General features: G+C 62.3%; 51 protein-coding genes. 28 read left to right on the top strand and 23 right to left on the bottom strand.

Annotated features, from left to right (window positions below):
* Positions 1-750 precede the first annotated feature (750 nt).
* The 6 genes from AAFX91_RS04880 to AAFX91_RS04855 form a co-directional block, all read right to left on the bottom strand.
* Positions 751-2,157 (bottom strand): amidase, encoded by a 1,407-nt coding sequence (locus tag AAFX91_RS04880; RefSeq protein WP_394565721.1) that lies wholly within the window; start codon positions 2,155-2,157, stop codon positions 751-753.
* An 86-nt stretch (positions 2,158-2,243) separates the two neighbouring features.
* Positions 2,244-2,942, bottom strand: coding sequence for a cyclase family protein (locus AAFX91_RS04875; protein WP_394565720.1), 699 nt, complete (start codon positions 2,940-2,942; stop codon positions 2,244-2,246).
* Positions 2,943-2,964: 22 nt separating this feature from the next.
* Positions 2,965-3,699, bottom strand: a complete 735-nt coding sequence (locus AAFX91_RS04870; protein ID WP_394565719.1) for an ABC transporter ATP-binding protein — start codon at positions 3,697-3,699, stop codon at positions 2,965-2,967.
* Entirely contained in the window at positions 3,696-5,492 is a 1,797-nt protein-coding gene (locus AAFX91_RS04865; RefSeq protein WP_394565718.1) for an ATP-binding cassette domain-containing protein, read from the bottom strand. Before AAFX91_RS04865 ends, AAFX91_RS04870 begins: the two co-directional genes overlap by 4 nt.
* Entirely contained in the window at positions 5,489-6,364 is an 876-nt protein-coding gene (locus AAFX91_RS04860; RefSeq protein ID WP_394565717.1) for a branched-chain amino acid ABC transporter permease, read from the bottom strand. Before AAFX91_RS04860 ends, AAFX91_RS04865 begins: the two co-directional genes overlap by 4 nt.
* Before the next feature lie 194 nt (positions 6,365-6,558).
* Positions 6,559-7,704 (bottom strand): ABC transporter substrate-binding protein, encoded by a 1,146-nt coding sequence (locus tag AAFX91_RS04855; RefSeq protein WP_394565726.1) that lies wholly within the window; start codon positions 7,702-7,704, stop codon positions 6,559-6,561.
* Positions 7,705-8,017: 313 nt separating this feature from the next.
* Here AAFX91_RS04855 and AAFX91_RS04850 point away from each other — a divergent pair, with 313 nt between their 5' ends.
* A complete protein-coding gene (locus AAFX91_RS04850; protein ID WP_394565716.1) occupies positions 8,018-8,965 on the top strand; it encodes a LysR substrate-binding domain-containing protein in 948 nt (315 codons plus the stop codon).
* A 298-nt stretch (positions 8,966-9,263) separates the two neighbouring features.
* Here AAFX91_RS04850 and AAFX91_RS04845 read toward each other — a convergent pair whose 3' ends face one another.
* Positions 9,264-9,632, bottom strand: a complete 369-nt coding sequence (locus tag AAFX91_RS04845; RefSeq protein WP_394565715.1) for a transposase — start codon at positions 9,630-9,632, stop codon at positions 9,264-9,266.
* 310 nt (positions 9,633-9,942) lie between these two features.
* Here AAFX91_RS04845 and AAFX91_RS04840 point away from each other — a divergent pair, with 310 nt between their 5' ends.
* The 6 genes from AAFX91_RS04840 to AAFX91_RS04815 are packed head-to-tail and all read left to right on the top strand — an operon-like array spanning position 9,943 to position 16,329.
* Positions 9,943-11,199 (top strand): transporter substrate-binding protein, encoded by a 1,257-nt coding sequence (locus AAFX91_RS04840; RefSeq protein ID WP_394565714.1) that lies wholly within the window; start codon positions 9,943-9,945, stop codon positions 11,197-11,199.
* 51 nt (positions 11,200-11,250) lie between these two features.
* Positions 11,251-12,858, top strand: coding sequence for an urea ABC transporter permease subunit UrtB (urtB, locus tag AAFX91_RS04835; protein ID WP_394565713.1), 1,608 nt, complete (start codon positions 11,251-11,253; stop codon positions 12,856-12,858).
* The gene (urtC, locus tag AAFX91_RS04830) at positions 12,855-13,949 is read left to right on the top strand and encodes an urea ABC transporter permease subunit UrtC (protein WP_394565712.1); all 1,095 of its coding nucleotides are present in this window, start codon (positions 12,855-12,857) and stop codon (positions 13,947-13,949) included. The genes urtB and urtC overlap by 4 nt, the downstream gene beginning before the upstream one ends.
* Positions 13,946-14,674, top strand: coding sequence for an ABC transporter ATP-binding protein (locus AAFX91_RS04825; RefSeq protein ID WP_028163170.1), 729 nt, complete (start codon positions 13,946-13,948; stop codon positions 14,672-14,674). Before urtC ends, AAFX91_RS04825 begins: the two co-directional genes overlap by 4 nt.
* A 2-nt stretch (positions 14,675-14,676) precedes the next feature.
* Positions 14,677-15,369 carry an ATP-binding cassette domain-containing protein gene (locus AAFX91_RS04820; protein WP_394565711.1) on the top strand — a complete coding sequence of 231 codons (693 nt, stop codon included), beginning with the start codon at positions 14,677-14,679 and terminating at the stop codon, positions 15,367-15,369.
* A gap of 21 nt (positions 15,370-15,390) precedes the next feature.
* Complete coding sequence (locus tag AAFX91_RS04815; RefSeq protein ID WP_130222481.1) at positions 15,391-16,329, top strand: acetamidase/formamidase family protein; 939 nt, start codon at positions 15,391-15,393, stop codon at positions 16,327-16,329.
* 473 nt (positions 16,330-16,802) lie between these two features.
* On the opposite strand, the gene AAFX91_RS04810 is transcribed toward AAFX91_RS04815, so the two are convergent.
* The 7 genes from AAFX91_RS04810 to AAFX91_RS04780 all read right to left on the bottom strand — a co-directional run bounded on the left by AAFX91_RS04810 (position 16,803) and on the right by AAFX91_RS04780 (position 25,870).
* Positions 16,803-17,954: a 2Fe-2S iron-sulfur cluster-binding protein gene (locus tag AAFX91_RS04810; RefSeq protein WP_394565710.1), complete on the bottom strand. Its 1,152-nt coding sequence runs from the start codon at positions 17,952-17,954 to the stop codon at positions 16,803-16,805.
* 1 nt (position 17,955) lies between these two features.
* Positions 17,956-18,795: an FAD binding domain-containing protein gene (locus tag AAFX91_RS04805; protein ID WP_394565709.1), complete on the bottom strand. Its 840-nt coding sequence runs from the start codon at positions 18,793-18,795 to the stop codon at positions 17,956-17,958.
* A complete protein-coding gene (locus AAFX91_RS04800) occupies positions 18,792-21,152 on the bottom strand; it encodes a xanthine dehydrogenase family protein molybdopterin-binding subunit (RefSeq protein ID WP_394565708.1) in 2,361 nt (786 codons plus the stop codon). The genes AAFX91_RS04805 and AAFX91_RS04800 overlap by 4 nt, the downstream gene beginning before the upstream one ends.
* A gap of 38 nt (positions 21,153-21,190) precedes the next feature.
* The gene (locus tag AAFX91_RS04795; RefSeq protein WP_394565707.1) at positions 21,191-22,573 is read right to left on the bottom strand and encodes an amidase; all 1,383 of its coding nucleotides are present in this window, start codon (positions 22,571-22,573) and stop codon (positions 21,191-21,193) included.
* Positions 22,574-22,669: 96 nt separating this feature from the next.
* The gene (locus tag AAFX91_RS04790) at positions 22,670-24,085 is read right to left on the bottom strand and encodes a TRAP transporter large permease subunit (RefSeq protein WP_394565706.1); all 1,416 of its coding nucleotides are present in this window, start codon (positions 24,083-24,085) and stop codon (positions 22,670-22,672) included.
* Positions 24,086-24,128: 43 nt separating this feature from the next.
* Entirely contained in the window at positions 24,129-24,677 is a 549-nt protein-coding gene (locus AAFX91_RS04785) for a TRAP transporter small permease subunit (RefSeq protein ID WP_394565705.1), read from the bottom strand.
* Positions 24,678-24,772: 95 nt separating this feature from the next.
* On the bottom strand, positions 24,773-25,870 hold the full coding sequence (locus AAFX91_RS04780; RefSeq protein ID WP_394565704.1) for a TRAP transporter substrate-binding protein: 1,098 nt from the start codon (positions 25,868-25,870) through the stop codon (positions 24,773-24,775).
* Between the two features lie 520 nt (positions 25,871-26,390).
* On the opposite strand from AAFX91_RS04780, the gene AAFX91_RS04775 reads away from it, so the two are divergent.
* On the top strand, positions 26,391-26,939 hold the full coding sequence (locus AAFX91_RS04775; protein WP_394565703.1) for a MarR family winged helix-turn-helix transcriptional regulator: 549 nt from the start codon (positions 26,391-26,393) through the stop codon (positions 26,937-26,939).
* A 57-nt stretch (positions 26,940-26,996) separates the two neighbouring features.
* Here AAFX91_RS04775 and AAFX91_RS04770 read toward each other — a convergent pair whose 3' ends face one another.
* Both AAFX91_RS04770 and AAFX91_RS04765 read right to left on the bottom strand, forming a co-directional pair.
* Positions 26,997-27,530: an aromatic-ring-hydroxylating dioxygenase subunit beta gene (locus AAFX91_RS04770; RefSeq protein WP_394565702.1), complete on the bottom strand. Its 534-nt coding sequence runs from the start codon at positions 27,528-27,530 to the stop codon at positions 26,997-26,999.
* A 3-nt stretch (positions 27,531-27,533) separates the two neighbouring features.
* Positions 27,534-30,401 carry an FAD-dependent oxidoreductase gene (locus AAFX91_RS04765; RefSeq protein WP_394565701.1) on the bottom strand — a complete coding sequence of 956 codons (2,868 nt, stop codon included), beginning with the start codon at positions 30,399-30,401 and terminating at the stop codon, positions 27,534-27,536.
* Between the two features lie 167 nt (positions 30,402-30,568).
* On the opposite strand from AAFX91_RS04765, the gene AAFX91_RS04760 reads away from it, so the two are divergent.
* The 6 genes from AAFX91_RS04760 to AAFX91_RS04735 all read left to right on the top strand — a co-directional run bounded on the left by AAFX91_RS04760 (position 30,569) and on the right by AAFX91_RS04735 (position 37,553).
* Entirely contained in the window at positions 30,569-30,940 is a 372-nt protein-coding gene (locus AAFX91_RS04760; RefSeq protein WP_394565700.1) for a hypothetical protein, read from the top strand.
* A gap of 6 nt (positions 30,941-30,946) precedes the next feature.
* Entirely contained in the window at positions 30,947-31,591 is a 645-nt protein-coding gene (maiA, locus tag AAFX91_RS04755) for a maleylacetoacetate isomerase (RefSeq protein ID WP_394565699.1), read from the top strand.
* Between the two features lie 379 nt (positions 31,592-31,970).
* Positions 31,971-32,765, top strand: a complete 795-nt coding sequence (locus AAFX91_RS04750; protein WP_394565698.1) for an ABC transporter substrate-binding protein — start codon at positions 31,971-31,973, stop codon at positions 32,763-32,765.
* Between the two features lie 22 nt (positions 32,766-32,787).
* Positions 32,788-33,549: an ABC transporter ATP-binding protein gene (locus tag AAFX91_RS04745; protein WP_028163186.1), complete on the top strand. Its 762-nt coding sequence runs from the start codon at positions 32,788-32,790 to the stop codon at positions 33,547-33,549.
* A gap of 7 nt (positions 33,550-33,556) precedes the next feature.
* Positions 33,557-34,324: an ABC transporter permease gene (locus AAFX91_RS04740; protein WP_394565697.1), complete on the top strand. Its 768-nt coding sequence runs from the start codon at positions 33,557-33,559 to the stop codon at positions 34,322-34,324.
* Positions 34,325-34,595: 271 nt separating this feature from the next.
* A complete protein-coding gene (locus tag AAFX91_RS04735; protein ID WP_394565696.1) occupies positions 34,596-37,553 on the top strand; it encodes an IPT/TIG domain-containing protein in 2,958 nt (985 codons plus the stop codon).
* A 30-nt stretch (positions 37,554-37,583) separates the two neighbouring features.
* Here AAFX91_RS04735 and AAFX91_RS04730 read toward each other — a convergent pair whose 3' ends face one another.
* On the bottom strand, positions 37,584-37,790 hold the full coding sequence (locus AAFX91_RS04730) for an FCD domain-containing protein (RefSeq protein ID WP_394565725.1): 207 nt from the start codon (positions 37,788-37,790) through the stop codon (positions 37,584-37,586).
* Between the two features lie 434 nt (positions 37,791-38,224).
* Between AAFX91_RS04730 and AAFX91_RS04725 the strand changes: the two genes are divergently transcribed.
* From AAFX91_RS04725 to AAFX91_RS04690, 8 genes are all read left to right on the top strand, one after another.
* Positions 38,225-39,022: an enoyl-CoA hydratase/isomerase family protein gene (locus AAFX91_RS04725; RefSeq protein WP_394565695.1), complete on the top strand. Its 798-nt coding sequence runs from the start codon at positions 38,225-38,227 to the stop codon at positions 39,020-39,022.
* A gap of 4 nt (positions 39,023-39,026) precedes the next feature.
* Positions 39,027-39,815 (top strand): enoyl-CoA hydratase/isomerase family protein, encoded by a 789-nt coding sequence (locus AAFX91_RS04720; RefSeq protein ID WP_394565694.1) that lies wholly within the window; start codon positions 39,027-39,029, stop codon positions 39,813-39,815.
* A gap of 40 nt (positions 39,816-39,855) precedes the next feature.
* Positions 39,856-41,061, top strand: coding sequence for an ABC transporter substrate-binding protein (locus AAFX91_RS04715; protein WP_394565693.1), 1,206 nt, complete (start codon positions 39,856-39,858; stop codon positions 41,059-41,061).
* 28 nt (positions 41,062-41,089) lie between these two features.
* Complete coding sequence (locus tag AAFX91_RS04710) at positions 41,090-41,962, top strand: branched-chain amino acid ABC transporter permease (RefSeq protein ID WP_394565692.1); 873 nt, start codon at positions 41,090-41,092, stop codon at positions 41,960-41,962.
* A gap of 18 nt (positions 41,963-41,980) precedes the next feature.
* Complete coding sequence (locus AAFX91_RS04705) at positions 41,981-43,735, top strand: ATP-binding cassette domain-containing protein (RefSeq protein WP_394565691.1); 1,755 nt, start codon at positions 41,981-41,983, stop codon at positions 43,733-43,735.
* Positions 43,728-44,420, top strand: coding sequence for an ABC transporter ATP-binding protein (locus tag AAFX91_RS04700; protein WP_394565690.1), 693 nt, complete (start codon positions 43,728-43,730; stop codon positions 44,418-44,420). Before AAFX91_RS04705 ends, AAFX91_RS04700 begins: the two co-directional genes overlap by 8 nt.
* An 83-nt stretch (positions 44,421-44,503) precedes the next feature.
* Positions 44,504-45,709, top strand: coding sequence for a CaiB/BaiF CoA transferase family protein (locus AAFX91_RS04695; RefSeq protein ID WP_394565689.1), 1,206 nt, complete (start codon positions 44,504-44,506; stop codon positions 45,707-45,709).
* A gap of 68 nt (positions 45,710-45,777) precedes the next feature.
* Positions 45,778-46,524: an IclR family transcriptional regulator gene (locus AAFX91_RS04690; protein ID WP_394565688.1), complete on the top strand. Its 747-nt coding sequence runs from the start codon at positions 45,778-45,780 to the stop codon at positions 46,522-46,524.
* A gap of 123 nt (positions 46,525-46,647) precedes the next feature.
* On the opposite strand, the gene AAFX91_RS04685 is transcribed toward AAFX91_RS04690, so the two are convergent.
* Complete coding sequence (locus AAFX91_RS04685) at positions 46,648-47,001, bottom strand: hypothetical protein (protein WP_394565687.1); 354 nt, start codon at positions 46,999-47,001, stop codon at positions 46,648-46,650.
* A gap of 159 nt (positions 47,002-47,160) precedes the next feature.
* Here AAFX91_RS04685 and dusA point away from each other — a divergent pair, with 159 nt between their 5' ends.
* On the top strand, positions 47,161-48,120 hold the full coding sequence (gene dusA / locus AAFX91_RS04680; protein WP_394565724.1) for a tRNA dihydrouridine(20/20a) synthase DusA: 960 nt from the start codon (positions 47,161-47,163) through the stop codon (positions 48,118-48,120).
* Here the strand turns inward: dusA and AAFX91_RS04675 are convergent.
* The 3 genes from AAFX91_RS04675 to AAFX91_RS04665 form a co-directional block, all read right to left on the bottom strand.
* Complete coding sequence (locus AAFX91_RS04675) at positions 48,082-48,636, bottom strand: TIGR02281 family clan AA aspartic protease (protein WP_394565686.1); 555 nt, start codon at positions 48,634-48,636, stop codon at positions 48,082-48,084. The genes dusA and AAFX91_RS04675 overlap by 39 nt on opposite strands.
* 151 nt (positions 48,637-48,787) lie before the next feature.
* Positions 48,788-48,991: a DUF1289 domain-containing protein gene (locus tag AAFX91_RS04670; protein ID WP_282527608.1), complete on the bottom strand. Its 204-nt coding sequence runs from the start codon at positions 48,989-48,991 to the stop codon at positions 48,788-48,790.
* Positions 48,992-49,033: 42 nt separating this feature from the next.
* Positions 49,034-50,635, bottom strand: a complete 1,602-nt coding sequence (locus AAFX91_RS04665; RefSeq protein ID WP_282527609.1) for a HAMP domain-containing sensor histidine kinase — start codon at positions 50,633-50,635, stop codon at positions 49,034-49,036.
* 360 nt (positions 50,636-50,995) lie between these two features.
* Here AAFX91_RS04665 and AAFX91_RS04660 point away from each other — a divergent pair, with 360 nt between their 5' ends.
* The gene (locus AAFX91_RS04660) at positions 50,996-51,250 is read left to right on the top strand and encodes a type II toxin-antitoxin system HicA family toxin (RefSeq protein WP_282527610.1); all 255 of its coding nucleotides are present in this window, start codon (positions 50,996-50,998) and stop codon (positions 51,248-51,250) included.
* On the top strand, positions 51,247-52,239 hold the full coding sequence (locus AAFX91_RS04655) for a toxin-antitoxin system HicB family antitoxin (RefSeq protein WP_282527611.1): 993 nt from the start codon (positions 51,247-51,249) through the stop codon (positions 52,237-52,239). The genes AAFX91_RS04660 and AAFX91_RS04655 overlap by 4 nt, the downstream gene beginning before the upstream one ends.
* 401 nt (positions 52,240-52,640) lie before the next feature.
* Here the strand turns inward: AAFX91_RS04655 and AAFX91_RS04650 are convergent, their stop codons facing one another.
* On the bottom strand, positions 52,641-53,510 hold the full coding sequence (locus AAFX91_RS04650; protein WP_394565685.1) for an NAD(P)-dependent oxidoreductase: 870 nt from the start codon (positions 53,508-53,510) through the stop codon (positions 52,641-52,643).
* Positions 53,511-53,703: 193 nt separating this feature from the next.
* Between AAFX91_RS04650 and AAFX91_RS04645 the strand changes: the two genes are divergently transcribed.
* The 3 genes from AAFX91_RS04645 (at position 53,704) to AAFX91_RS04635 (ending at position 56,691) form a co-directional block, all read left to right on the top strand.
* Positions 53,704-54,156 carry a VOC family protein gene (locus AAFX91_RS04645; RefSeq protein ID WP_282527613.1) on the top strand — a complete coding sequence of 151 codons (453 nt, stop codon included), beginning with the start codon at positions 53,704-53,706 and terminating at the stop codon, positions 54,154-54,156.
* A gap of 116 nt (positions 54,157-54,272) precedes the next feature.
* Complete coding sequence (locus AAFX91_RS04640) at positions 54,273-55,406, top strand: Mrp/NBP35 family ATP-binding protein (protein ID WP_282527614.1); 1,134 nt, start codon at positions 54,273-54,275, stop codon at positions 55,404-55,406.
* Between the two features lie 196 nt (positions 55,407-55,602).
* Positions 55,603-56,691: a TRAP transporter substrate-binding protein gene (locus tag AAFX91_RS04635; RefSeq protein ID WP_394565684.1), complete on the top strand. Its 1,089-nt coding sequence runs from the start codon at positions 55,603-55,605 to the stop codon at positions 56,689-56,691.
* Between the two features lie 79 nt (positions 56,692-56,770).
* Here AAFX91_RS04635 and AAFX91_RS04630 read toward each other — a convergent pair whose 3' ends face one another.
* Positions 56,771-57,229 carry a glycosyltransferase gene (locus tag AAFX91_RS04630; protein ID WP_394565683.1) on the bottom strand — a complete coding sequence of 153 codons (459 nt, stop codon included), beginning with the start codon at positions 57,227-57,229 and terminating at the stop codon, positions 56,771-56,773.
* Positions 57,230-57,475 lie beyond the last annotated feature (246 nt).

Here is a 57,475-nt window from a genome sequence, read left to right as displayed (position 1 = left end):
AGTAGGGCGGCCGGCTGCTATCGCGCAGTTTTGCGTAGTCTGGTGGAGTTGTTCTCGCTTCCTTCGCGTTGAGAATTCTGACCGTAGCGAGCTTGGCTTATCCTGGTAGAAGTCCAAAATCCATTGCGTCTTCACTAATGGAGTATCGCAGCGCGTTGGATCGTACAGAAGGGCCGGAGGCCCAAAGCTTAGCTTCGAGCACCGGCGGGTTTTGGCGCAAAGCGGCCGAAATTTGATTGGCCACGCTGTTCTTGGCCGTTGTTAGCTGAAACTTGCCCATGATGGATTGGAGCGAGAGTTCAAATTTTTCAATCGGTTAGTAGGGTGCGTGTGCACGACGTGTGCACCAGGAGATCAAGAAAGATCTATTGAGAGCAAGTGTGGGCGATCGTTCTTTGGAGTGATGCGACGTCCGCAGAAGCGCTGGCGGCTTGGAGAGTTGGATAGGGCAGGGGCACGCAAACGACTAAGGAGTTGATCGCGCCCGTCACAAGTAGAGCTCGGTGATCGGTTGGTCGCGAAGAACTGCGCGAATGACAGTGAGGACAAAAATTGGTGTTGGGGTTCGAGTCGCTTCCCCGCTGCTACGGGCTAAGATCCCTCACGCCAATCTACTTGGCGGACCGAGTGCCCAATGAGGCGCTTCGGCTTGCGTCCAGGAGCCGAATAAGAGTCGGCTGGCATGGGGCGGTGGCACCTCTTCCCGCCTTGCATGGAGTTAGCGAGGCCGACATCATCTGCCTCATAAGATCAGATCGGATAGTTTCGTACATTGTATCCGGGGATCTGGGCTCGTTCGAATGCAGCGGCCAGGCGCACGACGTCGTGCTCGCTGTGTGATCGTCCGACGATCTGAAGCCCGACCGGCATTCCGTCCGCTGCGACTCCCGCGCAGACCGACGCTGCCGGCTGTCCGGTAAGGTTGAAGGGATAGGTGTAATAGACCCATGAGACGAGATTTCGATCTGGCAATTCGTCGGGAATATTCTTGCCAATCTCGAGCGAGGTGACGGGAAGGACCGGCGAAATCAATATGTCATAGCGTTCGAAGAAACCACGAAGGGTGTCGCGCAGGGCATAGCGGGAAAATACCTTGGTGTAATAATCGCGCATGTCCTGGGTCAGCGCCGGTTCGAGCACATCGGCGACCGCCGGATCGAGCAGGTCGCGCTGATTCTCTATGAATGATCGCAGACGAATGCCCACGCCGGCATAAAATTCTGCCGTCCATAAGTCCGCGGGATCGGCGTCGAAGACCTTCTCGACAAGATCGACCTGGCAGCCGAGCGTTTCAAGCGTTTCTGCGGCGCGGTCGGTCAGCTTGAGGACTTCGGCATTGGGCCGCGCGTAGCCCAAGGTCGGGCTGTAAGCCACTCTCATTCCGGCGACGGGTTGCGCCAGCGCCGCAATGACGTCCGGGACGGGGCCAGCGACGCTGAACGGATCGCGGCGATCGAAGCCGGCGATAACGGAAAATAGCAGCGCGGCGTCCTCGACCGAACGCGCCAGCGGACCAATATGTGCAAGTGTTGGTGTCGCGGAAGTCGGCCACACCGGTACGCGGCCGAACTGTCCCTTGATTCCGGTAAGGCCGCAGAAGGAAGCGGGGATACGGATCGATCCACCGCCGTCGGTGCCGAGCGCGAAGGGCGTGATACCTGCGGCAACCGATGCGGCCGCGCCGGCACTCGAGCCGCCCGGCGTCTTGTCCAGGTTCCAGGGATGGCGGGTGATGCCGGTAAGCCGGTTGTCCCCCACTGGCTTGCAGCCGAATTCACTCGTCGTGGTCTTGCCGATCAGAATGCCGCCAGCAGCCCGGGCCCGCTCGACCGCCGGCGCATCCACGGAGGCGACGTTCGATCTCATTGTCAGCGAACCGGACGCGTAACCGACGCTCTTCACCGCCATCAAGTCCTTCGCAGAGAACGGAATGCCATGGATCGGGCCGAGGGGATCGCCCTTCATCGCGGCGGCTTCGGCCTGCCGGGCCGCGGCGAGGGCCTCGTCCGGCATCAGCAGATAAAATGCATTGAGCGTCGCTTGCGTCGCCTCGGCTTTCTCGAGCGCACGCTTCGTCAAATCGACCGGCGATATCTCCTTGGCGACAACGCGTCGGCGCATCTCCGTCGCGCTCATGGTGTCGAATTCGGCCGACATCGCTGTAACCTCTTTGCAGGAGAGAAATTCCGGACGGCACGCAGGGAACGCCGTCCGGATTGTTTCGCAAGTTCGGTGGGGCGGCCCTAGTTGATGACGGCAAAGGCGCGCACTGGTGATCCCGAACCACCCTTGAACTTCAGCGGTACGCCGAAGAACTGGAATTCGCCCTTGCCGATCAGCTCTTCAAGATTGACCAGCCATTCCCAATGGCTGATGCCGAGGTCGCGGCACAGGCGGTGTTGCGCGAAGATATTGTCGGTCGGCTTGTCGGTTGACGGTCCTTCAACGCCGTGCATCTTCGACCCCCGCTCGTGAAGCCACCTCGTGGCTTCGACGGTCAGAAGTGGATTCTTCCAGACTGAATCGAGGCTGGGGTAATTGCGCTTGTGGAAGCCGGTGCAGAGCAGCACGATATGCCCGTTGACCTTGACACCGGCTTTCTTCTCGGCCGCCTCCATGTCCGCAACCGTGATGTCGCCGAGATCCGGGATATGCTGCAGGTCGAAACAAACGGCCTTTCCCATGAACATTTCCAGCGGCATTTCGTCGATTGGCTTGCCGCTCGGGTTGACATGCTTGAACGCATCGACATGCGTTCCGACGTGATCGAGCATCGCGATGAAGTTTGTCTGGAAGGTCATGGGATCGCCCGGCACGCCGAGATCGGCCGATTTCGTGCTCTCGTGGCTCATGTGAACCGCCATCACCGGCCGCTGAAAAAGCTTGTGCGCTGGCATGTTGTCTTCGATAGTCAGGCTGAGATCAACGATACGCTGAGCCATGGTCACTCCTTAGGCTTTGGGGTTAAGAACGCTTCTTCTTGCCGAGGAATGCTTCCATCACCTCGGGGTCGCGGGCGAGTTCGCAACTCGGGCCCTGGCGCGTGATGCGTCCGTTGGACACCACGAATCCGTAATCGGCGACCGCGAGCGCATGCGAAGCAAGCTGCTCGACGAGCAGTATGGTCAGGCCTTCCCGGTTGAGCTTGCTGAGCGTCGCCAACAATTGATCGACGATCTTCGGCGCCAGACCGAGTGACAGTTCGTCGATGATGAGAAGCTCGGGCCGTGCCATGAGGCCGCGGGCAATCGCGAGCATCTGCTGCTCGCCGCCGGACATGCTGCCCGCCTGCTGCTGCAATCGCTCGTTCAATCGCGGAAACAGCTCGAGAACCTTTTCGAACGTCGCGCGCGAAGCCTCGTCCTTCAGGCCGCCGCGCAGATAGGCTCCAAGAATGAGATTATCCTTCACCGTCTGGTCCGGAAACAGCAGCCGCCCTTCCGGGACCATCACAAGCCCACGGGCAACCTTGCGGTCGGCACCCAGGTGAGCGGTGTCCTCGCCACGGAAGTAGACCTGTCCGGCGGACGGCCGGACCAGACCGGTTGCGCCGCGCACCATCGACGATTTTCCGGCGCCGTTATTGCCGATTACCGCGACAAACTGGCCGCGGCTGATCGTGAACGATACGCCGCGCACCGCAATGGCCGCACCGTAGCGCAACTCCATGTCGCGGACGTCGAGCAGCGCCTCGCTCATGCCCTTGCCTCTTGCGGTAGCGTATGCGAGAGCGACGTTCCGAAATAGGCCTCGATCACGCGTGGGTCGTTCTGAACTGTGGCCGGCATGTCGCTTGCGATCACCTGCCCATAGTCGAGCACGGTGACGGTGTCGGCGAGCGCCATGATCAGGTCGACATGATGTTCGATCAACAGCACCGAAATGCCGAGGCTCGCGATGCGGCGTATCATCGCCTCGAGATCGTCGATCTCCTGGGAAGTGAGGCCGGCCGCCGGCTCATCAAGCAGCAGAAGTCGGGGCTTGGTCGCGAGTGCGCGTGCGATCTCCAGCCGGCGCTGCAGGCCGAACGGCAAGTGCCGCGCTGTATCATTGGCTTGCGGCAACAGTCCGACGAAATCCAACAGGCCGATGGCGGCCGCTCGGCATTCACGCTCGTCGTGCCGCATCCTCGGCGTGCGCAGCAACGCGCCGGCGAGTCCGTAGCGCAGGCGCTGGTGGTAGCCGACCATTACATTGTCGAGCACACTCAAGTCACCGAACAACTCGGTGTTCTGAAAGGTTCGCGCCAGCCCGAGCCTCGCAACGTCGTATGAACGGCACGCCGTCAGCCCGATCCCATCGAGTTCGAACCATCCCTCGTTCGGCTGGTAAAAGCCGGAAACCGTGTTGACGAAGGTGGACTTGCCTGCGCCATTGGGGCCGATCAGCGCGTGTATTTCGCCGCCCTTGACCCGCAAGGAGACCTTCGACAGGGCCGTCAAGCCACCGAACCGAACGGTCAAATCGCTTGCCACGAGTTCCGCCGGAAGCTCGCGGGCTTCATGATGCAAGCTCTTCTCGGCTGGAACGCCTTCCGACGATGCTGAAGCAGGATCGGGCCGGCGGAGACGGTCGAACAGGGAGCGCAGCGTCCCGACGATCCCGAGAGGCATGACGAACATCACCAGCAGCAACAGCGCGCCATAGGCGAATCTCTGCCAAATCTGGAACTGCTGAAGATATTCCGGCAGGTAGGTCAGAATATAAGCGCCGATGACGCCGCCGAAGGTCGATCCCGCGCCGCCGAGGATCACCATCAAAAGGAAGCGCACGCTGTCGGAGAACGTGAAGATGTCCGGCGAGATGTAGGAGTTCAGGAAGGCGTACAGCGCGCCGGCAATTCCCGTGGTCACCGATGCCACGGCAAAGGACAGCGTGCGGATAGCAGTTGGGTTGATGCCGAGCGCGCGTGCCGCGGTTTCGCTTTGGGCGACGGCAAGCATTGCGCGTCCATATCGCGAATATCGCAGATGGTGGATGAGCAGGACCGCGACGAACAGAGCTCCTGCCAGGACACAGTAGAAGGCGAAGCCGGACAGTTTGATGCCGAAAAGATTCGGTCGGGGTATCGACGTCAGTCCTGTTGTGCCTCCGGTGAGAGACTGCCATTCGATTGCAACGTTTTCGACGATGATGCCGAAGGCAATGGTCACCACCGCGAGATAGACGCCGCGCACGCGCACCGATGGATAGGCGAGCAGGGCGCCGAAGAGACTGCAGACGACGGCCGCGCTGATGCAGCAAGCGACGACATCAAAATGCAGCCGCGTCGCGAGGATCGCCGCGGTGTATGAACCGAGCGCGAAGAAACCGGCTTGCCCCAGTGAAACCAGACCGCTTAGTCCGACAAGCACGTTCAGTCCGGCTGCAATCAGGCCATAGATCAGGAACAGCATGAACAGGCGTAGTTCGTATTCGTTGGCGGCCTGAAGCGGAACCGCGATCAGGACGAGACCAAAGACGAGGAAGCCGATCGCGTTGAGGTACCTCATACCTTGAGAACCTCACGCTTGCCGAACAGGCCTTGCGGGAACGCGAGCAAGACCAGAACCATCACGCTGAAGCCGACGATCTCGCGGGCAGCCGTCGAGACATAACCCTCAACGAACTTCTCCATCACGCCGAACGCGAAACCGGCGATAACAACGCCCGGCGCGCTGGTGATGCCGCCGATGATGGCGACCGCGAAACCCTTCAAGCCCAGGATCGCGCCCATGCTGGCTGATACCTGGATCACCGGCGCGACGAGGATTCCGGCGGCCGCGCCAAACAGGGATGCGAGGCCGAACGAGAGTGCCGTGATGCGGTTGACGTTGATGCCCATCAGGGCGGCTGCCTGCTTGTTGTGGGCGACGGCCTGCATGGCACGGCCGACCAGCGTGTGCCGCTGCAGCAGCTTGAGGCCAATCACGACGGCCACGGCAAAAACGGGAATGAAGAGTTCCTGGGGGTAGACGCCCGCTCCAAGGATATGAACGGCGCCTGCCACGCCGGGCGACGGCAGCGGTCGCGAGAATCCTCCAAACTGCAGGGTTGCGAGCGCCTCGGTCATGACCCCGACGGCCAGCGTGGTCAGCATCCAGCCGACCGACGTCGCCGCACCCACGAACGGACGGACCGCAAATCGTTCCAGCAGAATGCCGAATATGCCGCCGGCGGCGATACCGAGAAGACAGGCGAGGGGCATCGGCACGCCCTGATCGACGCCGATCACCGCGACCACTGCCCCCAGCATGAGCGTGTCGCCATGCGCAAAGTTTACCGCCTTCGCCGCCGACCACATGATGTGGAAGCCGAGTGCGACGAGCGCATAGATGCCGCCGATGGCAAGGCCCGACAGGATGTATTGGATGGTCGTCGTCACTGCTGGACTCGCGGCTTGCGATCAAATCGGCCGGTTGGACGCGGCGTGGTCGATTTGCGCTCGTTATCGAAGGCAATCGTAGCGTGTTTGGCCGATGCCATTCGCAGCGCGATCACGATGTTGATTGATGCTGGTCACGGCAGCCAGCGTTGCGGGTGCTCAGGCGGAGTCCGCAACGATGGAAGTGTCCGTCGTCAGTTTGTCTTGCCGTAAGCCGTCTGCTCGATCGGCAACAGCTTCCCGTCAACCCACACTGTGAGCTTGTAGTACTTTGGCAGGATTGCATCCTGACGTTCGGGATCGGACGGGTCGAAGGCCGGCTTGTATTCGGCAACCAGGCCGTCGTAGTCCACGGTATAGAGGGCCTGGCGAACCTTCTCCCAATCGTAGGATTGTGCCTTTTCGATCGCCCTGGCGATGATGTGGACAGCATCATAGGCGTTGGCGACGCCGGAACCCATCTTGATCTCGGCGGGATCCTTGAGGCCGTACTTGGCCTTCACCTTGTCCCAGAGCGCCAGCTTCTTTGCGTCCATTGACCCCATGAAAGTATAGGTCTGGATCACCTCGACGCCGTTGGCGAGCGGCCCGGCCAACTCTCCGAGGTTGCCGGCAATGCCCCACGCGCCGATGATGGTAGGTTTCCAGCCGACCTTGTCCATCGAGCGCAGGATCTGGTTGCCCTCGCGGTCGAGCGCCCAGAACAGCGCGACGTCGGCGCCGGCGTCGCGCGCGCGGATAACCTGCGGCGACATGTCCTGGTCGCCCCAGTTGAAGGTCTCGGCTGCGGCCAGCTCCTTGCCTTTCTTCGCCATCGCATCCTTCACGTCGGCGATCGCGCCATTGCCCCAGCCGGTATTCTCATAAAAGAATGCGACCTTGCCCGACTTCGAGGCTTTCAGCGCCTGGTCGACAAGATAGCGCGCGACCCACTTGTCCTTGGCGGAGACACGGAACATGAAATTCGGGTTGTGGCCATTTTCGATCGCTTTCGTATTGGCCGCGAGCACGCCGACATAGGGAATGCCGATGTCATTGACCGGCTCGGCTTGCGCCACGGCGACCGTCGAGTGGTAGCCGCCGAGGATAGCAATGCATTTGTCGGCCAGCGCGATGCGGCGGGTATTGTCGACGCCGCGAGGCGGCGCGCCGGCATCGTCGTACTGAATGAAGCTGAGCTTCTTTCCAAGCACGCCGCCCGTCCCGTTGATCTCCTCGATCGCGATCTCGGCTCCCATCTTGATGGCCTGCCCGCCGAAGGCTGCGGGGCCGGTCGTGGCTGAAGAGTTGCCAATGCAAGGCATCTGCTCGGCAACCGCCACCGTCGACAACAAACTCATCATCGTCACCGCCGCGAGCCCGGCGCCAACCCCAATTCGCGAAGTCATAACTGATCTCCGATGCCTTTTTGCTGAAACAAACGCCCCTTCTTGTCGGCAGCTAACGAGAAAAGAACTTCGAGAACAAAGATCAAATTCCAATGGTCTGATATAGGAAAAACCTATGCCACCTTACGTGCTCTCGTTTCAAGCAGCTTGACGGCTAGGAAATAATTGATTTTAATGAGCTATATCTTCTGTTAGGCAATAGGTTTTCTCTGATGCTCAATTTGAGAGCAGAACAACAGTGACATATTGAAGCGTCTCCGCCGCGATGGATCTCCGCCAGCTTCGATACTTCGTGCAGATCTTCGAGAGCGGCAATGTTTCGCGCGCGGCCGAGGTGCTGCGCATCGCCCAGCCTTCCCTCAGTCAACAGATCAAGCAACTGGAAGAGGAGCTCGGCGTCGAATTGCTGGTGCGGCATGCGCGAGGGGTCACGGCTACCGAGCGCGGCCAGCAACTTTATGATCACGCCCGACGCATCCTCGACGAAGTCGACCACGCCAAGAAGAACGTGCGTTCGCAGACGCTTGCGCCGTCGGGACGTGTCTCCGTCGGGCTCCCGACATCGGCGGCGAGAGGACTTTCATTACCGCTATTCGAGGTGATGGCAAGGCGGCTTCCGAACGTCACGCTGCATCTCGTCGAGGCCATGACCGGCTTCCTGGACGAATTGATCCAGGCAGGTAGGCTCGACGTAGCTCTCCTGTACAATCACAAGGCGTTCGAGCATGTCGCCTGGACCGAGATGATGAGCGAGGACCTGATGCTGTTCGTCGCCAAGGACAGTCCGATGGTCAGGCGGAAATCGGTCCCGTTCAGGAAGGTCTTCGCAAGCGATCGTATCGCGCTGCCTGGGCGGCCAAACGTGTTGCGCGTGGTGATTGAGCAACTCGCGGCGCGTCACGATGTGACGCTCACGGTCAAGGACTGCGACAGCCTGCCTGCAATCAGCAAGCTGGTGTGCGACGCCAACTACATGGCCGTCATGCCGCATTTTGCGTTCACCGATGAGCTCAAGCGAGGCGAGATGGTTGCAATTCCCATCGTCGACCCGGTGCCCTCATGGACTCTCGCGGTGGTGGTTTCGCAGCGGACCATGAACGCTCGGGGCAGCGAAGCGGTGGCCCGCATCATGGCGGATTTGATCGCGGAGATGGTTGAGCAAGGCACCTGGCGGGCGAAGTTGCACGGCGACAAGGTCACTGCGGAACGTTGACCGCGGTCCATCCATCCCGGACAGGAACTATTTTCGTCACGTAGTTCCCGTCTTTGTCGGAGTATCGTATTTCAGATGCAACCAGAGCTGCCTGACCTGATACTCGGCTGCAACATGGTCGCCGTCGCGCTGGTGCTGCTCACCGTTCCGATATTCGCCGCCCTGATGCGGATTCCATTTGTCATCATCGCGCCCCTGATCGTGATCTGCTCACCAGCGGCTTGGCAACCGTCCAGCCATACCGGGCGAGCCAAAATTGTTGTTCGAAATCAGCGAAATGCCGCCTCGTTTGAAGGTGTCAGCGCATGTAGCGGATCGAGGCAAAACGACCCAGGCAGGCGCCGCGCGACTGCTCTGCAGCTTCCACCGACGCCTGGCTCGAGCCGAAATCCTGACGCGGGATTTTGTCCAGCGTTGCTCTCGCGCGGCGGTCGTGGCGGTTCTCCGACAGCTTGTCGAGCATGGTGCGCAGGCGCTGGTTCTCGATCTCAAGCTCCCGCAGATGACGAAGGGCGGGCGAGGTGAGACCGCCATAACGTTTGCGCCAACGATAGAAGGTCCGCAGCGAGACACGGGCCGTGCTACAAATTTCGGCAATCGAAATGCCGGCATCCGCCTCTTCGAGCAGGAATAAAATTTCGTGTTCAGTGTGCTGTGAGCGGCGCATCGGCGTGGACCCTCATACGTGACCGACTACGGGCATATCGCATAGATTTCAGCCATTTGATAGAGACGCGATGCTTGCGCTGCCGGCATGACGGCAACGCGGTTCGATGCATCGCGGGTGTTGCGCACATTGCGTCATTGCGGTCGCCTCGCGAGGCAAAGGTAACATCCTAAATGGCAAAAGTGACATCACGCTTCGAGAAGCAAAGTCCTTGCCGAGCGCTTGAGCACACCTGAATACTATTTGGCGTTGCCTGACCAAATGCCATGATTTGAAATCGGACAGCACTCGGAGAGCAGAGGTCCGATCCATGGCAAGGTTTTCACGGCGTTCGTTTCTTCGCGGAACTGGACTTGGCGCGGCGGCGGCGCTGACGACATCGGTCGCTATGCCGGCGATCGTACGTTCCGCAAATGCAGCCGGCGGCACGGTCAAGCTCGGCTGCCTGTTTTCGTCGTCGGGGACGATGGCCAACATCGAGGGCCGCTTGAATCACGTCGTGAAGATGGCCGCGTCGGAAATCAACGCGAAGGGCGGCGTCAACGGCCGCACCATCGAGGTCATGGTGTCCGATCCCGCCTCCGACTGGCCGCTCTACGCGCAGATTGGCAAGCAGATGCTCGACCAGGACCAGGTTGCAGCACTGTTCGGCTGCTGGACCTCGGTCTCGCGCAAAACCGTGCTTCCCGTGGTTGAACAGGCCAACGGGCTGCTGTTCTACCCACTGCATTTCGAGGGTGACGAGAACTCGAAGAACGTCGTCTATGTCAATTCGCCACCCGCGAGCTCGGTGCTGCCGGCGGTCGATTATCTGATGAGCGAAGACGGTGTCAGCGCCAAGCGCTTCTTCATGCTCGGCTCGGATTACGTCTGGCCGCGTACGATCAACAAGCAGCTCAAGGGCTACTGGAAGTCCAAGGGCATCGCCGAGAGCGCGTGGAAGGAAGAGTATGTCCCGCTGGGCTTCTCCAACTTCCAGACGCTGGTCAACCAGATCCGCGCCTTCGCGGACGCGGGCGGCGGCAAGCCGATCGTGGTGCTGACGGTGGTTGGTTCGTCGATTCCGGACTTCCTGCGCGAATTCGCCAATCAGGGGGTCAAGGCCACCGACGTGCCGGTGCTCGGGCTCGACATGGTCGAAGCCGATCTCGAAGGTCTCAACACGGAGCCGCTGGTCGGCCATCTCAATTGCTGGGCTTATCTGCAGAACGCGAAGGCGCCGGCGAACACGGCTTTCCTCAAGCAGTGGGCCGATTACGTGAAGGCCAACAACGTGCCGTTCAAGGCGGATGTCGCCATCGATCCGATGGTCTCGGCCTATGATGCGGTTCATCTCTGGGCCATGGCAGCGACCAAGGCCAATTCGTTCGATGTGCCGGAAGTGACGAAGGCCTTCGCGGGTCTCTCCTTCGATTGTCCGTCCGGATACAAGCTCTCGATGACGGCCGACAACAACTATGTCTCGCGGGGCGTCTTCATCGGTTCGGTCAACGAGAAGCAGGGCTTTGACATTCTTTGGCAATCCAAGGATACGCCAAAACCTGTTCCGTTCAGCCCTTATAGTTGACCAGTGATCGCAGGCTCGCCTGGCCTGTCGGCTTCGCTCGGATGGTCGTGCGTGACTCGCGGCCTTGCGCTTGTGTTGTGCGTGCTCGTTGTCGCGTGGTGCTCGACCGCTGGTGCCGTGGAGCGGGCCGATCTGATCGGCAAAGTGTGCGGCGACGCGGCCGCGATGGGAGAGGCGGGTCGCGCAATGACCGGCATCGCGGCGGACGGCTCTCCCGACGATCGCGCCTGGGCCGCGCTGATTGCACGCAGTGTGATGGATCGGAAACTGTCCTGCGACGCCACGGGCGCCGTCGTCGCCTCGGCTGACGGGTCCGTTGACGCGCTGACGCGGGCGGCACGGAGCGCCGCCGACGGCAGCCGGTCGCCCTTGCTTAGCCTGAAGAACAGGGCGGTGTTCGAGACAGCCGACGCGGCGCTCGCTTTGCGCGGCTCGCCGGATCCCGCTCGGCGCGCTGCAGCCCTGCGCACGCTGGAACGGCAGGCCTCGAACCTGCCCGAGCAACTGTTCGAGGCGGCCGGCCGCGACGAGAGCAATCCTGGCCTGAAAGCGCAGATCTCGGCAGTGGCGCAGGGAGCCGCCTTGAACTCACCCGACATGGACAAGCGCATCGCCGCGATCGGCCGCATCGCGTCCCGGCCGGACCGGCACGCGCTGGCGCTGGTAGGACCGCTGACAAACGATCCCGCCTACAGCGCCAATACGGACTTCAGGCGCGCCGTCGATGCGGCGAGCGCAGCGATCCGTCGGGGCATCACGATCGGCGACATGCTCGCCACGCTTTACAATGGCCTGAGCTTCGCGAGCATCCTGTTCATGGCCGCGATCGGGCTGGCGGTCATCTTCGGCCTGATGGGCGTGATCAATCTCGCGCAAGGCGAGTTCATTATGCTTGGCGGCTATATCACCTGGCTGGTGCAGGAAGCCTTGCGGCAGATCGCGCCCGGCATGCTGCAGTGGTATCTCATCATTGCGATCCCTGCTGTCTTCCTGGCGACCGCCGCGATCGGCATCGTGCTGGAAGCGATCCTTCTGCGCCATCTCTATCGCCGTCCGCTGGTGAGCCTGCTTGCGACCTGGGCGGTCAGCCTGTTCCTGATCAATCTGGTGCGCGTCACATTCGGCACGCAGAACCTCCAATTCGTAACGCCGTTCTACATCACCGGCGGGGTGCCCGTGATCGGTGACTTCATCTTTACCTGGAACCGCATGTTTGCGATCGCGTTTGCGGCGATCACGCTTGGCCTGACCTGGGGCTTGATGCACCTGACCCCGCTGGGGCTGAACATACGGGCCGTCACCCAGAATCGGACTATGGCCGGCTGTATCGGCATCGCCGTGCGCCGCGTCGACATGCTGGCGTTCGGACTTGGTTCGGGACTTGCAGGATTGGCGGGGCTGGCGCTTGCGCCGATCTACAGCGTCAATCCGCAGATGGGACAGAACTTTGTCATCGACAGCTTCATGGTGGTGGTGCTCGGCGGCGTCGGCACGATCGCCGGCACCATCGTCGCGGCGCTTGGCATCGGGCAGATCAATGTGCTGATCGAGCCGCTGTGGGGCGCGGTTGCGGCCAAGGTCATCGTGCTCCTGATGATCATCGGTTTCCTGCAATGGCGGCCGGAAGGCCTGTTCGCCGTCAAGGGACGCCGGAAATGAGCTCGATCTGGTCGGATCGGCCGTTCCTGACTGTGTTGGCCGCAGTGCTTGCGGTCGCGCTGTTGCTGGTCATGTCCATCGCGGTTCCGTTCGGCTTGTCCGCCTATCTCGCCAATGCCATCGGGCAACTCGCGGCCTTCGCGGTGCTGGCGCTGTCGCTCGACCTGATCTGGGGCTATCTCGGCATCCTCTCGCTCGGACACGGGCTGTTCTTCGGCATCGGCGGCTATGTCGTCGCGATGTATCTCCTCAAGCATTCCTTCGAGGTCACCGGCAAGGTGCCGGACTTCATGCAGTTCATGGGCTGGACGGCGTTCCCGTTCTATTGGGCGGGCTTTGGCTACTTTGTCTATGCTGCGGTTATCGCTGTTGCCGTGACGCTCCTGATCTCCGGCGTGTTCGGCTACGTGTCGTTCCGCTCCCGGGTCGGCGGTGTCTATTTCGCGATCATCACCCAGGCGCTGGTCTATGTTGCGATGCTGCTGATGTTCCGCAACGATACCGGCTTCGGCGGCAACAATGGCATGACCGGGTTCGCCGTCATCTTCGGTTGGCCGATCGGCTCGCGCGGCGTCGTCATCGCGATCGCGGCGATCTCGGTCATTGCCCTTGCCTTGACGATGCTCGGCTGCCGCCTGCTGCTGCAGAGCCGCTTCGGCATGCTCATGATCGCGGCGCGGGACGACGAGGTGAGGTTGCGCACGCTCGGCTATGACACCTTATTGTTGAAGCTCGCCGTCTTGTGCCTGTCGGCGCTGATCGCGGCACTCGCCGGCATGCTCTATGTGCCGCAGGTCGGCATCATCAATCCCCGGCTGCTCGCGCCCGATCTGTCGCTCGAAATCGCGGTCTGGGTCGCAATCGGCGGACGAGGGCACCTGATCGGCGCCGTCATCGGCGCGGTGCTGGTCAATGCGATCAAGTTCTGGCTGTCGGCTGCCGCACCCGAGCTCTGGCCGTTCATCCTTTCGGGGCTCATCGTGCTGGTCGTGTTCGTATTCCCGAACGGGCTCGTCGATCTCGCCAGGTTCAGGCTTCATCACCCGCTGATCTCACGGCTGTCTTCCGAACCGGCGGAGCTGAACCGATGAGCGGGACCGCGCTGGTGATCGACGCGGTGACGGTCGAGTTCGGCAGTTTTCGTGCCATCGATACGCTATCGCTGGCGATCGATTTCGGTGAGGTCCGAGCGGTGATCGGGCCGAACGGCGCGGGCAAAACGACGTTGCTGGACGTGATCTCCGGCATCACGCAACCCAAGAAGGGCCGGGTGATCTTTGGCGACGCCACCGATGTGCTGCGCGCCGGTGAATCCCAGATCGCCCGTGCGGGCATCCGGCGGAAATTCCAGAAGCCGAGCATCTTCGAGGGCCTGAACGTACGCCAGCACATCGAGATCGGTGCGCAGGGCGGGCTGAAATGGTCTCTCTCGAGAGCCGAACTCGATCAACGCGTCGCAGAGGTTCTGGATGCTGTCGGCCTCTTGGCCCTGGCCAATCGCTCCGCATCCGAACTCGCGCATGGACAGAAGCAGTGGCTGGAGATCGGCATGGTCCTGGCGTCAAACCCGTCCGTGCTGATGCTGGACGAGCCGGTCGCAGGCTTGACCGACGAAGAGACCGAACGAACGGCCGCTCTCGTGCGAAGTCTCAAGCGCGCCGATCGTGCCATCGTCGTGGTCGAGCACGACATGGATTTCGTCGAGCAGATCGCCGATCGCGTCACGGTCCTGCACGAAGGAAAGACGTTGTTCGAGGGCTCGATGGCGAATGCAAGGGCCGACGCGCGCGTCATCGACGTCTATCTGGGTCGATAGGCATGCGCTTCCGCGTCGAGAGCCTCGATCAGCATTACGGTAGCGCGCAGGTTCTGCGCAAGGTGGGCTTCCAGATCATGCCCGGCGAGTGTCTCGCGGTGCTCGGCCGGAACGGCGCGGGGAAGACCACACTGCTGAAATGCCTGATGGGCGTTCTGCCGGCGTCACGAGGCCGCGTGCTGGTCGACGACACTGAGATATCGGACTGGTCGTCGCATCGGCGCTCGGCCGCCGGACTGGCCTACGTGCCGCAGGGTCGCGAGATATTCTCCGAGCTCACGGTCGGCGAGAACATCGAGGCTGCGGCCCGTGCGCACGGCACGTTCGGAACGGATGTCGTGGACGAAACTGTCGCACTGTTTCCGGTGCTCAGTCAGATGTGGCGACGCCCCGGCGGCGCGCTCTCCGGCGGACAGCAGCAGCAGCTTGCGATCGCCCGCGCGCTCGTCACGAAGCCTGGCCTTTTGATCCTCGACGAGCCGACCGAAGGGATCCAGCCCAATCTCGTCGCCGCGATCAAGGATGTGCTGGCCTCGTTCAAGGGCAAAATCTCGCTGCTTCTGGTCGAGCAATATCTCGACTTCGCCGTCAGCCTTGCCGACGCCTTCGTCGTGCTGTCGCGCGGCTCGGTGGCCGAAGCGGGCCGCATGGATCAGTCGAGCCGCGAGTTGTTAAGCCGCTACATCGCCATCTGACATCACAAAGGGAGCAAGCCCATCTCGCGCCGTCATGAAATTTCCTCCGCACCCGAGAACATGGTCTGGGGCTATCTCGACAGCACCACGCCGCCGGTTCTGGAGGTCGCGTCCGGCGACACTGTCACGCTGCATTCCTTCCCCGCCGGTGGAAAGGAGTGCCTGCCGGAGGATCGCAGCATCGTGCCGGCCGACTATCTGCTGGCGCTGGATACGCTGGCTCAGGGACCAGGCCCGCATTTCATCACAGGCCCGGTCTACGTGAAGGGTGCGAGGCCCGGCGATGTCCTCCAGGTCGACATTCTCAGCGTGAAGGTGCGGCAGGACTGGGGCTTCGTGTCGATCTTGCCGCTGCTGGGTACCTTGCCGGACGAGTTCACGGAATACGAAACGATCCATCCGAAGGTCGATCATGAACGCAATGTCTGCGTGATGCCCTGGGGTCTCGAGATCCCGCTCGACCCGTTCTTCGGCATCATCGCCACCGCGCCGCCGGCGGCCTGGGGCCGTTGCGGCTCGCCGGTGCCGCGCAGCTTCGGCGGCAACATGGATAACAAGGAACTTCGTCCCGGCACGACGCTCTATCTGCCGGTCTACAATGAAGGCGCGCTGTTCTTCGCCGGCGACGGACATGGCGTGCAGGGCGACGGCGAGGTCTGCATTACCGCGCTCGAAACTGGCGTGACCGGCACGTTCCGCCTGACGGTGCGTAAGGACATGGAGCTGTCATGGCCGTTTGCCGAGAGTTCGACGCATCTGATGTCGATCGGCCTCGATGAGGATCTCGACGATGCCGCGAAGCAGGCGGTGCGCGAGATGGTCAAGCACATCTGCGCGCGCACCAACCTGTCTCGCAACCAAGCCTATATGCTCTGCTCGCTTGCCGGAAATCTGCGGGTCACCCAGCTCGTCGACGGTAACAAGGGCATCCATATGCTGTTGCCGAAATCCTATCTGTGAGCGCCAGCGAGAGATGCCAAGGCGCGCCACCCCGCCGGTAGGTCCGGGCTCGCCAAGCCGAGGCCATTCCGTCGTGATCCTTCGGAGCCGTAGATAAGTTGAACTTGTCCACCCCGAAGCAAGGCTTTGGACGTTGTAAGACCATCTTTGGACCTGCGAGACCCGGCCGCCGTTGGTCCGATGACCCCCAATAATACTTAGGACAACAGAGCGGCCTCGTGCCGAATGACGGAGATGCAACGGAGCCGAGCCATGTGCCGCTTCTCGATTGAGGGTCGTGGCACTCAATGGCTCGCCGTACGGCCGCGCAGGTGAAACGTTCCTGGCGGACAATCCCATCGTGGGGGCAGTTGAATTCTTGTCCTTCGGGTCGCTCCCCGCTACACAGACAACGATTTCCTACGCCAATCGACGATTTCCTACGGGTTGGTACTGCAGATGGTGAATGTCATGTCGATCTCCCATCGCGATGATCAGCGCCGTCCGGCCACGCGGCCCTTCAGGATGGCCCATGCCAGGGACCAGAAGCTGATTGGCTTGATCCGGCCCGACAAAGCCGTTTCGCCCTTGAGTGAGCGCTCGAGATTGGCCGTGAAGTCCGCTGTCAGGCGCTGCACGACGTCCTGCACCAGGCCAGCACGATTGAACTGCGCCAGCCGGCCACTTAGACGCCATGACAAGGTGACGGCCAATGTGCTCGTAGCAGCCGGATCGGCGTCGCCAGGCAACACGTTCCATTCGACTTCGCCCTCGGCGCTCGATCCAGATCCAGTGTCGCGTCCGCGACCGGTCATGCGGCCCTGACGCGCCGTCGCATCCAGCGTAAGCTTGCCGTCACCCTTGAACGAGACTTTCATCGGCCCCAACGCCATGTGCATCCGGCCTTCGATTTGGTCGCCGTCGATGGTCGTGATTTCCGCGCCGGGCAGGCATGTCGCGACCTGCTTCAGATCGGCGAGCTTCGTCCACACGTCGGCCGGTGCCGAGGCGATCTGAAGCCGCTGTTGGATCGAGGTCCATCCTTGCCGTGACGGCGTGGCCGCGACACTTGCCGAAGCAGGTCTCTCGGCCAGTGAAACAGCCTGCTTCACGAGTTCGGACGCTGGCGGGGCCGTTCGGGCCGCGCTGGCTACGGCGGGAGCGACAGTTGCGGCAGGCTGCTTGCCTGCGCTGACCTCTAGGATCGCCTCGACGATACCGACATAGCCAGTACAGCGGCACAGATTGCCCGACAGTTCCTCGCGGATGCGTGCCGGCGTAAGCTCGCCAAGGCGAACCACGATATCACGTGCCGTGATCAGCATGCCGGGCGTGCAGAAGCCGCATTGCAGGCCGTGATGCCTGGTGAACGCGGCGCGCAGTTCACCCATGAGCGGATCGTTGTCGAGTCCCTCGATCGTCGTGACCGAGGCGCCATCGGCGTCTCCGGCATAGCTGATGCAAGAGCGCTGTGGCTTGCCGTCGACAATCACTGTGCAGGCACCGCAGACGCCCTGTTCGCAACTGGCATGCGCGCCGGTCAGGTTGAGATCTTCGCGCAGCAATTCCAGCAATTGCGTGCGCGGCTCCGCGCTGGTGCGCACCGATCGGCCATTCACCGAAAGCGAGATATCGATCGCTAGCATGTCAGGATCTCCGCGGATCGTTGAGCTGCGCCAGGCTACGCTCCACGGCCACGGCGAGTTGCTGCCGATGTGCGACGTCGAGCGTAGCGAGCATGTCCTCGATCTCGTCGCGGACAAGGGCGGTGGCCTTGTCCGTGCCATCCTGCTGCAACGCTGCGGCCGTGCGCGACAACAGCAGCGGGCGGCCATTCAGGGCACCGGCGACGACGCGGCAGATATCCAGCTTCGGGTCGACGACGCATGCGCCGATCGCCTTGGCAAACTCGCCGGTCTTACGGCAGACCTTGTAATAGCCCCAACGCATATCGGGGGAGAATCGCGGGATCTGCACGGCGCACAGGATGTCCTCCGCCGCAAGTTGCGGCGTGAATGCGCCGCGCAGGAAGTCGTGCGCTGCGACGGATCGCGCTGAGGCTTTGGCGCTGCGGATTTCGATGATGGCTCCGATCGCGGCCATCGTGGACACCCAGTCCGCTGCTGGATCGGCGTGAGACAGGCTACCGCCGACTGTGCCGCGATTGCGCACCGCGCGATAGGCGATGCCGCGGGCGACGAAAGGCAGAAGCCCGCGCGTCGGGTCTTCGATCATGCCGTCTTCGACCTCGGCATGCGTCCAGGTCGCGCCGAGCGAGAACATGCGGCTGTCCGCCTCGATCGCGCGCAATTGCGGGATGTGTCTGATATCGATGAGTTTGGCCGGGCGCGCGAGGCGCAGATTTAGCATGGGCCCAAGCGACTGGCCGCCGGCGAACACCTTGACCTGTCCATCGCCGGCGGCGAGCCACTCGAGCGCGTCGTCGAGCGTCCGCGCCCGCGCGTAATCCAGAGCCGCCGGTTTCATGCCGCATCCTTGGTGTTGGCGCGTCCGCCTTTCGCGATGGCGGCAAGAATGCGCTCGGGCGTCGCCGGGATGTCGCGCAGCACGGCATTCAGTGGCGAAAGCGCATCGTTGATGGCGTTGACGATCGCTGCTGACGGCGCGATCGCGCCGCCTTCGCCGACGCCCTTGATGCCATGCGCGGAATAGGGCGACAGTGTTTCCATATGATGAATGCGGAAACGCGGCAGTTCGGTCGGCCCCGGCAACAGGTAATCGATCAAGGTCGAGGCCAGCGGCTGGCCATTGTCGTCATAGGGGCTCTCCTCAAATAGCGCCGTTCCCACGCCCTGCGCCGCACCGCCGAAAGTTTGTCCCTCGACGATCATCGGGTTCACCATGCGCCCGCAATCCTCGACGATGGCGTAGTCAAGGATTTCCACGAGACCGGTCCTGGCGTCTACGGCGACATAGGCGGCGTGGCTCGCATAGGAGAAGACGCCGCTGTCGACCTCGGGCTTGTAGGCGGCCGTCGCTTCCAGGCCGGCGCGATCGACACCGTCAGGCAATTCGTCGGGGCGGATGTACCAGGCGCGGCCAACATCCGCATAGGAAACATTCGCGGCACCCGCGAAAATCCGGCCCTCGCGGAAAGTGATATCCTCCGGTTTGACCTGCATCAGATGCGCCGCGATGGCCTTGACGCGGCCGGCAACGATGTCTGCTGCGCGCGATACCGCGCCGCCGGTCATCACGATACCGCGCGAGGCGTAGGCGCCCGTGGAGAAGGGCGTGGTCGCGGTGTCGCCCAGCGTCACCCGGATATCCTTCAGCGGAACGCGCGTCATTTCGTGCGCGACCTGCGCCAGCGTGGTCTCGAGCCCTTGTCCGATCGTGTGGATGCCGGCTTTGACTTCGAGCGCGCCGTCGGGCGTGAGCTTGACATGTGCCTGATCGAAGCCCGGCACCAGCGGGAGCCCCCAGGCGGCAAACACCTTGGTGCCGTGCGCAGATTGTTCTGTATAGCTCGCAAAGCCGATCCCGAGATAGCGGCCTTTCTCGTCGCGTGTAGGCAGCCTGCGTCGCGCGTCGAAATCGATCATGCGCTTTACTTCCAGAAGCGAAGCCGGGTAGTCGCCGCTGTCGTAATGCTTGTTGGTGATGTTGGTGTAGGGCATCGCCGCGGCCGCGACGAGATTTTCCATGCGCACTTCCCACGCCTCGCGTCCAACCGCCTTCGCGATGGCATCGATGGTCAGTTCGATCGCGAAACAGACGCCCGGTCGCGCCACGCCTCGGTATGGAGCAAAAGGCGGCTTGTTGGTTGCGACCGAATAGGTCTTGCAGCGATAGGATTTGAGATCGTAAGGGCCCGGCAGGTTTCCGCCAGCCTGCGCGGCTTCGAGACAGGCCGAGAACGGCCATACCGAATAGGCGCCGCAATCGACCGACACTTCGGCATCGAGACCAAGCAGCCGTCCGCGCGCGTCGGCATAGGCCTTCAGTTTGTATTCGTGCTGGCGCGCATTGGCGCCAGCGGTCAGATGCTCGCGGCGGTCTTCGATCCAGCGGAACGGCTGCTTCTGCGTCAGCGCCAGCCAGGCCACCGCGATCTCCTCCGGCATCAGCATGCATTTGTAGCCGAAGCCGCCGCCGACATCGGGCGGCGCCACGCGCACGATCGCCTGCGGAATGCCGAGACATTCGGCCAGGCCGATGCGGATCAGATGCGGCACCTGCGTGGAGGTATGCACGACAAGCTGCCCAGCGCGATGGTCCCACCACGCAACGAGGCCCTTGCCTTCCATCGGATGCATGACTTGCCGGGCGGTCGACAGTTCCAGCTCGACGCTAATCGGCGCCGTTCGGGCGATCTCGTCCATGCCGCGATCGAAGCTGGTTTCGAGGAAGAGATTATCGCCCCATTCGCGATGCAGCAGCGTCGCCTCGCTCTGGCGGCCGGCGGTGCTCGATGCAATCACAGGGATTGCATCGTAATCGACATCGACGAGCTCGCAGAGATCTTCCGCCGCCGCCCGGTTGTCGGCGACGCACATCGCCACGATCTCGCCGACAAAGCGTACGCGTCCGTTTGCCAGCGCGGGATAGTCGGAGACCTTGTAGCCGGGAATGGAGGAGCGGGTGGTGATCGGCGCGACGCCGGCGAGGTCGCTGTGAAAGAAGACGCAATCCTCGGAGCCCTGCGGCTTGCCCTGTCGGGTGATGAGCGCGTGCGCCACGGGGCTGCGCAGGAACGCGACTTCGCGCATCCCCGGGATGCGAATGTCGGCGGTGAATTGGCCGCGGCCGTGTAGATGCCGGGCGTCTTCTTTCCGGGGCGCCCGGGCGCCGATGCCTTCGCCGTCGTTTCCGTGTGCCATCTGCGTCATGCTCCCTGCGCTCCGACTGACACCTTACCTCATCGCTGCGCGTCGAGAAGCTGCCAGGGGTGGTGCTGCTCATGGAATGCGACGGCCCCGAGCAGTCTGGCCTCCTCATACCAGGGGGCGACGAGCTGGAACGCCAGCGGAACACCGCCGTCCGAGAGGCCGGTGGGCACGCTGATCGCGGGATGCCCGGTCAGATCGAACAGACTGAGATACGGCGTCCATTCGCGTCGCATGTCGCCGACCACCTCCCCGTCGATGCTGATCGGATCGAGCGGCTTGTGCAGCGCATCCAGCGGCTCCCGGCTCATGACCGGCGTCAGCAGGAAGTCAAATCCGTCAAACAGCTTCTGCACGTGCCGGAACAGGGCCGTGCGCTTGTTGAGCGCCCCCTGAAGGTCCTGTCCGGAAAAGGAGAGACCGACGCGCACGCCTTCGGCCAGGCTCGGTTCGATCTTGTCCTCGACCTCGTCGATGATCTTGCCGAGCCGCGCCGCCCAGTTCGACTGCTGGAGGATGCGCCAGGTCGGTTCCGGATTGTCCATCGCCCATTCGATGTCCGTAACGGGGGCGCCGTACCCCTCCAACGTCTTCGCAACACGCCGAATCGTCTCAGTCATCCCGCGGCTAACGCGCGCGTTACCGACCTGCATGATCAGGCCGATGCGCTTGCCGGCGAGGTTTTCCACCTGCGTGCTGATCTGTGATGCGTCGAACCGCGGCAGGCCGAGCGAATGCGGATCGTTCGGCGCCGGGCCGGCCATGGCTTCGAGCGCGAGTGCCATATCCGCGACGTTGCGCGTGATCACGCCGAGGTGGATGAAGTTGGCGAACCCTTCCGGCACAAGATCGTGCGGGATACGGCCAAGCGTGGGTTTCAGTCCAAGCACGCCGGTGCAGGCGGCCGGCAGCCGCGTCGATGCGCCCGCGTCGGTGGTGAGGGCAAGGCGTACCAGGCCTGCGGCAACGGACACCCCGCCGCCGCAGCTCGATCCTCCGCACGTCGCCGCCGGATTCCAGGGATTGATGGTGAGGCCGGTCAGGGGCGAGGAGCCCATCATGCTATGGGCGAATTCGGTGGTCGTGCTCTTGCCGATGATGATTGCTCCGGCCTTGCGCAGCCGCGCCACCGCGATCGTATCCGCCGCGGCGGCTGCGGCGTCCTGCATCAGCCGCGAGCCCCAGTTCGTCGGCAGGCCGCCGACATTCAGGATGTCTTTCACGCTGACCGGAACACCGGCGAGCGGTACAGCGGACGCGCCGCTCGCGTCGATGACGCGCGCCGCGGTAAGCGCGCCGTCGCGGTCGATCTGGACAAAGGCGTTAAGCGTCGGCTGGCTTTGCTCGCAGCGCTCGATCGTGTCGGAGATGGCGTCTTCGACGCTGCCCGTTCCCGCGCGGATATTGATCTGCATGTGCGTCAAGATCATCGATGGCGAAATAAGGGGTATACTGACGATATAACCAGCGCTGTCAAGCGGCTGTCATGCGAGGGAGACTCGCAGCGGCGCTTATTTGAAGTTCACCGTCGACGTGTCGCTGTCCTCGCTGTCAGTCTTCGGCAGATCGATGCGGATCGTAGCCGGATCGACGTTCGATCGCTTGTCGATCCAATAGGTGACGCTCGCCGGCCAGAAGATCACGATCGCCACCAGGACGAGCTGCAATCCGACCCATGGCAGCGCCCCGAGGTAGATGTCGCGCGACAGCACCTCCTTCGGAGCGATGCCGCGCAGGTAGAACAGTGCAAACCCGAAGGGAGGGTGCATGAAGCTCGTCTGCATGTTGACGCAAAGCAGTACCCCGAACCAGACAAGGTCGATGCCGAGCTTGTCGGCAACGGGCGCCAGCAGCGGAATGATGATGAAAGCGATCTCGAAAAAGTCGAGGAAGAAGGCCAGGAAGAATACGAAGATGTTGACGAAAATCAGAAAGCCGACTTGTCCGCCCGGCACATGGCTCAGCAGGTGTTCAATCCAGCGGGAGCCGTCGACGCCCTGGAAGACCAGGCTGAATACCGTGGATCCAATCAGAATGAAGATCACCATGGATGTGATGCGCATGGTGTTCTGCATCGCCTGATTGACCAGCGGCCAGCTTAGTCGACGGTTCAAGGCGGCGAGAATGACCGCGCCGACCGCGCCCATGGCGCCGGCTTCCGTCGGCGTCGCGAGGCCCATGAAAATCGTGCCGAGCACCACGAAAATCAGGACGATCGACGGCACCATGCCCCAAAGGACGCGTCGCACCAGCACCCATCCACGCTGCGCGCGCGCCTCTTGGGGCAAGGGCGGGACGCGCTGCGGAGAAATGATCGAAACGGCGGCGATGAAGGCAAGGAAGAGCAGCACCTGAAGGATCGAAGGACCGATCGCGCCGGCATACATGTCGCCGACAGATCGGCCGAGCTGGTCAGCGAGTATGATGAGCACGAGCGACGGCGGTATGACTTGCGTGATCGTTCCGGAGGCTGCGATCACGCCGGTTGCGATGCGCATGTCGTAGCCGTAGCGGATCATGATCGGCAGCGAAATCATACCCATGGCGATCACCGAGGCGGCGACGGTTCCGGTGATTGCACCGAGGATGGCGCCGACGATGATGACCGCATAAGCGAGCCCGCCGGGCACGCCGCAGAACAACTGGCCGGTGCCCTCCAGAAGGTCTTCGGCAAGGCCGCTGCGTTCGAGGATCGCGCCCATCAGGGTGAAGAAGGGAATAGCCAGCAGCAGATCGTTGGACAGGATGCCGAAGATGCGCAGCGGCAGGTTTCCGAGATAGGCCTCGGAAAAAAAGCCCATTCCGACTGACAGGAAGCCAAAAAACAAGCCAACGGCCGCAAGCGAGAAGGCGACTGGAAAGCCGATCAGCAGGAACAGAACAAGGCCGCCGAACATTAGCGGCGGCATATGGGCCACCGTCAGCATCGGGACAGTTCTTTCGAGGATCGGATGTGTGGGGCGGAAGCGGTCATTGTTCCATACGGTGATATTCGGTCATGACCTCGGCCTCGGGCGCCACGCCGCACAACAGCGCGATGCGTTTGACCAGCTCGGACATGCCCTGAAGGGTGAGCAGCAGGAAGCCGACCGGAAGGATCAGCTTCACCGGCCAGCGCATCAATCCGCCGGCGTTGGACGAACCTTCCTCGGTCACCCAGCTCGTGACGAAGAACGGCCATGTCACCCATGTCAGCAGGATTGTCGCCGGAAGCAGGAAGAAGATGATGCCGAAAACGTCCACATATAGCCGGGTTTGCGGACCGAAATTGCCATAGAGCAGGTCGACGCGGACATGCTCGTTGCGAAACAGCGTGTGGCTCGCCCCGAGCATGACTATGCCTGCGAGCATGTACCATTGCGCTTCCAGCCACGCATTGGAGCTGTAGCTGAAGCCGTAGCGAATGACGGCGTTCGCGGCGCTGATGGCGCATGACAGACCGACCATCCAGTCCGCGATGCGGCCGAATACTGCGCTGGCGGAGTCGATCTTACGGCTAAAGGCGAGCAAGGCATGCATCGATCTCTCCCACACTGGCGCCGTGAGCGCGCCGACTTCCCGCGCCCCTCAAAGGTCATCGCCCGGCAGCGTCAGTGGCTACCGGGCGCGCAGCATCATTGCGATGCCGTCGGGATATCGTGCGAGAAGCGGTAGGCGTCGAGGCTCTGTTCTGCGACCCGGAACCACGGATTGGAGCTTTCGAGGAAGCGCTTCCACGGGTCGTAGATGGTCTTGAAGTCGGCGTCCTTGGCGGCAATCTCTTCGAATGTCTCGAAGCTCGCCTTGTAGCACGCGTCCAGAACCGCGCGCGGGAACAGCCGCAGTTGCGTGCCTTCCCCGATCATCCGCCGCAACGCATCCGGATTGCGCGCGTCATACTTTGCGATCATGAACATCATCTGCTCATTGCACGCGGTCTCGAACGCGACCTTGAACGGCTCGGGCAGCGCTTCCCAGGCGGGCAGGCTGACCGGCGCGGTGATGCCGGCGCTGCCCTCCCACCATCCGGGGGCGTAATAGAACTTGGCGACCTTGTTCAGGCCGAGCTTGGCGTCGTCGTATGGACCGATCCATTCCGACGCGTCGATGGTGCCGCGCTCCAGCGCCGAATAGATATCGGACGGCGGCAGCTGCTGCGGTACGGCGCCGAGCTTGCGCAGGATGGTGCCGCCAAGTCCGCCGATGCGGATCTTCAGGCCCTGCAAATCCTGCACGGTGTTGATTTCCTTCCGGTAGAAGCCTCCCATCTGCGTACCGACGTTGCCGACGGGGAAGGGGATGACGTTCGACTTCTTGTAGAAGGCGCGGACAAGCGGCAGGCCGCCGCCCTCATACAGCCAGGCGGCCTGCTGCCGCGCATTCAGGCCGAACGGCAATCCGGCATCGAACGCGTAGGTCGGGCTCTTGCCGATGTAATTGGCGGACAGAATATGCCCGCATTCGATGGTGCCGTTCTGCACGGCGTCGAGCACCTGCAGCGCCGGGACGACTTCGCCGCCGGCAAAGCAGCGGATCTCGAAGCGGCCTTCGGTGAGCTGGCCGACGCGGCGGCAAAGGTCTTCGGCCGAGCCGTGAATCGTATCGAGGCTCTTCGGCCAGCCGGTGGCCATACGCCAGCGGATCGCCGGTTGAGTTTGCGCGATGGCCGGTGCAGCGAGTGCGGCGCCGGCGGTCCCGCCCGCCAGGCCCAAGAGCAGTTTGCGGCGATTCATAGTCCCCATCCTTTCTTCGCTTGAGAAATGCCGTCGCTTGCGAGTGCGGGGCGGCCGCGGATATCGCGCCGGTGGATTCATCCCGTTCGCCAAGAACCATGTCGGTTACGCCATCTATGGCCATGCGTGGAGCATATTAGTCAGCATATATCCTATTTTTGAAGATGCAAAAGCTGCACCAACTGAAGGACCGTGGTCGTTGAGGGTATGGAATGCGCGGTTTGCATCATCACGGCTGGACGCATAATGACTTCGAAATACTTGGTTTTGATAAGACCTGGGACGTTTCCCGAGCGCTGCATCTGCAAACTAAAGCCGAAGGGCGAAAGTCTCATTCGATTGCGGATCACCGCGGCCTCCCTATATTAGACAGCGTACTGCTTATTTTCCTTGCGGCCGATGCTTAAGCACCAGGCCGCGGTGAGACGGCATGTCATGAATAACCGGGACGAAGGAGATGCGAGTGGACGCTGGGGGTGGTAGAGAACAGCCGGAAGCCGTCGCAGGGAGATTGTTGAAATTGGCAAAGCCCAAAAGAGTCGGGAAATCCAAGCCGGCCCGAAAGCCGAAAAGCCAGCCCGCCGGAAAGAAGGCGGAGCACACCTCGCTTTATGCCAGCATGCCGTTGTGGGCGCGCCCCGGCTTCCTGATCCGGCGGCTGCACCAGATCAACTACGCCCTGTTCTTCGAGGAATGCGCAGGCTTCGACATCACGCCGGTGCAATATGCGCTGCTGACCACGCTCAGCCTCAATCCCGACACCGATCAGCACACGCTTGGGCGGGAGGTCGGCATCGACCGCACCAATGTCGCCGACGTGCTGCGTCGTCTGGAGCAGCGCGGCCTGCTGACCCGCCGCAAGGGTGAGAAGGATCGGCGCGCCGTGCTCGCGCGCCTGACGCCGGCCGGGGAGAAAGTGACCCGGGAGATGTTCAAGGCGATGCAGCGCGCCCAGGCGCGCCTGCTCGAGCCTTTGCCTCCCAAGGAGCGCGCGGCCCTGATGGCGGCGCTGCTGCGGCTGGTTGATGCGAACAACCATCTCGGCCGCACGGTCTTTCAGCCAAGCTGAGATCGTTCGCCGGCCGCGCGCCTTGTCTGCCGGTTCGTTGCGGCAGGTCATATGCGGTCACACCGGCAGACAAAGCGCATTCGGCACCAGCAGGTTGTCATAGACACAGCGTCTGCTGGCCAATTTGAGCACGCCGTTCTCGCGGCGGAACACGTCGAAATACACGCCAACCTGATGCAACGTAGCGTCTGGCCGGTCGAACAGCACCTGCAGCACGACGTAGTTGGCGCGTGCCTTGATCGTGCCGTCGCGCTCTTCGCCCAGCACGTCGAGATTACCGATGATGTGCCGCAGATAGCGCGGCGCGAACATCGCGGTCTCGCTGAGAGCGAAGGCGCGGTCGCGGACCATGCCTTTGCCTTCGCAATAGATCAGCCCAACCGGCATGTTGCGGTCATGGTTCTCGCGCGACAGGACGACGTAGGTCGCGTCCTCCGCGAACATCTCGGTCCAGTCGGCGAGACGCTGCTCGTCGAGCGCGTTCGCATAGCGCACGTTGAAGGTCTCGATCTCGTGCCGCAGCAGGAGTGCCTCGAGGCGCGGATCCATGAGGGAGTCGGATGAGGGGTTGCGCTTAACGGCCATATCCATGACTCACAGTCCCATCTCGGCGCGCCAGTGCTTGTACATGGCGCGGATTGCCGCTTCAGAGATCAGGTTGTCGGCGGTGCCGGCTTCGACTGCCGGATCGAGTTTCACCAGATGCTCGCCGTTCGGCACGCGCTGCATGCCGTCCTGCACGAACTTGATCGCCTCGTTGTCTTCAAGCCCGAGGAAGCCGGCCGGCCCCATCAGATTGCCTTGCCGGAGGCGATGCCGTGTCATCTCCTCGCTGTCGCCCTCAAAACCGAACATAGTCCACTTCATGATGAATTCATGCGGTCCCGTCGGCACGATCTGGCGTACGCCCAGTGTGTTCATCTCGCGCTGCACGATCAGGTTTGGCCAGATCGTCGCCATTGTCACCGACCAGGGGCTGTCGAACTCGTCCACGAAATCCATGAAGCGCGGCTCGGCCAGCGTCATGCCCTCCTTGTAAGCGCGCATTTCCTTCTTCGCGTCGCTCGACACGGCCTTGCCGTCGGACTTTGCCGAAGCCATCACGCCATGACGCCCGCTCGGATCGGCGAGCATCAGCGACTTGTTGCCCGCGACCAGAAGGCCGAACGTGACCAGGAAAGTGTGCAGCAGGGTGGCGTGATAGGGGTCTTTCAAATTCTCATGATAGAGCTTCCAATTACCGGGCAGTGAGTGGCGGTAATAGCCGAGCACCTTGAGCTTGCGGCCATCGAAGGTCGCCTCGAATTCGCGCATGATCTCCGGCGTGAAATATTCGGCCAGCGGCTCCATGTCGTCGCAATAGGAGGCGAACACCACGCCGCGATGCGTCGTCACTTTCAGGCGGCGCAAGCCATGATCCGCATTCCTGAAATCTGGAGGCATGCCACCCTTGCCGCCGACGCCGCGACGAAAGGGAACGCCGGCCAGATTTCCTTTCAGATCGTACGACCATTGATGATAGGGACAGACGAATTCCTTTGTGTTGCCGGAAAGCTCTCGGCAGAACTCGGCGGCGCGATGCGCGCAGCGGTTCTCGAACACATGGATCGAGCCGTCTTCCGCGCGAGAGACGACGACCGGTGTCGGTCCGACATGCGAGCGGATGAAGTCGCCGGAATTGGGGATTTCGGATTCGAGCGCGACATAATTCCAGGTGCGGCCGTGGAAGATCTTCTCGACCTCGCGCTCGTAGATCGCCTGGTCGGTATAGACCCAATCCGGAATGCGGGTGAGGCCATCGGCCGGCCAGATATAGCGTTTGGTGAGCGACAGTCCCGGGGTGGCGTTCATGAGGCTGGCCTCCATGGCATCGGCGCCGTCCTGTCCATCGGATGAGATGATGGCGCCATGAATATCGGGATCGAAAGGCATTGCGGAATCGAGTTCGGCGCGCGCGGCGCGGATCGCCTGCGGGTCCGAGAACGCGACGACGGCGGTGAGCCGTCCGATCGCCTTGTCGAACATGCGATAGATGGCGCCGGGAGCGGCTTCGTTTGCGGCTGAGAGCGCGACATGATCCTCAGCGCCGACAATTCCAAGCATCTGCACATTGCAGCCGAACTGGTCGGTCCAGAACCAGGGGCGCTTTTGCGCCACCGCTGCATTGTGTCCGGCGATCGAGTGGCCGGCCGCGGCGCCTTGCTCCTCGGCGTTCTGCCAGCTTTCAAGCGAGAGGCGCCGCGCCGCGATCGGCTCATGGTACAGCGCGCAATCGCCGGCCGCCCAGATGCCCGGCACGGAGGTGCGTCCCTGCGCATCCACCTCGATGCCGGCGGGCGTGGTGGCGCAGCCAGCCTGCAGCGCAACGCCGAGCACCGGCTGCATGCCGATACCGACCAGAACCGCGTCGACTTCGATCGTGCCTTCGCTGGTCACAACGCCCAGGCGTTCGCCGCGCCTGGTGATTTCGATAACGCCGGCGTTGCGGCGAATATCGACGCCACGCCGCTCCGCCATGATCCGGAAGGCGCGGCCGACCGCGGCCGGCATGATCCGCGCCATGAGCTCGCGTTCGCGTTCGAGCAGGGTGACTGCCACGCCGCGCGAAATTGCGGTCGATGCAAGCTCAAGACCGATGAACCCGCCGCCGATCACGGCGACATGCTGGGCGCGGTCGAGCGCTGCGCCAATGGCGGCGGAATCCTCGATCGTGCGCAGATAGTGCACGCCCGGTAAATCCGCGCCGGGAATGCTCAGCCGTCGCGGCGTTCCGCCGGTGGCAAGCAGCAACGAATCGTAAGCCAGAACTTGGCCGTTCGCGAGAGTAATCTGGCGCTGCGCGATATCGATCGTCGTCGCGGCAACGCCGAGATGCAGACGCACGCCGAGTTGGACCGCATCCGCCTCGCTCAAACGAATGCTGGATGAAAACTCGACCGTACCAAGCAGGAATTCTTTCGATAGCGGCGGCCGCTCATAGGGGAGATGAGGTTCGGTGCCGACCAGATCGATGCTGCCATTGAAACCGATGGCGCGCATGGCTCGGATTGCAGCCGCGGCTGCCTGACCTGCACCGACGATCACAACACGGTTCTTATCTTTCGCGGGCGTGGCGGCAGCAGGCTTGCTCTCGAAGGCGAATTCTGTAGCCGACTGTTCGGGATCAATGAGAATGTCATTGCCCTCGACACGGACAGCATAGGTCCGCAAATCCTCGGTCACCGGCGCGCAAAGGGCCTTTCCGCTGCGGATGTCGAACTGGCCCTGGTGCAGCGGGCATTCCACCTTGCCGTCTTCGATCCAGCCTTCGGCGAGCAGCGCGAGCGCGTGCGTGCAGATGCCGTGCGTTGCATAGATTTTGCCATTGAGATTGTAGAGCGCGATACGAATGCCGTCGACTTCGACGCCGAGGGCCTTGCCCTCGGGTACCTCGTTCAGCGAAGCCGCTCTCGTCCATGCCATTTTGTGGCGTCTCTCGCGCTGGAATTTATAATCAGTATAACATCATTTCTAAAGCTCGCAACTCCGTGAAGAGCGCTCCTGTCGACAAAAACGGCGCGATATCGCGACTGTTGCGAAAGTGAAATAGTCAGTGTACCATCATATCTCCTCAGGAACGGGAGACTTTCATGGCGCAAGAGCCGCTCGCCACCAAGGGCAATTATCTGCATATCTACGACTTCCGCGTCATGCCCGGGCATGAGGAAGAATTCATCAAGCTGTTCGAGGAATTTGACTATTCGGACGGCAATCCGATGCACAAATCATCGGCGCAGGTGAAGGATGGCGTGCTGTGCCGCGATACCGAGGACCCGCAGCGGTTCTTCCTGATCGCCGAATGGAGCGATATCGAAGAGCATGCCAGGATTCGCAAGGTCCTTGCCAACGAGATCAAGCCGGCCTTCATCAAGTATATCGAGGGCGGGAAGTTCATCCCGAAATATGTCGAGGTCGTATCCTCCACGCCGGACGATATCTTGCAGAAGGCCGCTGCAGAGTGACCTGAGGTGTCGCGGCAACTCTATACATTCTTTCGGTCTTCGACCTCGTTCCGTCTCCGGATCGCGCTGGCCTACAAGCGGCTCGACTACGAGCCGCGCTATGTCAGCCTGCCGAAGATGGAGCATCGGGCGCCGTCCTATTGCGATATCAATCCGCAAGGGCTGGTGCCGCTTCTGGTGGAAGGCGGCCGATCCCTTATCCAGTCGATGGCGATCATCGAGTATCTGGACGAGGTCTACCCTGAGCCGCCGCTGATGCCGAACGATCCGCTCGGACGGATTTACGTCAGGGCGGTGTCACAGATCATCGGATGCGAAATTCATCCGCTCAACAATGTGCGCGTGCTGAAGCATCTCAAGGCGCAGTTTGAGGCGGACGAGGCTGCGACCAATGCCTGGTATCGGCACTGGATCGCGGAAGGGTTGTCCGGACTCGAAGACTACCTGCGGCGCGAACGTCTGTTCGGCCGGTTTTGCTACGGCGATTCCGTAACGATGGCCGACATCTGCCTTGTCCCTCAGATCTTCAACGCGCGGCGCTTCAATTGCCCGCTTGACGCTTGTCCGACACTGCTGGCGATCACCGATCGCTGCATGGCACTTGACGCGTTTCGCACTGCTGAACCGAGCACGCAGGCTGACGCGTTCTGAACTGTCGTTGCCTGCGCCGCGCGCCCCCGAGCCTCATTGTTGGGCAATCGGCAAATTAATCAGTACATAATCATATCTTGCGCGGGCAAGGCGCCGTGTTAGTCTTTTGAAGGAATGCGGTACCGCCGGGCAGATATGGGACGTGTGCACATGATGGGATTTCGAGAGTTAACTGCGGTTACGGCGTTTATTGCATGTGTACTGATTAATTGTAGCGCATCGGCGGCCGACCGCCTGACGGTACGACTCGACTGGACGCCCTGGGGGTCGCAGGCACCGTTTCATCTGGCGGCGCAAAAGGGATTGTTCGCGAAGTATAACCTTGATGTCGTGCTGGATGACGGAACCGGGTCCGTCGCCACCGTGCAGATCGTCGGTAATGGTGAATACGATGGATGTCGGCTACGCGTCGTTAGCCCCGATGGTGATCGCGCGCTCCAAGGGGTTGCCGGTGAAAGCGATTGCCGGCTTCATCAAGCAGAACGACATCGGTCTGTTGGTTCCGAAGGACAGCGGCATCGCCAGCCCCGCCGATTTGAAAGGCAAGAAGATCGCCTTCACCGCCGGTTCGCTCGAGGCGCCGTTCATCGACCAGTTTCTCGCCGCCGGAAAGCTGACTCGCAATGACGTCGACCTCGTCAGCGTCGACGCGGCAGGCAAAGCCGGCCTCTACATGGCTGGCCGGTCCGACGCGGCATTCTCGTCCGGACCATTCTTTCTGGCCGTCGTCGCAAGCCAGCGTCCCTCGAACGCCATCCGCTTCGCCGATCAGGGTCTGGAATTTCCAAGCTTCGGATTGCTGGCGACCGAGAAGTCGATCGCCTCGAAGCGCGAGGCGCTGAAGCGTTTTGCGAGCGTGGTCGCGGGATGTTGGGCCTATATCTTTGCCGGCAATCAGGACGAAGCGGTGAGGGCGATCATTGCGGCGCGGCCGCAGGCCAAACTCAATCCGGCCGTCTTGCGGCAGCAGATCGATACGCTGAAGGATTATGCGTACACCGATGCAACCCGGAACCTGCCGTTCGGCACGATGGCTGCGGCGGACTGGAAGCGGGCCGTTGCGGTGCTCGCCGATGGCGGGCTCATCGAGAAGGGCTTCGATGCGGATGCAGTCTTCACCAATGAACTGATCGACGAGCGCGTCGTTGCGGACGTGGCCAGCGGCAAGAACTGACCCTCGCGATCCCGTTGAATCCATGATCGCAGCGTCCGATGTCGTGAAAAGATACGGTGACGCCGACGGCGTCACCGCGTTGCAAGGCGTTTCGCTTGATATCGCAGAGGGCGAATTCATCAGCCTGGTGGGGCCGAGCGGCTGCGGCAAGAGCACGTTCTTGCGCTGTCTTGCCGGACTTGAGGCGCCGACCGGCGGACGCCTGCAACTGGATGGCGCGCCCATCGACGGTCCTCCGGAGCGTCTCGGCATGGCGTTCCAGCGGGATGCCTTGCTGGATTGGTTCGACGTTCTGGAGAACGTGCTGTTGCCGGCGGATTTCGGCGGTTACGGCAAGAAGAAATACGAGGAGCGCGCACGGCAATTGCTGCAGATGGTGGGGCTCGACGGATTCGCACGCGCCTATCCTCGGGCATTGTCCGGCGGCATGCGGCAGCGCGTCGCGATCTGCCGCTCGCTGCTGCTCGACCCGCGTTTGCTGCTGATGGACGAGCCGTTCGGGGCGCTCGATGCGCTGACGCGCGACCAGATCAATGTCGACCTGCATCGGCTCTGGACCAAGCATCGGATGACCGTCGTCTTCGTGACTCACAGCATCACCGAGGCGGTGTTCCTGTCGACCCGCGTGGTGGTCTTTACGCCACGGCCGGGGCGCGTGGTCGCGGACATCGCCATCGACCTGCCGGCCGAGCGGAAACTGGCGATGCGCGAGACGCCGGAATTCGGTGCCTATACCAGCCGTATCCGGGCTCTGTTCGAGCAAATGGGCCTGATCCATGACTAGGAGCTTGATGAAAGCCGCGCGTCGAGCCGCCGTGCCGCTACTGGGGGTTGCGATCTTCCTTTTGGTGTGGGAGATCGGCGTGCGCGCGCTTGGCGTGCGGTCCATTCTGCTGCCGGCGCCGTCGCTGATCATCGAGGAACTTGCAGCCTCTCCGGGCTGGTTCGCCGTGCAGACGGCCTATACCCTGGGCATCACGCTCGCCGGTTTTGCCGTCGCCGTCGTGTTCGGCGTCTTGTTTGCGGTTGCGATCGTGGAGTGGAAGATCCTGGATCGTCTGCTGTTCCCGCTCTTCGTCGCGCTCAATAGCGTGCCGAAGGTGGCGCTGGCGCCGCTCTTTCTGATCTGGTTCGGGACAGGCGCGGAGCCCAAGATCGCCATTGCCTTTCTGATCGCAGTCTTTGCCGTGGTGATCGACACCGCGCTTGGTCTGCAATCGGTGTCGCCGGATACGATCGACCTGGCGAAGACCTTGCGTGGGTCGCGTCTGAAGGTGCTGCTGCGCATCAAGCTCTATTGCGCGCTGCCGCATCTGTTTGCCGGACTGAAGGTGGCGATGTCGCTGGCTCTGGTTGGCGCCATTGTCGGCGAATTCGTCTCGTCCCAGCGCGGCCTCGGCTATGTCATTCTGACCGCGCAGGGTACGTTCGACACGCCGCGTGTCTTTGCTGCGATTGTCATTCTTGCGGTGCTCAGCGTCGCATTGATTGCGGTGATTGAAGCGATTGAGCGGGTTGCCTTGCCGTGGCATCACACGAATTCGCAACGCTTGAAGTAATCGAGTAGCAGTACATCAAGGACGCCTTTGAGCAAGTAGAAGCAAACGTCTTGTTACGCCAGATTTGTGATTTTTCTTGCAGGCGAAACGCCAGGGCTGTCAGCCGACATCCAGCGATTGCAGCGTGGGCCCCGCTTTCGCACAGGATGTGAAGTACCTCATAAACCCTGGCTCGCACTGGGCGTAACGTTACGCATAGTCTGGCCTCGAGCTGCAGACACGTGTTCGCGCAGAACGCGCTGGTGAAAATCTTGTGCGTAGGGAGGCGTAGATGGCCAAGCATACGCGGACGATCCCGTTGAAGACCAGAGCATCCACCAAGAAATCGCTGATCGCCGGTCGCAAGGGCAAGACACAAAACCCAGCACACAAGTCGGCCGCCAATATGGGAGCGCGAAGGCTGGAACGGAAGGCCGCCGAACCTAGCCGTGCGCACAAAGCGAGAGCCACGGTATCGCAAGACCAGACGGTTAGGGCGGAACGCCAGGTCGGCAAGCTCGAGAACAGAGCCCCAGCTTTGCCAACGCCGATCGGCAAGGCGCCGTCGCGTCCCTTGGAGGTGTTCAATCTTAGCAAGCTTGATCCTGCGATCAGAAAATCGCCGATCAGGTTGAAGGACTGGCTCGACCTGCATCTTCCGTGGCTCGTCGGCCCGCACATCGCCTCGTTCGAGCCGTCGAACGGACAACGTGGCACGATCATGACGGTCCGCGGCTCGAATTTCGCGCCGACCCGCACCGACAACCTGGTGACGATCGGCGGCACCAACGCGCCGGTGCTAGCGGCGAGCAACAACGAGCTCAAGGTGCTGGTGACCAAGGACGTCGATACTGGCCCGGTAGAGATCAAGGTCGGGACGCATACGGCGACCGGCGTTGGCAACTTCGAGATCACGGGCTATCCGGGTGGGAGCGATGAGGACGGCCCGCCGGTGTTCGCCATGGGAGCGGGCGCGGGCGATGCCGGCGACGTTAACCCGATCGGCACGATCCGCGTGCTTGTGGTGGTGTGCCAGGCGGCCGACAAGGTGCCGGCGAACCTCGCGAATGTGCGCACTGCGCTGAACGACCGCTGGACCAACGTGCAGACGTTCTACAACCAGGCAAGCTATACGCGCACGAATGTTCAGTTCGACATCGTCAATACCGCGGCCGCGCTCGACGGCAACTTTGCCGACTTCGTTGATCTCGCAGGCGCACAGAACGTGATCTCCGGCCAGAAGAATCGGATGGCGGCGATTGCCGCGCAGCATGCACAGGACGAGGGCTTCGACCTCAACAATTACCAGATGCTGTGCGTGGTGATCTTCACCAATGGCGCCTTCATCCGCGCCTGGGGCGGGGTAGATACCCAGAATTTCTCCTACGACGACGGCAAGCCGGCGAGCGACCCCACTCACATCCATATCGACATCACGCTCGCCCAGAAGATCAACCTGCTGTGGATCAACGAGAACGCCAACTGGGGTCGGTTCGCGCACGAGTTCGGCCACAACATCGTCTCGGCCCCAACCGAGACGGGCGACGGTTCGGCCACCTTGGGCGAGGACGTCTATGGTTCTGACCTAGTCGACCCGGGCGCGGCGACCGCTCAGGAATTCGAACTGATGGGCGACCACGACAGTCATCCGATCTTCACTGGTTATCACCTGGAGAAGCTAGGCTATTACCAGGGCGTGAACATCAAGGAGTTGCAGTGGGACCGCAACCCGCACAGCGAGGAAGTTGACCTGATCGCCCACGGGCTGGCCGAGGACAATAACGCCAACCGGTTCCACCTGCTCAAGATCAAGATATCGAACGCGCTCACCTATTTCGTCGAGGTGCGCCAGCGTCCCGGCACCACGACGCAGATTTTCGACGACAGCATTCCGGTCGGAGCGGCGCCCAACCAGGGCGGCGTGATCGTGACCCGGGTGATCGCCGACGAGATGCACAACAATCAGCAGACCCGGTTCATAACCCTGATGCATGACGACCGGGTGCAGATCGCGAACGATATCATCGATGACCCGGCGCGGGCACTCCGCATCACGGTACTCAACGACTCGGTGCAGGCGCGCCCGCTGGTGTGCCGTGTGCGTGTGGAATGGTCACAGACCATCGCCGACGATCCCAACGGCTCGTTCGATCTCAATGTCGAGCCGTGGGACTCGAACTGGCAGTCGCCCGACATCTGGGTCGATCGCGATCCGTTCGGCGCCTTCGATAACGGCACCGACTCCCAGGGGCGGCCGCTCGGCAACGGCGACAAGCCGTGGGTCAACCACATCAACCAGTTCACCGCACGCGTGCATGTGAGCGGCGCGATGGGCGCAAGCAATGTCAAGGTGACGTTCTACGCGATCACGCCGCCGGGCGTGGGCGACAACGGCAACTGGGCGCCGATTTCGGTGAAGACCATCGCCAACATTCCGCAGAGCGGCGCCATCGACACGTTCTGCAACTGGGTGCCGGTGGTTGGAAAGCATACCTGCCTGAAGGTCTATGCGTCGCAGCAATTCGGCGAGATTTCCGGCGGCAACAACGGCGCACAGGAGAATGTGTTCGAGTTCCAGGCAGCTGGCTCGAGCCCGGCCGACCCGCTGTTCATCAAGACGGCGGTGCGCAATCCGCTGGACGAGCCGCGCGCCGTGCAGCTCTCGATGCGCGGCTTACCGCTTGGCTGGGCGGCGCAAATCCCGCACGCCTGGGTCTGGCTCGAGGGCAAGGCCGAGAAGGAGATCGACGTGATGGTTTGGCCGGTGGCCGACGTCAACGTCTACAAGTTCGGCAAGAACAGGGAAGGGCGCTTCCCAGGCACGGCGCCGTTTCGCGTCGCCGGCTTCATCGAGCGCGGCTATGACGTAGCGATGGACATTTCCGGCACGGTGCCTGGGTCGCGCTTTTATGCGATTGGCGGCACGTTCTACCGCGTGAATGTGCGCAGGAAAGCGACCATCCGCATGGAGGTGGAGGGCAAGGAGCGCAAGGATAGCGTGACAGTGCATGGCGCGGTCGCGCCGGCGCGCGGCGGCCAGCGCATCCTGGTGGACGTGCTGCTGCCGGACGGCAAGACACACCGCAGCACCGAGACCAAGACCAAGGCAAACGGGGCGTTCGACGCTAAGATAAGCCTGCTGGACGAGGACCAGAAACTACAGCCAGGGACCTACCGGGTGCAGAGCTTTATCTTCAACGCTGATGAGCTTGCCGACGCGGAGTCAAATGTACTGCACATGACGAGGTGAGAGATCGATTCTCCGATCATCGGCCGCCTTTCAGGCCAACTCGGTGTCGATGAGCCTGGCCCCAGCAGTCGAGACGGTCTCGCACAGGCGGCGGTTGCCGGCGAGCTCAACGATCTTCAGGTGAAAGCGTTCGTCTTCCAGCGCCCAGCCAATGATGTCAGATACCTTCAGCCGAGCGTCCACTCGGTCAAAAATTGCATCGAGCTCGTTGAAACAAGGGTGAGCAGTTCGGTGTATGGCGTGCTGTTAAGGCGCGGTTGAGCGGCGATATCGTGATGCGACTGCTGAGCTTGAGGACTTGCCGCTTACGCTTACTGCCTTCGTCTTCTGTGACTTCGACGACAGAAAGAGGAAGCCCTGCTTAACCTGCGCCAGCGTGCTCGCGCCGGCCTGTCGCAGCCGAACATACCTTGAGATAGATGCCGAGCGCGTCAGTGGGTGATGGCGCCGGGCGTAAAGAATTTCGCGCACCGGATGCATCGCTTGAACTCGCCGCGATCGACCTCGCGCTTTTCCCGTCCAGCCCGTCCAAACATCGCGCCCTCCGGGACGTGCTGGAAAAGCTCGGCACGCTTGAAAGTACATATGTGATATCTAGCATCATAGATGAGTGTTGTGTTTGACTAATCATTTCCTCCGGACTTATTCATCGGCCAACGAGAACGGAGGGAATGTTGACTGGCGGCATCGAAGTCGAGCGGCGGGACCAAGGCGTCCACGTTGTCTGGATCGACAATCCAGAACAGAAGAATGCGTTGAACAACGCGCTGATCGTTCAGCTCACCGAGGCCTTTTCGCGCCTTAGTGCCGATGAAAACTGCCGGATTGCCGTGCTTCGCGGTCGCGGAGGCATCTACTGCGCGGGCCGGAATCTGCGCGATGTCCTTGCGCTCCAGTCCTCGGAGCCCGCCGTTTCGGCTCAGCGTTATGAAGAACTTCGGCGATTGAACGAAGCGATCCACTATTGCCGCAAGCCGACGGTCGCGGTGATCGAAACCTACGCGTTCGGCGCCGGCATCACGGTCGCAAGCTGGTGCGACATCGTCCTCGCGGCGGACGATGCCCTGATCTCTTATCCCGAATTGAGCCACGGCATCCCGCCATCGCCCGCGATTCCGGCGCTGCTGCACAGCGTTTCGCGAAAGGTCGCGATGGAATTGATCCTGACGGGGCGGAGGATTTCGGCCGCGGAGGCCGAGAGGATCGGGCTGATCACGCGCTGTGTCGTCAAGGCGGAGCTGGAGGCCGAGCTGCGCGGACTGCTCGACGGCATCCTGCGCGGCGCGCAGGCGACCATCGAACGCACCAAGGAATTCATCTGGCTCGCCGAAGATGCAAGCCATCGTTCGGCCATGACCAGCGCGGTGGACAGCATCAGTCTCGGCGTGCTGTCGCCGGAGACCAAGCGCAGGATCGAGGCCTTCTTCGCACGGCCGAAATCGTCTGACGCGGTCTCCAATAGAGGTTGAGGCCATGCCTGTCTTGCTTGAACGACGTCGTCATATCGGTCTTGTCACCCTGTCGCGGCCGCACGCGCGCAATTGCTGGGGAGAGGACTTCAATCGCGAATTCCTCACGGTATTCCGCGCGATCGAGCAGGACGACGAGATCCGCTGCGTCGTCATTACCGGCGACGAGGCGGGCGGGGCGTTTTCCGCCGGCGCAGACTTGAAGAATCCGGATACGCATTCGACCGCCACGATGGCGGACTTCATCAAGAGCCTGCCGAACTGGCGCGACTTCCCGGTCCGGGTCGTCAGCGACTGCCCGAAGCCCGTGATCGCCGCGGTGAACGGTTATGCAATCGGGATCGGATGCATCCTCACCTACGGCTGCGACCTGATCGTCGCTTCCGAACGCGCGGAATGGCGCCTGCCGCAGGCGAGGCTCGGGATCATGCCGGCTTATGGCGGCGCGGTCCGTCTTGCGCGCTGGATCGGCAAGGGTAACGCAATGAAGCTCGCGATGGGATTTCCGATGTCCGGCGAAGAGGCCTACCGGTTCGGGCTCGCGCAATGGCTCGTTCCCCATGAAGAACTCATGAAGACCGCCTTCGAGGTCGCCGAGTCGATCGCCGCGCAGCCACCGCTCGCGACCAGGCTGACCAAGGAATCGATCGACCGTGGTCTCGATATCCCAAACCTCAACGATGCTTCGCTGGTCGATGCCTATCGCTTCATGGCGCTCGAACTGACCGAGGACAAGAAGGCCGCGCACGAGGCCTGGCGGGAAAGGAAGACGCCGGAGATCACCGGGCGATAGCCGCTATCAAATCAAGAAAACCAAGAGAGGGAAGGAAATCATGATCGGCAGGCGCAAGGTGCTGCTTCAGATCTCGGCGGCTGGTTTGGCGGTCGCTGCCGCGTGCGTCGGAGCGCGTGCGGAGGACACGATCAAGATTGGCGCAGCCTATGAGCTCAGCGGCAACTTCGTGTCTTTCGGCGCCGCCGGCAAGCGAGGGGTCGAGCTCGCAGCCGACGCCTTCCAGGGCCGCGTGGCCGGCAAGCCGATCGAAATCGTGTTCAAGGACAACCGCTCCGATGCCCAGACGGCGGCGTCGGCGATCAATGAGTTGCTGCAGCACGGAGTCAAATATCTCGTTGGTCCGGCGTCGAGCGTCTCGATTGCCGCTTCGATCCCGGCTTGGCGGCAAAGCAAGCCACTCTGGGTCGCGAGCGGCGCCACCACCGCCATCGAGGAGCAACTCGGCCAGGAGCCTAACCTCTATCACATCTACCCCTACACGTACGATTACCAGCGGGCCACCGCTGCTGCGCTCAAGACGATCCTGCCCGCAGGCGCCCCGATCGCGGTGATCTATGCCGATGACAATTACGGACGCTCGAGCCTGGCCGCCGTGCGCAAATATGTCGGCGAAGCCGGCCTGAAAATCGTCGCTGAGGAATTGATCCGGCCGGGCGCCAACGACCTCAATCCCACCCTGACCAAGGTCAGGATGGCCCGGCCGCAGGCCGTCATCAATCTCGTGCAGGCGGCCGACCTCATCACGTTGGCGAAGCAGATTCAGATCGCGCGCTTGAATGTGCCGTACCTCGTCAGCGGCGGCGATGTCGGATCCGTCGAATGGCAACAGTCGGTCGGAGATGCCCAGGAGGGATGGATCGGCGTAACGCCGTTTGCGCTGGGCGCGCAGCGCGCCGGCGATTCCAGGCGCGCCGACATCTTCCCACCGCAGGACGAATGGGAAAAGCGTTTCAAGGACAAATACGGCTTTCCGCCGAACTGGAACGATGCCGCACACTACACTGCGGCGGCGATGCTGCTGCTCGCGCTGGACCAGGCCGGCGGCGACGATCCACAGAAGGTCAGCGCGGCGCTCAATGCGATGGACGTGCAGACCCCGATGGGGCGCGGCAAGTTCGAGAAGATCAACAACACGCTTCACCAGGCTTTCTCCGATGCCCTGGTGTTCCAGAGGCAGGGCGGCCGCAACGTCGTAATCTATCCGAAGGACGTCGCGACCGGAGCCGCTAAATCCAGGGGTTGATAACGTCCAAGGCGGCGGAGTTCGTACGGTGCTTTACCTTCAGTTTCTCATCGATGCGCTGCTCCTGAGCGGCATCTATGCCCTGATGTCGCTCGGGCTGTCGCTCAGCCTTGGTGTCACGCGAATCCTCAACTTCACCCACGGTGAGGCGGTGATGCTGGCGGCCTATGGCGCGTTCTGGCCGTTCTTCCTGTACGCCATCGATCCGCTGATCGCGCTGCCGTTCATTATCGTCATTGCCTTCGTCTCCGGGGCGCTCCTGTTCCGGTATTTCCTGCAGGACATGATCAGGGCGCCGCATTTCAATCAGATCCTGCTGACCTTTGGCATCGCGCTCGTCCTGCAAAACATCGCGGTCATCCTGTGGCGCGGCGACCTGCGCTCGGCGACGCCCGATTACGCGCTGCAGGCGATCGATCTCGACCTCGTCTTCATTCCGGTCGGCCGCCTGATCGGCTTCGTGCTGGCATTGATCCTCTCGGGCCTCTTGCTCGTCTGGCTGCGCTACAGCTTCACCGGTCGCGCGGTCCGCGCGTTGGCCGAAAATCGCGACGCCGCCGCGCTGATGGGCATCGATGTCCTCAAGACCTACCGGATCAGCTTCGGGATCAGCACGGCGCTGGCGGCCGCCTCCGGCGTCATCCTCAGCACGATCGCGCCGATCTCGCCGTTTCTCGGTCTCTCAGCCCTGATCAAGTCGATCGAGATCATTGTTCTCGGCGGCATTGGCAGTTTGGGCGGCACCATCCTGGGCGCGCTGGTGCTCGGCATTGCGGAGACCGCGGTGGCCTATTTCGTTCCCGACGGCTCGGGCTGGGCGTCCGGCGTCGGCTTCGGACTGTTGTTCATGATCCTGATCCTGCGGCCGCGCGGCTTGCGCGGGCAGGCTGTCGAGATCTGACCAAAGATGGGTGCGCCAGTGATCAAGCAGCGAATGCTGTCCGTGGCCGGAACCGTGTTGCTCGTCGCCGCGCTGGGGGCGGCCGCCGCAGCCGGCGGCCGAGCCACCGACTGGGCTTTTCAGATCGCGGTCATTATCCCGCTGGCGATCAGCTGGAACATCATGGGAGGCGCGGGCCTGCTCTCGCTCGGTCAGTCCGCGTTCTGGGGCGTCGGCTATTTCGCCAGCGCCATCATCTCGCATGCGAGCTTCGGCTCCTTCACCGCTAGTCTCCTGGTTGCATTGTTCGCCGGCATGTTCGCCGGCACAGTGCTGGCGCTTCTGACCGGCCGGCTTCGTGGCGTGTTCTTCGCCATTTCGACGCTTGCGCTCTCGGAAGGCTTACGTGTCGTGGCGACGATGATGCCCGACCTGACCGGAGGAGCGGCCGGGATCTATGTCGAGAACGCGGTTGGTCCCGCGCCGTGGGTGATCGTGGCGACGGCAGTGGGATTCGCCGGCCTGTCGGTTCTCGTCTCGCTGGCGCTGTCGTGGTCGCCGCTGCAGCTTGCCATGCGCGCGATGCGCAACAACGAGCACGCCTCGCAGATGCTCGGCATCAATCCGCTGTTTTATCGCACGCTGGTATCCGGGCTCTGCGGCTCAATGGCGGCGATCGCGGGCTGCCTCGGGGGCTGGCGCGGCGGCTATGTGACGCCCGAGATCGCTTTCGACCTGAACTACGCCATCCTGGCCCAGATCGCTCCGATCCTCGGCGGAATCTACACGGTGCCCGGCCCAATCCTCGGATCGATCGCCGTCGTCATCCTGTCGGAGATGACGCGATTGCTCCTGGCGCAGGAGGGCTACGGGCTCCTGATCTACGGTCTCGTCCTCGCCGTCGCCATCAAATACATGCCGCACGGGCTCTATGCGCTGTTCGTTCGGCCGTCGCAATCCGTGCCTCCCGCATCGCCAGCCGTTGCGTTGCCGGCTGTCGCGCCTGACGATGCGCGGCGCGATGTCGGTGGGCGCGAGGCCGCTCCGGAACTCGAGGTGCGCGGATTGAGCGCCGGATACGGCGAGGCCGAGGTGCTTCGCGAGGTTTCCTTCAAGCTGGAGCGTGGCGAGGTGGTCTGCCTGCTGGGTCCGAACGGCGCGGGCAAGACGACGCTCACGCGCGCCCTGATGGGTCTGCTGCCCTCCGGCGGCGAGGTGCTGTTTCGCGGCGCCCCGCTAACCGGCGCGCCGCCGCACGTGCGCGTCGGGAAGGGACTGGCGCTGGTTCCGGAAGGCAGGCAGGTGTTTCCCAACCTGACCGTCGAGGACAATCTGCTGCTCGGCGCTTATGTCGAGCGCGCTCGCCGTAACAGGGCCGCGAAGCTTGAAGAGGTTTATTCGCTGTTTCCGAAACTGTCGGAACGGCGGCATCAGCAGGCCGGACTGATGTCGGGCGGAGAGCAGCAGATGCTGGCGCTCGGCCGTGCCATGATGTCCGAGCCGAAGCTCCTGATCCTCGACGAGCCGTCGCTCGGCCTCGCGCCCAAGGTCATCATCACGGTCTTCGACGCCGTGAAGAAGATCGCGGCGACCGGTATCAGCATCCTGATCGTCGAGCAGAACGCGTTCGCAGCGCTCAGCGTCGCTCACCGCTTCTACGTCCTCGGCCATGGAAGAATCGCTCGCTCTGGCCAAAAGGCAGACATCGAGGACATCCTCAACGACCCGAACTCACTGATCGGGCTTTCCGAGACGGCCAACACGGCCAGTGCCAAGGGAGCGCGCGTTGCTTAGCGTCCGGAGCCTCCACCGCAATTTTGGCGGGCTCGCGGCCGTCGCCGACGTCTCGTTTGACGTCGGAGAGGGCGAGTTCGTCGGCATCATCGGCCCGAACGGCGCCGGCAAGACCACCCTGCTCAATCTGATCACGGGCTACCAGAAGCCAAACGCCGGCAAGATCCTGTTTCGGGGCCGCGACATCGCAGGCCTGCGTCCTTACAGGGTCAAGCGCCTGAAGATCGCAAGAACCTTCCAGGTCGTGCAGCCCTTCAACGAGATGACGGTCAGGGAAAACGTCGAGGTCGGTGCCCGGTTCGGCCGTGCCGCATGGCTTTCCAACAGTGAGGTGGAGGAGGACTGCGCGCGGGCGCTCGAACTCGCTGGCCTGTCGAACGTCGCGGGCATGCCGGCCGGCGCGCTGACGCTCGGCGAAAAGAAAAGGCTGGAGCTTGCCCGCAGCCTCGCCAGCCGTCCCGAGCTGTTGCTGCTGGACGAGGTGATGGGCGGCTTGTCGTCGCGGGAAGTCCGCGACCTGGTCCAGGCATTGAAGCGCATTCATGCGTCGGGCGTGACTGTTATCATGATCGAGCACGTGCTCCATGCGCTGTTCCAGTTGGTCGCCAGAGTGCTGGTGCTGGATTTCGGCCGCAAGATCGGCGACGGCGATCCCTCCGCGATCATGTCGCAGCCCGAGGTCTGAGCTCTTATCTCGGCCGGCCGCTGCATCAGAACGAATTCGTGCATCTGGCGCGGCACAGCAGTCCAGCATCGGAGTAGCCACCAATGAAGCCCTTGGCGAACGTGAAAGTCCTCGATCTCGGCAAGGTGATCGCGGGGCCGATCTGCGGGCAGTGGCTCGGCGATCTCGGCGCCGACGTCATCAAGGTCGAGCCGGTCACGACCGGCGACGACACGCGCGCCTGGCCGCCGCATGTATCAGGCGAGTCCGCGATGTTCCTCGCCTTCAACCGCAACAAGCGAAGCCTTGCAGTCGACATGAAGACCGCCGAGGGCCGCGACATCGTTCACCGGCTCGCCAGGCAGTCGGACATCGTCATCCAGGGTTTCGGCGCCGGCGCCGCTAAGCGGCTCGGCGTCGACTATGAGACGCTGTCGTCGCTGAAGCCGGATCTGATCTATTGCGAAATCTCCGGCTATGGCCGGTCCGGTCCGTTGGGCGACCTGCCGGGCTACGATGTGATGATCCAGGCTTTCAGCGGCATGATCAGCACGATGGGCTATGAGGATGGACCACTGGTACGGGTCAGCTTCTCGCCCATCGACCAGTCAACCGGCATGCATGCGCTGAGCGGCATCATGGCGGCGCTGATCGAGCGTGGCAGGACGGGCAAGGGCGCCTTCATCGAAGTCTCGTTGTTCGAAACCGCGATGGGGCTTCTCGGCTACATGGCTTCGAATTTCTGGCAGGGCGGGGAGCGACCCCGGAAGATGGGCTCCGGCCATTCGACCCTTTGTCCCTACCAAGCCTTCGAGGCCGCCGACGGCGCGCTATTGCTGGCGGTTGGAAATGACGGCCAATGGCGGCGCTTCTGCGATATCGCTGGCCTCTCGGATCTCAAGGACGACGAGCGGTTTGCGACCAACAAGGCGCGGGTTGCAAATTTCGATGCGACCGTCGAACGCGTTGCCGCGAAGATGACCAGCGACACCGTCGCGAACTGGGTCGAGCGGCTGGCGCAGGTCAAGGTGCCGTGCTCTCCGGTGAACACGCTGATGGATGCGCTCGCCCATCGGCAGGTCGACACGCGCCAGATCGCGGTGCGCCAGGATCATCCGAAACTCGGCGAGATCAGGACAATCGCCTATCCCGTGACCTTCAACGGTCAAAAGACGGAAGCCAGAGTGCCGCCCCCGCTGCTCGGACAGCACACGTTCGAAATCCTGCGTGGGCTCGGCTTCGACGCCGACAGCTTGTCCGATCTGGCCGCGCGGCGGATCGTGGCCGGTCCGGTGCCGCGTCATGCGTGAGGCCTTCCATTGACAGGCAGGCGGCCGGCTGATCGCTTGCGCCATCGTCAACTTTTATCGGGCAAGCCATGGCTGCAAGTGAGGGTGTGAAATCCGCCCGTCGGGTCCTCGAAATCCTCGAACTGTTCGACCGCAGGAAGGCGCCGCTCTCGGTCCAGGACGTCACTGACGAGCTCGGTTATCCGCAATCCAGCGCCTCGCTGATTCTTCGCACCATGACGGCGATGGGATATCTCTATTATAAGGGTTCCGAGAGGGTCTACAGGCTCAACCCGCGGGTTGCGCTGCTAGGGGGCTGGCTCAACGAATCCCTATTCCACGAAGGCCGGATCTCGGCGTTAATGCAGGATGTCAGCGAACGTACGGGCCAGACAGTGATGCTCGGCATCGAAAGCCGACTGCGCGTGCAATATGTGCACATTGTCGAGGGCAACGGGGCTATCCGTCTTCATCTTACGCCGGGGCTGACGAGAGCACTCTCCCGCTGTTCGATCGGTCTGATCTTCCTCGCCGACCGCACCGACGCCGAGATTCGCCGGCTGATGCAACGGTTGGTGAGCGAAGACCCCTCATCGATGCCCATGAGCTATGAGGAGCTGTTCGAAAAAATCCACCGGGTGCGCAAGCTCGGCTACGCGATCTCAGCGAATCTTTCGGCCGAAGGCGTAGGCTCGATTTCGATCAAACTGCCGACGATCGTCAGCGGTCGGCCGATCTGCCTTGCTGTCGGTTGCACCGACACGATGCTGTTCCGCGAGGAAGCTCGCTTTGTCTCGATCCTAAGGGATGCGGCCCACCAATACTTTGATAGCTAACGGGCACCAAGGCGACAGGAGCTCGTTGTGGGTGAGGTGCGCCGTCTCGCGAATGAGTTGGCAGTCCGGATAAGCACCGCCTTAATGGTTGTAGACGCTCTCGGAGCCGCAGCAGAGGCGGCTTTAGATAAGCAAGGAGAGATCTGGCACCAAGATGTGCTCGTCTAGGAAACCTAAATCGAGGCGGGACATTGAGGCAGAGAAGATGGTGCGCCTTCGTGTGTAGCGGGGAGGGCGGCCGACCTCGTGCATGGCTTCGACATGAAGGTCGACAATGTCGCCGAGCGTGCGGACTTGTGCGGCAACCTTTGGTTTCGGTGATCCACTGCGGTCAATGTTGCGCTCCATGTCGAGCGCCCAAGCTTCACCGTCCTTGCGACGGCGAAAGGTCTCTGACACATAGCGGTTCTTACAGCGGACCTGGACGCGCCAGTTCCCGGATGGCAATTGAGTGAAGCTGGCGACGGCCGTGTGCACTCCCCAATTCGTATGCGCTACGTCTGCACTGAGAGGTCAAAACGGGTACAAACGTGTGCAATTTCGGCTAGCTTGGAGTGCACATGTTCGTGTTTCATCCTATTGAGAGGATAGGGTAAGTTATTGAAATCGCAAGATTATCTCTTTTCTGTGGCGCCCATGATGGATTGGACCGATACCAGGTGTCGCGTCTTCCATCGTCAGCTTTCGCGGCGGGTACGGCTTTATACGGAGATGCTGACCACCGGCGCCGTCATTCATGGCGACCGCGCGCGGCTGCTTGGGTTTGATGCGAGCGAGCATCCGGTGGCGTTGCAGCTTGGCGGCTCCGATCCGCGTGAGCTCGCGGCCGCGGCCAGGATCGGCGAGGATTTCGGCTATGACGAGATCAACCTCAATGTCGGCTGCCCGTCCGATCGGGTCAAGGATGGCCGGTTCGGCGCCTGCCTGATGGCGGAGCCGGCGCTCGTTGCCGAGGGTGTTGCGGCGATGAAGCGCGCGGTGAGGGTTCCCGTGACGGTGAAGTGCCGCATCGGGATCGACGACCAGGATCCGGAACTGGCGCTCGATACGCTCGCGCGCGGCGTGATCGAAGCGGGCGCGGATGCGCTGATCGTGCACGCAAGGAAAGCCTGGCTGAACGGCCTGTCGCCGAAGGAGAACCGCGACATCCCGCCGCTCGACTATGATCGCGTCTATCGGCTGAAGGCCGCCATGCCCCATGTTCCCATCATCATCAATGGCGGCATCGCGAGCCTCGAGGAGGCGAAGCGGCACCTTGTGCATGTCGATGGCGTGATGCTGGGCCGCGCCGCCTATCAGGAGCCGTGGCGGTTGTTGTCGGTCGACCCCGAACTGTTCGGCGTGGCGGCGCCGCACGCCACGATGCAGGACGCGTTTGAGGCGATGATCCCCTATATCGAGGGCGAACTCGCGCGCGGCGCGCGACTGCATGCGATCACGCGGCATTTCGTCGGCGCGTTCTTCGGCGTGCCGGGGGCGCGCGCGTTCCGCCGCCATCTCGCCGAGCATGGCACGAAGCCGGGTGCGGGCGTCAACGTGCTGCGCGAGGCGATAGCGCTAGTTGGAAGCCGTGCGGCCGCGCCGATGGCGGCCTAGCACCTCCGGATAACCGGTCAGCATCAGCTTGTCGGCGCGCACGCCCCAGCTTTCCAGCCGATCCAGGAAGCTCATGCCGAGCAAATTGGTCTTCATCTGCCCGCGCGGCACCACCAGCGCCGGAATCGACTTTTCGACCAGGTGACCGACGGCGAGGCGATCGAGCGTCAGCCGTGCCGCCTTGGTGTGGCCGCCGGCGGTTTCGAGATCGACATTGTATTCGAGCATTTCGATTGGCAGCCCGATCGCCTTCGCGGTCTCCCAGGTCAACACCACCGAGGTCGCGCCGGTGTCGATCACCATCGGCGCGCTGACCCCGTTGATCTTGGCGCGCAACGCGAACTCGCCGCCCTGTCCGCGCGGGATCTGCACGGCAGGGCCGGGGGTCACAACGTTCCCGCGCAGCATGTGCGAGACTTGGCTACTGGCGCGCGCGATCTGTTCGTGATCGCCATAGGCGACGACCGCGCCCGCGGTCGCAACCAGCAACAGGAGCACGAGGAGGACGCGGCTCATGACACTGCCTCCCGCGTCCAACGCACTAGAGCATGATCCGGAAAAGTGGACACCGGTTTTCCCTCGTGACAAACGCGAAGCGTTTGCGCGGAGATCACGCTCAAACAAAGAACTCGAGCGGGATGACGCTTCGAAGAAAAGTCACCACGCTCTAGGCGCGCTTCGGGCGCGCGTCCATCGGCTCGAGGCCCGCTTCCGCCATGCGCGCGGGCAACAGTGCCATCACGGCGAGGCGCTCGGCGCTGTCCATCTTGTGCCAGCGCGCGATCTCCGGCAGCGTCCGCCCACAGCCGAAGCAGAGCCTGGTCCTGGGGTCGATCATACAGACTGCGATACACGGCGTTTCTGTGCTCATCCATCGATAGTGAAACGATTTCGATCGCGGGTGCAAGCAAGTCTAGAGTCCGGTGCCTGCACTCATGATCGGCTTGTGGCGCCCCCTTTGCTTGTCGTCGGTCGAAGGAATCGAGGGTTGCGGCTGCAAGGGCGGCGCTTCCTCGGCCATCGGCGCGAGCGCCGACATCACGCGCTCCGGCGGGAAGGTCACGATCACCTCGGTGCCGATGCGCAGCTTCGACTTCAGCGTGAAGGTGCCGCCATGCAGATCGATCAGGCTCTTGGCGATCGGCAAGCCAAGTCCCGCGCCCTGTTCCGCCGACTTGATCGAGTTGGAGCCCTGGCCGAACGATGCCAGCACGATCGGAATCTCGTCCTCGGCAATGCCGGAGCCGGTGTCCTTCACGCTGAGATATTGGCCGCCGGAGGCGGTCCAGCCGACCTTCAGCCAGATCTCGCCGCCTTGCGGGGTGAACTTGATCGAGTTGGACAACAAATTGAGCACGATCTGCCGGGTGGCGCGCTCGTCGACCCAGATCCGCGGCATGCCCTGCTCGAACACTTCGTGGATGGTGATGCCGCGGCTGGTCGCGCGCAGTTTCAAGAGATGGTGGCAGTCGGCGACGACATGCAGCAGCGAGACCGCTTCCTCGTTGAGCTCGTAGCGGCCGGCCTCGATCCGCGACAGGTCGAGGATCTCGTTAATGAGGTTGAGCAGGTGAACGCCGGAATTGTGGATGTCGGCAGAATATTCCTTGTAGACCGGCACCGCATGCGCGCCGAAGATCTCGCTCTTCATCACCTCGGAGAAGCCGAGGATGGCGTTGAGCGGCGTGCGCAGTTCGTGGCTCATCTGCGCCAGGAAGCGCGACTTGGCGACGTTCGCGGCTTCGGCGCGATGCCGCGCCTCGTCGGAGATCGCCTTGGACTGTTCGAGTTCGGCGATCAGCACGTCCTTCTCGGCGCGCGCCTGCAGCGTGGCGAGCGTCGTCGAGTGCAGCCGGTGGGCAAGCAGGGCGAAATAGCCCTCGGCGCCGAGCGCGAGCAGCGCGAACACGTAATTGTCAAAGGAACCGCTCAGCACGAAACTGACGGCGATCGCGATCGTCACCGGCGCGGTGGCCGCCAGTGCCGCGATCGGAAGGCTCGCTGCGAGCATGCTGGAGACCGCGATCACGAGCAGCATCAGGAACATCATCAGCGCATTGGAGGCGGCGTCCGTGCCCGCGGGGTGAGTCAGGATCACCGTCCAGAACAGGCCGTAGAGCAGGTCGAGCAGCACGAACCGCGTCTGCCATTTGCGCGTCGCGGCAGGCGAGGGGGATTCCTTCAGGAACTTGGCACAACTCTTCACGGTCGCGGCATGGACTCCGAGTATGCCGATGGTCCAGGCGGCCGCCACGAGCGGCTCTCGCCACACGCCGAACAGCACGCCGGTGGCGATCACCAGCAGCATCACGACGTAGGATGCCGAGATCCGCGTCTGGGCGTATTGGCGGAGCAGTTCGGTGTCGAATGCGGGGCGGGTCCCGCTGGTTGACGTTAACCGATCCCGCGCCTCCCGGACCCGCTGCGCTGCGGCGCGGCGGCTGTTGACCGGCGCGGCAGCCTGGGGCTCGGCCGGCAACTGGACAACTTCAGGCTTTTCCGCGGGATCACTCATTAACAACACAAAATCCTGCCCGCAAACCGCACGGGCTTTTGCATTGTCTATCTCTCGCGCCAAATCATTAAGCGATGACTTAGAAAGCTAAAGAATCTCGTTAACGAGAGGTTAAATTAACGATTGGCGTTTGGGCGAATGCGCCTCAAACCTCCCCTTGAAAAGGGGAGGTCGATTTGCGCGGAACCCGCAAACCGGTGGGGATCATTTCTCTCCACGAACGCCGGTGCGCGTGGCTGACCCCATCCCAACCTTCCCTTTTCAGGGGGACGGAGCCTAAGCAGCGTGAGGCGCGCTTTCAGGCTTGCGAAAGCACCCCGGATATTGTAACTAACTTTCAGTTACGTTCGGCGGGCTGGAATGTCGCAAGTAGATAAGCTGAAGCGTTCTTTTCGGGATTGCCGCAGCACCTTTCGCTATTGCGACCTTGAACGGCTGCTCACCGGTGTTGGGTTCGACGAGGTCAGGGCTGGGAAGACCGGCGGCAGCCGGAGAAAGTTCATGCACCGGACAACCCGGGTGATGATCTGGCTTGACGAGCCGCATGATGGCGAAATGAGACCGGCGATGGTTCGCCGCCTGCGGCTGCAACTCGAAAGTTTGGGTCTGATATGAGCACAGTTCGGTACCGCGATTATCAGGGTGAGGTCCAGTTCGAGAGCGGCAAACTCGTTCTTCGGATACTTCACATCAACGATCTGATCACAACCGAGGTCGATAGTGCCTCGGAGGTTGAAGCAGCATTTGCCGGGCTTGTTGAAGATTATCTAGCCTCCTGCGCTGAGCTGGGCAGAGAGCCTGACAGGCCCTTCAAGGGGCTGTTCAACGTCCGCATTCCGCCTGACTTGCACAAGAAAGCCGCCTTTGCAGCCGCAGACGAGGCCGTCACGCTGAACGCCTACGTCGTTGCTGCTCTGGAAGGTAAACTTGGGTCTCCGACATTCATCAGCCATCACTCGGGAGATGTGCGCAATGCGTCCACTCTCGCAGGCTATCTGCGCCTTTCGCTTGTGACGTCCCCAGTGAGGTTACATCCAGCCGTCGAGGGAGAACATGAGCTCGACAGCCTGACAGGGGAAGTCCACATCGAGATCGACCGATTCGTTGCCAAGAACGAAATTGATCCAGTCTATCTCTCGAACGCCTACTACTTGGTTCCTGAGGTCGTTGGAAGCGACGCATTTGCCGTCATCCGCGAGGCCATGACAGCCACTAACAAGGTCGCTCTTGCTCGGATAGGAGGCAATGAATTCGAGCACACCATGGCCGTAGAGCCTCACCGAACGGGCATGGTGGCCACCATGCTTCGCAGCGCCGATCAGGTCCGCGACCCGAGCGACCTCTTTCACTCAATTAGAGACGTCAAGGTCACCAAGGACATGATCGACCTAGCCAAGCACATCGTTGAACAGAAGGCAGCTACTTTCGATCCGCGCAAGTTGAAGCATGCACCGAAAAAGCGGAAGAAGGTTTCAGACCAACCCGAGCTGGTACTTTCCCGCACTCGCGGGAATGTCATCGACCTGATGGATGCGTTGCGGCGAAGTGCTCGGGGCAAGAGCGCCACTAATCCGGATGCTGGTGCACCCCGCCGTAAGGCCTGAAGGTCATCGAGCATTCTCAAGCGCGGCCTGCGACATCACGGGATCGGTGCAAAAAGGCCTGAAACGGCGCATCGGTCTCGCGTCGGTTAGTCGATCTTCAAAACGCCGCTGCGTGGGAGCGCAGGGCGATCGCTGATGCGTGTCGGGAACGGGAGGGTACATTACCATGCACGCCAACCCAGGCGCACGCATGTTTTGTTCGACATTCCAAAGGCTTGTTCGGGCGAAATTGATGCACCGAATTGCACCGAGGTGCAAAATTCCCCTTGAAAAGGGGAGGTCGGTTTGCGCGGAACGCGCGAACCGGGTGGGGATCATCTCTCTCCACGAACGCCGGTGCTTGTGGCCGACCCCCATCCCGACCTTCCCCCTTTCAGGGGAAGGAATGCAGCCACGCGCCGTTAACGTTCCAGCCGCGCGAGCAGGCTCGACGTGTCCCAGCGCTTGCCGCCCATCTTCTCGACTTCGGCATAGAACTGATCGACCAGCGCGCTCACCGGCAGGTTGGCGCCGTTGCGTCGTGCTTCCGCGATGCAGATCGAGAGATCCTTGCGCATCCATTCCACCGCGAAGCCGAAATCGTACTTGCCATCGTTCATGGTCTTGTAGCGGTTCTCCATCTGCCAGGATTGCGCCGCGCCCTTCGAGATCACGTCGATCACGGCGGTGACGTCGAGCCCCGACTTCTTGGCGAAATGGATGCCCTCGGAGAGGCCCTGCACCAGGCCGGCGATGCAGATCTGGTTGACCATCTTGGTGAGCTGGCCGGAGCCTGCCGGTCCCAGCAGCTTGCACAACCGCGCATAGGCCGCGATGACAGGCTCGGCGCCTGCATAGGCGTCTTCCTTTCCACCGCACATCACCGTCAGCACGCCGTTCTCGGCGCCGGCTTGTCCGCCGGAGACCGGCGCATCGACGAACTTGAATCCCGCTTTCTCGGCGGCGGCATTGAGCTCGCGCGCGACTTCGGCGGAAGCGGTGGTGTGGTCGACGAAGGTCGCGCCCTTCTTCATGCCGGCGAATGCGCCTTCCGGGCCGATCGTGACCGCGCGCAGGTCGTTGTCATTGCCGACGCAGCACATCACCAAATCCTGGCCTTCGGCCGCCGCCTTTGGCGTCGGCGCCGCGCGGCCGCCGAACTTCTCGACCCAGGCCTGCGCCTTCGCCGGCGTCCGATTGTACACCGTCACCTCGTGGCCCCCCTTTTTCACGAGATGTCCTGCCATAGGGAAACCCATCACGCCGAGACCGAGAAAAGCGACTTTAGCCATGTCTGCTACCTTGTTTCTTGCCTAATAACCTTGGGATTTGCCGGCGACATTGGACGGGCCGGACGGTGTTTTTCAGGCGGGAGGGCCGCACCATAAACGCTGCGCCGCAGAGGGCAACGGCTCGTTTGGCCGACATCAGCGGTTTTGTGTTATGATAACTCACCAACGAACCTCACAAAAATGGGAGTGAGACATGAATGGAAGAGAGGCGGGCGCAAGCGTAGGCGTGCTCGATCATTTCAACATCCGCACCCGGAAACTCGCCGAAACCGTCAAGTTCTATGAGGAGGTTTTGGGCCTGGAGAAGGGCGCTCGGCCGAATTTCGCCTTTCCCGGCGCCTGGATGTACAGCGAGGGCAAGCCGGTGGTTCACCTCGTGGACATTTCCCCGACCGACGAGCCGCAAAAGCCCGACTCCGGCGTGGTCCATCATGTCGCCTTTGTCAGCCGCGGGTTCACGGCGATGAAGCAGCGCCTTCAGTCCAAGGGCATGAAATTCGATTCCCGGCAGGTTCCGGGCGGCGACCTCTGGCAGATCTTTGTGCACGATCCCAACGGCGTGATGATCGAGCTGAATTACGAGGTCGCCAAGGAACAAGACGCCGCAGCGCCGGCCGAGCGCGCCGACGACGTCGGCGGCAGGTAGGAACCTTTCGGGCGCGGCGTAAACCGCGGAATCTATTGCGCTGGCACAACTACCCTTTTCTGCCGATCCGTCATATCTGTGACCTCAGCATGAAGATATTCGGCAGGAGAGCGGCTGTGAGCGTGACGCAGCAACAGGTTCTGGAGAAATTGGCGGGCGTGACGTCGCCGCGCGGCGTCGCTTTGACCAATGCCAATGTGCTGTCGCCGATCACGGTCAGCGACGGCAAGGTGTTCTTCTCGATCAATGTCGATGCCGCGGAAGCGCGCGCCTGGGAAAGCGTGCGCGCGCAGGCCGAGAGCGCCGTGCGCGCCATTCCCGGCGTCACCGCCGCCATGATCGCGCTGACCGCCGAGCGCAAGCCTGGTTCGGCCGCCCCGCCGCAGCCGCACCGTCATGCCGGCGGCGGCATTGCGCCGGCCTCGACGCATCGGCCGCCGCAGGGCGCGCCATCGCCGATGTCGCGGCAGGCGGAAATCCCCGGGATCGCCGCCGTCATCGCGGTGGCCTCGGGCAAGGGCGGTGTCGGCAAATCGACCACCGCGCTCAATCTCGCGCTCGGCCTGCGTGATCTCGGTTTGCGCGTCGGCCTGCTCGATGCCGACATCTACGGTCCCTCGGTGCCGCGGCTGACCGGAATCCGCGAGAAGCCGGCGCTCAACGACGACAAGAAGATGATCCCAGTCTCCCGCTTCGGGCTCTCGATCATGTCGATCGGCTTCCTGGTCGAGGAAGACACCGCGATGATCTGGCGCGGGCCGATGGTGATGTCGGCGATCACGCAGATGCTGCGCGACGTCGCTTGGGGCACGCTCGATGTGCTGGTGGTCGACATGCCCCCCGGCACCGGCGACGCGCAGCTCACGCTGGCGCAGAACGTCCCGCTCAAGGGCGCCATCATCATCTCGACCCCGCAGGACCTGTCCCTGATCGACGCGCGGCGCGGGCTCGCCATGTTCAAAAAGGTTAACGTGCCCGTGCTCGGCATCGTCGAGAACATGAGCTATTTCCAGTGCCCGCATTGTGGCACGCGGTCGGACATTTTCGGCCATGGCGGCGCCCGGCATGAGGCCGAGCGGCTGGGGGTGCCGTTCCTGGGCGAAATTCCCCTCCATATGGCGATCCGCACCACCTCGGATTCCGGTAATCCGGTGGTAGATAGCGAGCCGGACGGGCCGCACGCGGCGATTTACCGCGCAATCGGGACCAAGGTCCGCGACCAGCTCCGGGGCGTGATCGCCGCGGCTTGACGGTCATTTCCGCCTGGTATTTCCCCTCGCGCCCCTCCGACTTTCGTCCAGTCCCGTCATGCCAATGTCGCGTTTCCGCGGGCGGCCATCCGTGTTAAACGGCCCCGCCAAAGCGCCCCGGAGCCTGAGGATTCGCCCGCCCGGATGAGATGTTTTGGGGACAAATGGGAAACGCCCCGCAAGGAGATGCCTTAAGATGAAGCGTCGTGACTTTTTGAAAGTTTCTGCGGCCGGTGCGGCCGCGACCGCGGTCGCCGCGCCGGCGATCGCGCAGTCTTCTCCCGAAATCAAGTGGCGCTTGACCTCGAGCTTCCCGAAGTCGCTGGACACGATCTATGGCGGCGCTGAGCAGCTGTCGAAATACGTCGCCGAGATGACCGACAACAAATTCCAGATCCAGGTGTTCGCGGCTGGCGAGATCGCCCCGGGCCTGCAGGCGCTGGACTCGACGTCGACAGGCACCGTCGAGATGTCGCATACGGTGGCCTACTATTACGTGGGCAAGGACCCGACCTTCGCGATCTACGCCTCCGTCCCGTTCGGCCTCAATGCGCGGCAGCAGAACTCCTGGTGGTATCAGGGCGGCGGTGAGCAGCTCGGCAACGAGTTCTTCAAGAAGTTCAACGTGATCGGTTTCCCCTGCGGCAACACCGGCACCCAGATGGGCGGCTGGTTCCGCAAGGAGATCAAGACGGTCGCCGACCTCTCGGGCCTCAAATTCCGCATCGGCGGCATCGCCGGCCAGGTCCTGCAGAAGGTCGGCGTGGTGCCGCAGCAGCTTGCCGGCGGCGACATCTATCCGGCGCTGGAGAAGGGTACCATCGACGCTGCCGAGTGGGTCGGCCCCTATGACGACGAGAAGCTCGGCTTCCAGAAGGTCGCGAAGTACTACTACTATCCGGGCTTCTGGGAAGGCGGCCCGACCGTCCACGCTTTCGTCAATCTCGAGAAGTGGAATGCGCTGCCGAAGAACTACCAGGCGATCCTCACCAACGGGGCCGCGAATGCCAATAGCTGGATGGCCGCGCGCTACGACCTGCAGAACCCGACGGCGCTGAAGCGACTGGTTGCCGGCGGCACGCAGCTCCGTCCGTTCACCAACGAGGTGCTGGAAGCCTGCCTGAAGGCGACCAACGAGCTGTGGAGCGAAATCTCCGCTAACAACCCCGACTTCAAGAAGTCGATCGACGCGATGCAGGCCTACCGCTCCGACGAATATCTGTGGTGGCAGGTCGCCGAATACACCTACGACAGCTTCATGATCCGCTCGCGCACCCGCGGCTGAGCAGATCTCAAGCAGTAGACGGACAGCCCGGTCCCCTCGCGGGGGCCGGGCTTTTTTCGCGAACGCGAACATCCCGGATTCAGGCGTTCGCCGCGGCTCGAACGATTTCCTCCATTTCGCCGACGAGCGGAGCTGCGCTGACTTCGGCGGCAATGATGTCCTTGAACCGGCGGGCAGCGATGAGGAATTGCGGCTCCCGGATCAGGCGCGTCATCGCAGCGGCAATTTCCGTTTCCGTAGCGGTCGGCGGCAAGACCAGCCCTACGCCGCGGGCTTCGACCCGCGCGGCAATGTCGCCCTGATCGCGTCCGAATGGCATGACCAGAAGCGGCAGGCCGTGGGCGAGCGAGCGGCTCGTGGTGCCGTGGCCACCGTGGCTCACAACCAGCGAGGCTTCCTTCATGACCGCATCATGCGGGGCGCTCGGCAGCAGCGTGACATTGTCCGGCGCATGCAGAGTTGTCTGTTCCAGAGCAGGTCCGAGTGTTGCAACCGCGTCCATATCGACGCTTCCTGCCGCGTTGATCGTACGTTGCAATGCTTCCGTCTGATCCTGATTGGTCGTGCTGAAAGAAATTAGCGCGCGCGGACGATCCCCGTGGGACCAGGGAGATATCCACGGCTTCGACCAGTTCGAGGAATCCAGGAGTGGCCCGATGTAGCGGACATTGCCGGGAAGGAAATCGGGGGCAAAGTCGAACGCCGCACTGGAGTGCCCCCCAAAAGTGAGACACGGGAAATTAGGGACAGTTCTCTAACGGAGAACGTATGCCCAACAAATCCC

It is taken from the genome of Bradyrhizobium sp. 31Argb, assembly GCF_043638955.1.
GTDB lineage: Bacteria > Pseudomonadota > Alphaproteobacteria > Rhizobiales > Xanthobacteraceae > Bradyrhizobium.
This window is presented reverse-complemented; position numbering and strand designations above follow the sequence as displayed.

What these genes read in the sequence shown, in the direction of transcription:
- AAFX91_RS04770 (WP_394565702.1), bottom strand. Translation starts at nt 27,530, where the DNA reads ATGGATATGGCCGTTAAGCGCAACCCCTCATCCGACTCCCTCATGGAT.
- AAFX91_RS04750 (WP_394565698.1), top strand. Translation starts at nt 31,971, where the DNA reads ATGGTGAATACGATGGATGTCGGCTACGCGTCGTTAGCCCCGATGGTG.
- AAFX91_RS04675 (WP_394565686.1), bottom strand. Translation starts at nt 48,636, where the DNA reads ATGAGCCGCGTCCTCCTCGTGCTCCTGTTGCTGGTTGCGACCGCGGGC.
- AAFX91_RS04670 (WP_282527608.1), bottom strand. Translation starts at nt 48,991, where the DNA reads ATGAGCACAGAAACGCCGTGTATCGCAGTCTGTATGATCGACCCCAGG.
- AAFX91_RS04725 (WP_394565695.1), top strand. Translation starts at nt 38,225, where the DNA reads ATGTTGACTGGCGGCATCGAAGTCGAGCGGCGGGACCAAGGCGTCCAC.
- AAFX91_RS04650 (WP_394565685.1), bottom strand. Translation starts at nt 53,510, where the DNA reads ATGGCTAAAGTCGCTTTTCTCGGTCTCGGCGTGATGGGTTTCCCTATG.
- AAFX91_RS04825 (WP_028163170.1), top strand. Translation starts at nt 13,946, where the DNA reads ATGAGCGGGACCGCGCTGGTGATCGACGCGGTGACGGTCGAGTTCGGC.
- AAFX91_RS04845 (WP_394565715.1), bottom strand. Translation starts at nt 9,632, where the DNA reads ATGCGCCGCTCACAGCACACTGAACACGAAATTTTATTCCTGCTCGAA.
- AAFX91_RS04690 (WP_394565688.1), top strand. Translation starts at nt 45,778, where the DNA reads ATGGCTGCAAGTGAGGGTGTGAAATCCGCCCGTCGGGTCCTCGAAATC.
- AAFX91_RS04745 (WP_028163186.1), top strand. Translation starts at nt 32,788, where the DNA reads ATGATCGCAGCGTCCGATGTCGTGAAAAGATACGGTGACGCCGACGGC.
- AAFX91_RS04760 (WP_394565700.1), top strand. Translation starts at nt 30,569, where the DNA reads ATGGCGCAAGAGCCGCTCGCCACCAAGGGCAATTATCTGCATATCTAC.
- AAFX91_RS04875 (WP_394565720.1), bottom strand. Translation starts at nt 2,942, where the DNA reads ATGGCTCAGCGTATCGTTGATCTCAGCCTGACTATCGAAGACAACATG.
- AAFX91_RS04810 (WP_394565710.1), bottom strand. Translation starts at nt 17,954, where the DNA reads ATGCTAGCGATCGATATCTCGCTTTCGGTGAATGGCCGATCGGTGCGC.
- AAFX91_RS04735 (WP_394565696.1), top strand. Translation starts at nt 34,596, where the DNA reads ATGGCCAAGCATACGCGGACGATCCCGTTGAAGACCAGAGCATCCACC.
- AAFX91_RS04820 (WP_394565711.1), top strand. Translation starts at nt 14,677, where the DNA reads ATGCGCTTCCGCGTCGAGAGCCTCGATCAGCATTACGGTAGCGCGCAG.
- AAFX91_RS04805 (WP_394565709.1), bottom strand. Translation starts at nt 18,795, where the DNA reads ATGAAACCGGCGGCTCTGGATTACGCGCGGGCGCGGACGCTCGACGAC.
- dusA (WP_394565724.1), top strand. Translation starts at nt 47,161, where the DNA reads ATGATGGATTGGACCGATACCAGGTGTCGCGTCTTCCATCGTCAGCTT.
- AAFX91_RS04695 (WP_394565689.1), top strand. Translation starts at nt 44,504, where the DNA reads ATGAAGCCCTTGGCGAACGTGAAAGTCCTCGATCTCGGCAAGGTGATC.
- AAFX91_RS04715 (WP_394565693.1), top strand. Translation starts at nt 39,856, where the DNA reads ATGATCGGCAGGCGCAAGGTGCTGCTTCAGATCTCGGCGGCTGGTTTG.
- AAFX91_RS04740 (WP_394565697.1), top strand. Translation starts at nt 33,557, where the DNA reads ATGAAAGCCGCGCGTCGAGCCGCCGTGCCGCTACTGGGGGTTGCGATC.
- AAFX91_RS04870 (WP_394565719.1), bottom strand. Translation starts at nt 3,699, where the DNA reads ATGAGCGAGGCGCTGCTCGACGTCCGCGACATGGAGTTGCGCTACGGT.
- AAFX91_RS04665 (WP_282527609.1), bottom strand. Translation starts at nt 50,635, where the DNA reads ATGAGTGATCCCGCGGAAAAGCCTGAAGTTGTCCAGTTGCCGGCCGAG.
- AAFX91_RS04850 (WP_394565716.1), top strand. Translation starts at nt 8,018, where the DNA reads ATGGATCTCCGCCAGCTTCGATACTTCGTGCAGATCTTCGAGAGCGGC.
- AAFX91_RS04795 (WP_394565707.1), bottom strand. Translation starts at nt 22,573, where the DNA reads ATGCAGATCAATATCCGCGCGGGAACGGGCAGCGTCGAAGACGCCATC.
- AAFX91_RS04660 (WP_282527610.1), top strand. Translation starts at nt 50,996, where the DNA reads ATGTCGCAAGTAGATAAGCTGAAGCGTTCTTTTCGGGATTGCCGCAGC.
- AAFX91_RS04840 (WP_394565714.1), top strand. Translation starts at nt 9,943, where the DNA reads ATGGCAAGGTTTTCACGGCGTTCGTTTCTTCGCGGAACTGGACTTGGC.
- AAFX91_RS04765 (WP_394565701.1), bottom strand. Translation starts at nt 30,401, where the DNA reads ATGGCATGGACGAGAGCGGCTTCGCTGAACGAGGTACCCGAGGGCAAG.
- AAFX91_RS04880 (WP_394565721.1), bottom strand. Translation starts at nt 2,157, where the DNA reads ATGTCGGCCGAATTCGACACCATGAGCGCGACGGAGATGCGCCGACGC.
- AAFX91_RS04800 (WP_394565708.1), bottom strand. Translation starts at nt 21,152, where the DNA reads ATGGCACACGGAAACGACGGCGAAGGCATCGGCGCCCGGGCGCCCCGG.
- AAFX91_RS04780 (WP_394565704.1), bottom strand. Translation starts at nt 25,870, where the DNA reads ATGAATCGCCGCAAACTGCTCTTGGGCCTGGCGGGCGGGACCGCCGGC.
- AAFX91_RS04855 (WP_394565726.1), bottom strand. Translation starts at nt 7,704, where the DNA reads ATGAGTTTGTTGTCGACGGTGGCGGTTGCCGAGCAGATGCCTTGCATT.
- AAFX91_RS04720 (WP_394565694.1), top strand. Translation starts at nt 39,027, where the DNA reads ATGCCTGTCTTGCTTGAACGACGTCGTCATATCGGTCTTGTCACCCTG.
- AAFX91_RS04645 (WP_282527613.1), top strand. Translation starts at nt 53,704, where the DNA reads ATGAATGGAAGAGAGGCGGGCGCAAGCGTAGGCGTGCTCGATCATTTC.
- AAFX91_RS04790 (WP_394565706.1), bottom strand. Translation starts at nt 24,085, where the DNA reads ATGCTGACGGTGGCCCATATGCCGCCGCTAATGTTCGGCGGCCTTGTT.
- urtC (WP_394565712.1), top strand. Translation starts at nt 12,855, where the DNA reads ATGAGCTCGATCTGGTCGGATCGGCCGTTCCTGACTGTGTTGGCCGCA.
- AAFX91_RS04785 (WP_394565705.1), bottom strand. Translation starts at nt 24,677, where the DNA reads ATGCATGCCTTGCTCGCCTTTAGCCGTAAGATCGACTCCGCCAGCGCA.
- AAFX91_RS04655 (WP_282527611.1), top strand. Translation starts at nt 51,247, where the DNA reads ATGAGCACAGTTCGGTACCGCGATTATCAGGGTGAGGTCCAGTTCGAG.
- AAFX91_RS04635 (WP_394565684.1), top strand. Translation starts at nt 55,603, where the DNA reads ATGAAGCGTCGTGACTTTTTGAAAGTTTCTGCGGCCGGTGCGGCCGCG.
- AAFX91_RS04865 (WP_394565718.1), bottom strand. Translation starts at nt 5,492, where the DNA reads ATGAGGTACCTCAACGCGATCGGCTTCCTCGTCTTTGGTCTCGTCCTG.